The 54224-nt window shown below is 58.8% G+C and carries 62 protein-coding genes, 5 tRNA genes and 1 riboswitch (1 of these 68 running past the window's edge); of the genes, 54 read left to right on the top strand and 13 right to left on the bottom strand.

Annotated features, from left to right (window positions below; genetic code table 11):
• Window positions 1-424: 424 nt before the first annotated feature.
• Genes ACODSD_RS12410 through ribB form a run of 4 tightly spaced genes read right to left on the bottom strand, consistent with a single transcriptional unit; the run spans window position 425 to window position 4419 of the window.
• The gene (locus tag ACODSD_RS12410; RefSeq protein ID WP_488877500.1) at window positions 425-1774 is read right to left on the bottom strand and encodes a sigma 54-interacting transcriptional regulator; all 1350 of its coding nucleotides are present in this window, start codon (window positions 1772-1774) and stop codon (window positions 425-427) included.
• Window positions 1771-2301, bottom strand: coding sequence for a hypothetical protein (locus tag ACODSD_RS12415; protein WP_235084847.1), 531 nt, complete (start codon window positions 2299-2301; stop codon window positions 1771-1773). The genes ACODSD_RS12410 and ACODSD_RS12415 overlap by 4 nt, the downstream gene beginning before the upstream one ends.
• Window positions 2298-3707, bottom strand: coding sequence for a sensor histidine kinase (locus tag ACODSD_RS12420; RefSeq protein ID WP_486636426.1), 1410 nt, complete (start codon window positions 3705-3707; stop codon window positions 2298-2300). The genes ACODSD_RS12415 and ACODSD_RS12420 overlap by 4 nt, the downstream gene beginning before the upstream one ends.
• Window positions 3708-3759: 52 nt before the next feature.
• Window positions 3760-4419, bottom strand: a complete 660-nt coding sequence (gene ribB, locus ACODSD_RS12425) for a 3,4-dihydroxy-2-butanone-4-phosphate synthase (protein ID WP_488877501.1) — start codon at window positions 4417-4419, stop codon at window positions 3760-3762.
• 125 nt (window positions 4420-4544) lie between these two features.
• A riboswitch (FMN riboswitch) is annotated at window positions 4545-4691 on the bottom strand.
• 88 nt (window positions 4692-4779) lie between these two features.
• On the opposite strand from ribB, the gene ruvB reads away from it, so the two are divergent.
• Together ruvB and ACODSD_RS12435 are read left to right on the top strand one after the other, a co-directional pair.
• Window positions 4780-5814: a Holliday junction branch migration DNA helicase RuvB gene (ruvB, locus tag ACODSD_RS12430; protein ID WP_107797913.1), complete on the top strand. Its 1035-nt coding sequence runs from the start codon at window positions 4780-4782 to the stop codon at window positions 5812-5814.
• 117 nt (window positions 5815-5931) lie between these two features.
• The gene (locus ACODSD_RS12435) at window positions 5932-6339 is read left to right on the top strand and encodes a hypothetical protein (RefSeq protein ID WP_107797914.1); all 408 of its coding nucleotides are present in this window, start codon (window positions 5932-5934) and stop codon (window positions 6337-6339) included.
• A gap of 48 nt (window positions 6340-6387) precedes the next feature.
• On the opposite strand, the gene ACODSD_RS12440 is transcribed toward ACODSD_RS12435, so the two are convergent.
• The 4 genes from ACODSD_RS12440 to ACODSD_RS12455 all read right to left on the bottom strand — a co-directional run bounded on the left by ACODSD_RS12440 (window position 6388) and on the right by ACODSD_RS12455 (window position 11806).
• The gene (locus ACODSD_RS12440; protein WP_488877502.1) at window positions 6388-7461 is read right to left on the bottom strand and encodes an ABC transporter substrate-binding protein; all 1074 of its coding nucleotides are present in this window, start codon (window positions 7459-7461) and stop codon (window positions 6388-6390) included.
• Between the two features lie 79 nt (window positions 7462-7540).
• Complete coding sequence (gene proB / locus ACODSD_RS12445; protein ID WP_107797916.1) at window positions 7541-8659, bottom strand: glutamate 5-kinase; 1119 nt, start codon at window positions 8657-8659, stop codon at window positions 7541-7543.
• Between the two features lie 189 nt (window positions 8660-8848).
• Window positions 8849-10351, bottom strand: coding sequence for a hypothetical protein (locus ACODSD_RS12450; protein ID WP_488877503.1), 1503 nt, complete (start codon window positions 10349-10351; stop codon window positions 8849-8851).
• Window positions 10352-10453: 102 nt separating this feature from the next.
• A complete protein-coding gene (locus ACODSD_RS12455; protein WP_488877504.1) occupies window positions 10454-11806 on the bottom strand; it encodes an adenosylmethionine--8-amino-7-oxononanoate transaminase in 1353 nt (450 codons plus the stop codon).
• A gap of 195 nt (window positions 11807-12001) precedes the next feature.
• Here ACODSD_RS12455 and ACODSD_RS12460 point away from each other — a divergent pair, with 195 nt between their 5' ends.
• The 4 genes from ACODSD_RS12460 (at window position 12002) to ACODSD_RS12475 (ending at window position 16593) form a co-directional block, all read left to right on the top strand.
• Window positions 12002-12421, top strand: coding sequence for a pilin (locus tag ACODSD_RS12460; protein WP_304502819.1), 420 nt, complete (start codon window positions 12002-12004; stop codon window positions 12419-12421).
• Between the two features lie 15 nt (window positions 12422-12436).
• Complete coding sequence (locus tag ACODSD_RS12465; RefSeq protein WP_235084839.1) at window positions 12437-12874, top strand: pilin; 438 nt, start codon at window positions 12437-12439, stop codon at window positions 12872-12874.
• A gap of 47 nt (window positions 12875-12921) precedes the next feature.
• The gene (locus ACODSD_RS12470) at window positions 12922-14733 is read left to right on the top strand and encodes a PglL family O-oligosaccharyltransferase (protein ID WP_488877505.1); all 1812 of its coding nucleotides are present in this window, start codon (window positions 12922-12924) and stop codon (window positions 14731-14733) included.
• A 75-nt stretch (window positions 14734-14808) separates the two neighbouring features.
• The gene (locus ACODSD_RS12475) at window positions 14809-16593 is read left to right on the top strand and encodes a PglL family O-oligosaccharyltransferase (RefSeq protein ID WP_488877506.1); all 1785 of its coding nucleotides are present in this window, start codon (window positions 14809-14811) and stop codon (window positions 16591-16593) included.
• A 72-nt stretch (window positions 16594-16665) separates the two neighbouring features.
• Here ACODSD_RS12475 and rpoH read toward each other — a convergent pair whose 3' ends face one another.
• The 4 genes from rpoH to ftsY all read right to left on the bottom strand — a co-directional run bounded on the left by rpoH (window position 16666) and on the right by ftsY (window position 20491).
• Window positions 16666-17529 (bottom strand): RNA polymerase sigma factor RpoH, encoded by an 864-nt coding sequence (rpoH, locus tag ACODSD_RS12480; protein WP_107797923.1) that lies wholly within the window; start codon window positions 17527-17529, stop codon window positions 16666-16668.
• Window positions 17530-17714: 185 nt separating this feature from the next.
• The gene (ftsX, locus tag ACODSD_RS12485) at window positions 17715-18623 is read right to left on the bottom strand and encodes a permease-like cell division protein FtsX (RefSeq protein ID WP_107797924.1); all 909 of its coding nucleotides are present in this window, start codon (window positions 18621-18623) and stop codon (window positions 17715-17717) included.
• Window positions 18620-19273: a cell division ATP-binding protein FtsE gene (gene ftsE, locus ACODSD_RS12490; protein ID WP_043592279.1), complete on the bottom strand. Its 654-nt coding sequence runs from the start codon at window positions 19271-19273 to the stop codon at window positions 18620-18622. Before ftsE ends, ftsX begins: the two co-directional genes overlap by 4 nt.
• Window positions 19274-19333: 60 nt before the next feature.
• Entirely contained in the window at window positions 19334-20491 is a 1158-nt protein-coding gene (gene ftsY / locus ACODSD_RS12495; RefSeq protein ID WP_488877507.1) for a signal recognition particle-docking protein FtsY, read from the bottom strand.
• 237 nt (window positions 20492-20728) lie between these two features.
• On the opposite strand from ftsY, the gene rsmD reads away from it, so the two are divergent.
• The 48 genes from rsmD to rplQ all read left to right on the top strand — a co-directional run bounded on the left by rsmD (window position 20729) and on the right by rplQ (window position 53904).
• Entirely contained in the window at window positions 20729-21286 is a 558-nt protein-coding gene (gene rsmD / locus ACODSD_RS12500; protein WP_107797926.1) for a 16S rRNA (guanine(966)-N(2))-methyltransferase RsmD, read from the top strand.
• Window positions 21287-21390: 104 nt separating this feature from the next.
• A complete protein-coding gene (locus tag ACODSD_RS12505; RefSeq protein WP_107797927.1) occupies window positions 21391-21642 on the top strand; it encodes a YfhL family 4Fe-4S dicluster ferredoxin in 252 nt (83 codons plus the stop codon).
• A 138-nt stretch (window positions 21643-21780) separates the two neighbouring features.
• Window positions 21781-21865: transfer RNA gene (locus ACODSD_RS12510), tRNA-Tyr, on the top strand.
• Window positions 21866-21918: 53 nt separating this feature from the next.
• Window positions 21919-21992 (top strand) — tRNA-Gly (locus ACODSD_RS12515).
• Window positions 21993-22014: 22 nt separating this feature from the next.
• A tRNA-Thr gene (locus ACODSD_RS12520) sits at window positions 22015-22089 on the top strand.
• Window positions 22090-22129: 40 nt separating this feature from the next.
• A complete protein-coding gene (tuf, locus tag ACODSD_RS12525; protein WP_227106574.1) occupies window positions 22130-23320 on the top strand; it encodes an elongation factor Tu in 1191 nt (396 codons plus the stop codon).
• 10 nt (window positions 23321-23330) lie between these two features.
• Window positions 23331-23406, top strand: a tRNA-Trp gene (locus ACODSD_RS12530).
• Between the two features lie 68 nt (window positions 23407-23474).
• Complete coding sequence (gene secE, locus ACODSD_RS12535; RefSeq protein WP_107797905.1) at window positions 23475-23831, top strand: preprotein translocase subunit SecE; 357 nt, start codon at window positions 23475-23477, stop codon at window positions 23829-23831.
• Window positions 23831-24364 carry a transcription termination/antitermination protein NusG gene (gene nusG, locus ACODSD_RS12540; protein ID WP_048411720.1) on the top strand — a complete coding sequence of 178 codons (534 nt, stop codon included), beginning with the start codon at window positions 23831-23833 and terminating at the stop codon, window positions 24362-24364. The genes secE and nusG overlap by 1 nt, the downstream gene beginning before the upstream one ends.
• Window positions 24365-24463: 99 nt before the next feature.
• Entirely contained in the window at window positions 24464-24895 is a 432-nt protein-coding gene (gene rplK, locus ACODSD_RS12545) for a 50S ribosomal protein L11 (RefSeq protein WP_048416070.1), read from the top strand.
• Window positions 24895-25590 carry a 50S ribosomal protein L1 gene (gene rplA / locus ACODSD_RS12550; protein ID WP_048416069.1) on the top strand — a complete coding sequence of 232 codons (696 nt, stop codon included), beginning with the start codon at window positions 24895-24897 and terminating at the stop codon, window positions 25588-25590. The genes rplK and rplA overlap by 1 nt, the downstream gene beginning before the upstream one ends.
• Before the next feature lie 179 nt (window positions 25591-25769).
• Window positions 25770-25844 (top strand) — tRNA-Thr (locus tag ACODSD_RS12555).
• 86 nt (window positions 25845-25930) lie between these two features.
• Window positions 25931-26428 carry a 50S ribosomal protein L10 gene (rplJ, locus tag ACODSD_RS12560; protein WP_107797906.1) on the top strand — a complete coding sequence of 166 codons (498 nt, stop codon included), beginning with the start codon at window positions 25931-25933 and terminating at the stop codon, window positions 26426-26428.
• A 36-nt stretch (window positions 26429-26464) separates the two neighbouring features.
• The gene (rplL, locus tag ACODSD_RS12565; protein ID WP_019102910.1) at window positions 26465-26836 is read left to right on the top strand and encodes a 50S ribosomal protein L7/L12; all 372 of its coding nucleotides are present in this window, start codon (window positions 26465-26467) and stop codon (window positions 26834-26836) included.
• Window positions 26837-26994: 158 nt separating this feature from the next.
• Window positions 26995-31170, top strand: coding sequence for a DNA-directed RNA polymerase subunit beta (rpoB, locus tag ACODSD_RS12570; RefSeq protein WP_488877508.1), 4176 nt, complete (start codon window positions 26995-26997; stop codon window positions 31168-31170).
• 54 nt (window positions 31171-31224) lie between these two features.
• The gene (rpoC, locus tag ACODSD_RS12575; RefSeq protein WP_107797908.1) at window positions 31225-35421 is read left to right on the top strand and encodes a DNA-directed RNA polymerase subunit beta'; all 4197 of its coding nucleotides are present in this window, start codon (window positions 31225-31227) and stop codon (window positions 35419-35421) included.
• Between the two features lie 207 nt (window positions 35422-35628).
• Entirely contained in the window at window positions 35629-36000 is a 372-nt protein-coding gene (rpsL, locus tag ACODSD_RS12580) for a 30S ribosomal protein S12 (RefSeq protein WP_019103491.1), read from the top strand.
• Window positions 36001-36109: 109 nt separating this feature from the next.
• A complete protein-coding gene (gene rpsG / locus ACODSD_RS12585) occupies window positions 36110-36580 on the top strand; it encodes a 30S ribosomal protein S7 (protein WP_019103492.1) in 471 nt (156 codons plus the stop codon).
• A gap of 27 nt (window positions 36581-36607) precedes the next feature.
• The gene (fusA, locus tag ACODSD_RS12590) at window positions 36608-38704 is read left to right on the top strand and encodes an elongation factor G (RefSeq protein ID WP_107797909.1); all 2097 of its coding nucleotides are present in this window, start codon (window positions 36608-36610) and stop codon (window positions 38702-38704) included.
• A gap of 76 nt (window positions 38705-38780) precedes the next feature.
• Window positions 38781-39971 carry an elongation factor Tu gene (gene tuf / locus ACODSD_RS12595; RefSeq protein WP_081574305.1) on the top strand — a complete coding sequence of 397 codons (1191 nt, stop codon included), beginning with the start codon at window positions 38781-38783 and terminating at the stop codon, window positions 39969-39971.
• 15 nt (window positions 39972-39986) lie between these two features.
• Window positions 39987-40298 (top strand): 30S ribosomal protein S10, encoded by a 312-nt coding sequence (rpsJ, locus tag ACODSD_RS12600; RefSeq protein ID WP_011137734.1) that lies wholly within the window; start codon window positions 39987-39989, stop codon window positions 40296-40298.
• A gap of 158 nt (window positions 40299-40456) precedes the next feature.
• A complete protein-coding gene (rplC, locus tag ACODSD_RS12605) occupies window positions 40457-41101 on the top strand; it encodes a 50S ribosomal protein L3 (protein WP_107797928.1) in 645 nt (214 codons plus the stop codon).
• The gene (gene rplD, locus ACODSD_RS12610; protein WP_048413700.1) at window positions 41101-41721 is read left to right on the top strand and encodes a 50S ribosomal protein L4; all 621 of its coding nucleotides are present in this window, start codon (window positions 41101-41103) and stop codon (window positions 41719-41721) included. Before rplC ends, rplD begins: the two co-directional genes overlap by 1 nt.
• Window positions 41718-42026: a 50S ribosomal protein L23 gene (gene rplW / locus ACODSD_RS12615; RefSeq protein WP_019100830.1), complete on the top strand. Its 309-nt coding sequence runs from the start codon at window positions 41718-41720 to the stop codon at window positions 42024-42026. Before rplD ends, rplW begins: the two co-directional genes overlap by 4 nt.
• Before the next feature lie 11 nt (window positions 42027-42037).
• Window positions 42038-42871, top strand: a complete 834-nt coding sequence (gene rplB, locus ACODSD_RS12620; RefSeq protein ID WP_231464410.1) for a 50S ribosomal protein L2 — start codon at window positions 42038-42040, stop codon at window positions 42869-42871.
• Between the two features lie 6 nt (window positions 42872-42877).
• The gene (gene rpsS / locus ACODSD_RS12625; protein ID WP_019099947.1) at window positions 42878-43156 is read left to right on the top strand and encodes a 30S ribosomal protein S19; all 279 of its coding nucleotides are present in this window, start codon (window positions 42878-42880) and stop codon (window positions 43154-43156) included.
• Between the two features lie 9 nt (window positions 43157-43165).
• Window positions 43166-43495, top strand: a complete 330-nt coding sequence (gene rplV, locus ACODSD_RS12630; RefSeq protein WP_019099946.1) for a 50S ribosomal protein L22 — start codon at window positions 43166-43168, stop codon at window positions 43493-43495.
• A 10-nt stretch (window positions 43496-43505) separates the two neighbouring features.
• Window positions 43506-44207 (top strand): 30S ribosomal protein S3, encoded by a 702-nt coding sequence (gene rpsC, locus ACODSD_RS12635; protein ID WP_043594108.1) that lies wholly within the window; start codon window positions 43506-43508, stop codon window positions 44205-44207.
• On the top strand, window positions 44191-44607 hold the full coding sequence (rplP, locus tag ACODSD_RS12640; protein WP_019101458.1) for a 50S ribosomal protein L16: 417 nt from the start codon (window positions 44191-44193) through the stop codon (window positions 44605-44607). Before rpsC ends, rplP begins: the two co-directional genes overlap by 17 nt.
• Window positions 44607-44795 carry a 50S ribosomal protein L29 gene (rpmC, locus tag ACODSD_RS12645; RefSeq protein ID WP_011137725.1) on the top strand — a complete coding sequence of 63 codons (189 nt, stop codon included), beginning with the start codon at window positions 44607-44609 and terminating at the stop codon, window positions 44793-44795. The genes rplP and rpmC overlap by 1 nt, the downstream gene beginning before the upstream one ends.
• Before the next feature lies 1 nt (window position 44796).
• Complete coding sequence (gene rpsQ / locus ACODSD_RS12650; RefSeq protein ID WP_043594104.1) at window positions 44797-45060, top strand: 30S ribosomal protein S17; 264 nt, start codon at window positions 44797-44799, stop codon at window positions 45058-45060.
• Window positions 45061-45263: 203 nt separating this feature from the next.
• On the top strand, window positions 45264-45632 hold the full coding sequence (gene rplN, locus ACODSD_RS12655; RefSeq protein ID WP_019104491.1) for a 50S ribosomal protein L14: 369 nt from the start codon (window positions 45264-45266) through the stop codon (window positions 45630-45632).
• 9 nt (window positions 45633-45641) lie between these two features.
• A complete protein-coding gene (gene rplX, locus ACODSD_RS12660; RefSeq protein WP_048413703.1) occupies window positions 45642-45956 on the top strand; it encodes a 50S ribosomal protein L24 in 315 nt (104 codons plus the stop codon).
• A gap of 10 nt (window positions 45957-45966) precedes the next feature.
• Window positions 45967-46506, top strand: coding sequence for a 50S ribosomal protein L5 (rplE, locus tag ACODSD_RS12665; protein ID WP_019104493.1), 540 nt, complete (start codon window positions 45967-45969; stop codon window positions 46504-46506).
• A 4-nt stretch (window positions 46507-46510) separates the two neighbouring features.
• Entirely contained in the window at window positions 46511-46816 is a 306-nt protein-coding gene (gene rpsN / locus ACODSD_RS12670; RefSeq protein WP_081546296.1) for a 30S ribosomal protein S14, read from the top strand.
• A 14-nt stretch (window positions 46817-46830) separates the two neighbouring features.
• Complete coding sequence (gene rpsH, locus ACODSD_RS12675; protein ID WP_019104495.1) at window positions 46831-47226, top strand: 30S ribosomal protein S8; 396 nt, start codon at window positions 46831-46833, stop codon at window positions 47224-47226.
• Between the two features lie 9 nt (window positions 47227-47235).
• The gene (gene rplF, locus ACODSD_RS12680; protein ID WP_019104496.1) at window positions 47236-47769 is read left to right on the top strand and encodes a 50S ribosomal protein L6; all 534 of its coding nucleotides are present in this window, start codon (window positions 47236-47238) and stop codon (window positions 47767-47769) included.
• A 13-nt stretch (window positions 47770-47782) separates the two neighbouring features.
• On the top strand, window positions 47783-48136 hold the full coding sequence (gene rplR / locus ACODSD_RS12685; RefSeq protein WP_048411919.1) for a 50S ribosomal protein L18: 354 nt from the start codon (window positions 47783-47785) through the stop codon (window positions 48134-48136).
• Between the two features lie 13 nt (window positions 48137-48149).
• A complete protein-coding gene (rpsE, locus tag ACODSD_RS12690; RefSeq protein ID WP_043594101.1) occupies window positions 48150-48668 on the top strand; it encodes a 30S ribosomal protein S5 in 519 nt (172 codons plus the stop codon).
• The gene (rpmD, locus tag ACODSD_RS12695; RefSeq protein ID WP_011137715.1) at window positions 48661-48846 is read left to right on the top strand and encodes a 50S ribosomal protein L30; all 186 of its coding nucleotides are present in this window, start codon (window positions 48661-48663) and stop codon (window positions 48844-48846) included. Before rpsE ends, rpmD begins: the two co-directional genes overlap by 8 nt.
• Window positions 48847-48849: 3 nt before the next feature.
• Window positions 48850-49281, top strand: coding sequence for a 50S ribosomal protein L15 (gene rplO, locus ACODSD_RS12700; protein WP_048413704.1), 432 nt, complete (start codon window positions 48850-48852; stop codon window positions 49279-49281).
• Window positions 49282-49292: 11 nt separating this feature from the next.
• Complete coding sequence (gene secY, locus ACODSD_RS12705) at window positions 49293-50612, top strand: preprotein translocase subunit SecY (protein ID WP_039755684.1); 1320 nt, start codon at window positions 49293-49295, stop codon at window positions 50610-50612.
• A 263-nt stretch (window positions 50613-50875) separates the two neighbouring features.
• Window positions 50876-50989, top strand: coding sequence for a 50S ribosomal protein L36 (rpmJ, locus tag ACODSD_RS12710; RefSeq protein ID WP_011137711.1), 114 nt, complete (start codon window positions 50876-50878; stop codon window positions 50987-50989).
• Between the two features lie 70 nt (window positions 50990-51059).
• The gene (gene rpsM, locus ACODSD_RS12715; protein WP_048411917.1) at window positions 51060-51422 is read left to right on the top strand and encodes a 30S ribosomal protein S13; all 363 of its coding nucleotides are present in this window, start codon (window positions 51060-51062) and stop codon (window positions 51420-51422) included.
• A gap of 19 nt (window positions 51423-51441) precedes the next feature.
• Window positions 51442-51837, top strand: a complete 396-nt coding sequence (rpsK, locus tag ACODSD_RS12720; protein ID WP_008955659.1) for a 30S ribosomal protein S11 — start codon at window positions 51442-51444, stop codon at window positions 51835-51837.
• An 18-nt stretch (window positions 51838-51855) separates the two neighbouring features.
• Complete coding sequence (gene rpsD / locus ACODSD_RS12725; RefSeq protein ID WP_043594097.1) at window positions 51856-52476, top strand: 30S ribosomal protein S4; 621 nt, start codon at window positions 51856-51858, stop codon at window positions 52474-52476.
• Between the two features lie 23 nt (window positions 52477-52499).
• Window positions 52500-53483: a DNA-directed RNA polymerase subunit alpha gene (locus ACODSD_RS12730; RefSeq protein WP_039755788.1), complete on the top strand. Its 984-nt coding sequence runs from the start codon at window positions 52500-52502 to the stop codon at window positions 53481-53483.
• Between the two features lie 25 nt (window positions 53484-53508).
• Window positions 53509-53904: a 50S ribosomal protein L17 gene (gene rplQ / locus ACODSD_RS12735; RefSeq protein ID WP_048411916.1), complete on the top strand. Its 396-nt coding sequence runs from the start codon at window positions 53509-53511 to the stop codon at window positions 53902-53904.
• A gap of 112 nt (window positions 53905-54016) precedes the next feature.
• Here the strand turns inward: rplQ and ACODSD_RS12740 are convergent, their stop codons facing one another.
• Window positions 54017-54224: the 3' end of a glutaminase gene (locus tag ACODSD_RS12740; protein ID WP_107797930.1), read on the bottom strand. 704 nt of this gene lie beyond the right edge of the window; only the last 208 of its 912 coding nucleotides appear in the window; its start codon lies off the right edge, out of view; its stop codon occupies window positions 54017-54019.

Genomic DNA, 54224 nt, shown 5'->3' on the forward strand with positions numbered 1-54224 from the left:
CATCGCCCTTGGCGGCGGTGGCGCGTTGAGCTTGTTCAGCCGGGGCGCTGGCGTCTTGAGCCGCCCAGCTGGCGCCGGCGAACAGGGAAGTCATCAGAGCAATGGCAAGAGTGGATTTCTTCATGGGATTAACCTTTTCGAGAGAGTGAGTCACATCGCTTGCGCTTGAGTCTGTCGCGCTTCGATCATTTGCGCTTTCCCTATGGCAAAAGGCGTGCCAGCTTTGATTTTTTCTTATGTATCAAAGTTTTGCGTTTTTTGTGGCTTGAGTTTGATTGCAGGAAGCGGCCATTCTGTCGCCGTTAGGCGACAGAATGTCGGTGGAGATGGGCAGAGCTTTGATTTGCTTGGGGTTTTGCCTGTCGCCGATCGGCGACAGACGTAGAGGCGCTCCGTTTCCGTCACGCCGATCGCGTCGCCGCGCTTATTCCAGCTTGAAGGCGGCCGGCGTCAGTTCGTGTTTTTGCAGCAAGCGGTAAAACTCGGTGCGGTTGCGGTCCGCCAGGCGCGCGGCGTCGCTGACATTGCCGCCGGTCAGCCGCAACAGGCGTTCCAGATAGTCGCGTTCGAATTGCCGCTTGGCTTCCGCCAGCGTCGGAATCGCGCTTTCTTCACTGGCGACGGCTTTCTGTACTTGCGCCAGCGTTACCAGAGAGCCGGTGGTCAGCACGCAACATTGTTCAACCACATTGGCCAATTGTCGGATATTGCCCGGCCAGGGCGCCGCGCTCAGGTATTCCAGCGCGTCGGCGGCGAAACCGCTGACGGCCTTTTGATAGCGGGTGGCGATTTTTTCCAGGAAATGCGCGGCCAGCAGAGGAATGTCTTCGCGGCGTTCCGCCAGCGGCGGCAGGCGCAGAGACACCACGTTCAGGCGGTAGAACAAATCCTCTCGGAAGCTGCCTTCCTGAATCAGCGCTTCCAGCTCGCGATGCGTGGCCGACACCAGACGGATATCCACCGGGGTCGCCCGCGTCGCGCCGACCGGACGCACCTCGCGCTCTTGCAGCACGCGCAGCAGTTTGACCTGCAGCGGCGGCGGCATATCGCCGATCTCGTCCAGGAACAGGGTGCCGCCGTCCGCCTGTTGGATCAGGCCGGTCTGGCGCGCGTTGGCGCCGGTGAACGAGCCTTTTTCATGGCCGAACAACTCGCTTTCCAGCAGATTGTCCGGAATCGCCCCGCAGTTGACCGCGATGAAGGGCTGGCCGGCGCGCGGGCTGGCCAGGTGGATGGCCTTGGCCAGCACTTCCTTGCCGGTGCCGCTTTCGCCGCGCAAGAGCACGCTGGCGCCGGTGGCGGCGACCATGCGGGCCTCGGCCAGCAGTTCCTCCATCGCCGGGCTGCGGCTGACTAGGCCGGAGCGCCAGCCGGCGGCGGCTTGATCGACCGCGCGTCCGGGGCCCGCCAGCGATAGCCCTTGGGCCACCTTGTCCAGCAGCGCCTTGCCGTCGAAGGGTTTGACCAGATAGCCGAATACGCCGCGGCTGACCGCTTCCACGGCGTCCGGCACCGTGCCGTGGGCGGTCAGCAGAATCACCGGCATCGCGGGGTAGCGCTGGCGGACTTGCTCAAACAGCTCCAGACCATCCATGCCGGGCAGGCGCCAGTCCGTCAGCAGCAAGTCGGCGCGGCGGGCCGCCAGCGCGTTCAAGGCCGCTTCGGCGCTGTCCAGCGCTTCGACCTCGTAGCCGGCGGCGCCGAGGCGAAGGCCGAGCAAGCGCAACAGATCGGGATCGTCGTCCACCAAGACGATGCGGGCGATGGAGCTCATGGCTGGCCTCCTTTGGTTTTGCTGGGTTTCAGCTGGAGTTCGCGCTCGACTTCGCGCAAGGCGTTGAGCTTGCCGTTCAAGTCGTCGTAGCGTTTTTGCAGATCGCGGTTCTGCGCCTGCTGTCGTTCCAGCGCTTCCGCCAGCTTGCGTCTTTCCTGCAGCTGTTGAAGCGGCAGCCGCGCAAGACCCTGGCTGGCCGGGTCCAGATTATCGGTTTTGGCGAGCAGACTTTCCAATTGGGCCTGCAGTTTTTGAACATCGGCGCGGCTCTCCGCCGCCTGCGCCTGTTGCAGCAGAGTCAGCAAGCGGGCGCTGCCGCAGCTTTCCCGTCCGGCCAGGCTCAGCGCCTGGATTTCCCGCGTCTGGCTCAGTAGCAGCAGGATCTGGTTGGCGTCCGGGCAACGGATGATGGGCGCGGCGGGCACGGCGACCGGCTGGCCTTGATGAGCGCAGGCGCTCAGGGCCAGCAGGCCGCACAGCCAAAGAAGCCGGCGCGCGTTGAGAGCCCAAAAGCGAGATGTCTTCATATCTTGTTCTCCGGTTCCGGCCACTGCAGGCGGAAGCAGGCGCCGGCCTGAGGTTTGGATTCCAGCGTCAGTTCGCCGCGCATCAATTGGGCGAAGCCGCGCGCCATCGCCAGGCCCAGCCCGGTGCCGGGCAGTTCGCCCGGCGGCGGCGAGCCGCTCCAGAACGGTTCGAAAATTTTTTCCCGATAGGCGTCCGGCACTCCGGGGCCTTGATCGCGGATTTCCAGCCAGACGCCGCCGGCGTCGCGGCCGTGGCGCAGGCTCAAGGCGCTGCCGGCGGGGCTGTGGCGGATGGCGTTGATCAATAGATTGTCCAGAATGGTTTCCACTTTGGAGCGGTCGCCGTTGACCCGATCCGCGTCGCCCAGGACGTCGGCGGCCAGGCGTTTGGCCTGCAATAGCGGACGGCTGGCCTGCAGCCGCTCCGCAATCAGCGCCGGCAGATCGAAGGTTTCCACGGTCAGCGTCTCGGACAGCCATTGGCCGGCATCATAGCGCAATAAGGCTTCCACGCGCTGACGCAGAGTTTGCGCATTGTTTTGCAGGATGGCGACGATCTCCTGCTGCTGCGCGGACAGCTGTCCTATCACTTCTTCGCGCAGCAGCGCGGCGGCTTCGTGGATGGCGGCCAGCGGCGTTTTCAGCTCATGGGACGCTTGGCGGAAGAAACGGCCTTTCTGTTCTTCCAGCGCCGCCAGCCGGCGGTCTAGCTGGGCCAGCTCGCGCGCCAGACGCTGCAGGTCGGCGGGGCCGGACTGGCGCCAGTCCTGCAGCCGCGCGCCGTCGCTCATCCGCGCGATCTTGGCTTGCAGCTTGCGCAGCGGCCAGCTGATCAACAAGGTCATCGCCAGCGCCAGCGCCAGCGCGGAGGCCAGCGACAGCCAGGCCAGGCGGTCGGCGGTGCGGCGCATTTCCGTGATCGAGTCCTGCCATTGGCGCTGGCTTTGTTCCAGTTGGCGGTTGATCAATTGGCCTTGCGCGGTCAGGTGCAGGTCCAGCTGGCGGAACAAGCGGTCGCGTTGCGCGCCGGCGCGCGCCGGCAGGGCCTGGAGTTGCGGCTGGATCGCCAGAATGGCCCGGGCGCTGAGCGTCAACTCGTCGTCGTCGCCGCGTTGCAATTTGCGTTGCGCCAGCTCGATCTCCTGCCAGGCGCCGGCGGCGGTTTTGGCCAGCGCGCGGTCTTTCAGGATTTGAGCCTGGCGGGTGGCGCGTTCGAATTGAATGGATTGCTCGCGCGACACGCGGTTGGCGTCCAGCCATTCCTTGGCTTGCTCCTGATGCGAGCGCAGCGTGGAGGCGGCGTGTCCCAGCTCGTTGCGCAGCTGGATCAGCACGGCCGAGGGCACGACGGCGACGATCAGAAAGCTGGCCAGCAACAGGCTGCGGAATGAAACGAAACGAAGCATGATGGGGTCGGCGTCGACGCCGCGGGCGTAGGCCCGCGGCTAAGGGCAAAGATCAAGCAGACAGCGGAGCGGCGGCTAAGTTCTGGCGGGAAATCCATTCAGCCAGTTCAGCCACGCTCAGAACGGGCAGCGCGTGCGTTTGAGCGTAGTCCGCGATTTGCGCGCCGCGCATCATGCTGCCGTCGGGGTTCATCAGCTCGCAGAGCACGCCGGCGGGCTGGAAGCCGGCCAGGCGCGCCAGTTCCACCGCGGCCTCGGTATGGCCTCGGCGGCTCAGCACGCCGCCGGCGGCGGCCACCAGCGGGAAGACATGGCCGGGGCTGACCACGTCGTCCGCCTGCGCTTGCGGGTGGACGGCGGCCTGGATGGTGCGCACCCGGTCGGCGGCGGACACGCCGGTGGACACGCCCTGGGCGGCTTCTATGCTGACGGTGAAGGCGGTGCCGTAGCGGCTGCCGTTGCGTTGCGTCATCGGCGGCAATTGCAGCCGGGCGGCGTGCTCGGCGGTCAGGCACAGGCAGACGATGCCGCTGCAATCGCGGATCAGACGCGCCATTTCGGCCTCGCTCAGCGCGTCGGCGGCCAGGATCAGGTCGGCCTCGTTCTCGCGGTCGTGATCATCGGGAACAATGACCGGCAGGCCGCTGCGCAAGGCGTTCAGCGCCGCCTCTACGCGTTGGGACAAGATGTCGGGGTGTGTGGCGATACTCATGGAAACGGTCCTCGGGTCGTTTGAGAAACAGGTTCCAGGGCGTGAAAAGGGCCGGCGCAAGCCAACCCGCGCGCACTAGCGCGCAGCGAACACGCCGCGGCCGCGCGTAGCGCGGCAGGCGGCCATGTCGTCTTCTCTCATCCGGACTATTACCGTCGGCTCTGGCCTGTCACCAGATCTGCTGACCTTCCGCCGGGAAGCGGAAGCGCTCGCGGGCTCGATCTTGCGATCATACCGCCGGTGGGGAATTGCACCCCGCCCTGAAGACGTTGCGTTGGCCCGCGATGATGGGCGGGCCAGCGGCGATTATAGCGCGGTGGTAAGATTGGGCATTCGTTTTTTTGGCCGGCGGCTGACACCATGATTGAAACCGACAACCTGTACGGCGGCGCGCCCGAGCCGCGCATCGTCACCCAGCAAAGCCTGTCCAGCCAGGAGGAGGCGCTGGAGCGCGCCTTGCGGCCCAAGCAGCTGGACGAGTACGTCGGCCAGAAGAAGGCGCGCGAACAGCTGGAGATCTTCATCGAAGCGGCCAAGCGCCGCAGCGAAGCGCTGGACCACGTGCTGCTGTTCGGCCCGCCCGGCTTGGGCAAGACCACGCTGGCGCACATCGTCGCCCGCGAAATGGGGGTGAATTTGCGCCAGACCTCGGGGCCGGTGCTGGAGCGGGCGGGCGATCTGGCCGCCTTGCTGACCAATCTGGAGCCGCACGATGTGCTGTTCATCGACGAGATCCACCGGCTGAGCCCGGTGGTGGAGGAAATCCTCTATCCGGCGCTGGAGGATTATCAGATCGACATCATGATAGGCGAGGGGCCGGCGGCGCGTTCGGTCAAGATCGATCTGCCGCCGTTCACCCTGGTGGGGGCCACCACCCGCGCCGGCATGCTGACCAATCCGCTGCGCGACCGTTTCGGCATCGTCGCGCGGCTGGAGTTCTACAACGCGGAGGAACTGACCCGCATCGTCAGCCGTTCCGCCGGCTTGTTGAACGTCAAGCTGGCCGACGACGGCGCGTTCGAAGTGGCGCGCCGCAGCCGCGGCACGCCGCGCATCGCCAACCGGCTGCTGCGCCGGGTGCGGGATTACGCCGAGGTCCGGGCCGACGGGGTGGTCAGCGCTCAGGTTGCGGACGCCGCGCTGGCGATGCTGGACGTGGACCCGGCCGGCCTGGACGTCATGGACCGCAAACTGCTGCAGGCCATTCTGGAGAAGTTCTCCGGCGGGCCGGTGGGGCTGGACAACGTCGCGGCCGCCATCGGCGAATCCACCGATACCATAGAAGATGTGATTGAGCCCTTCCTGATTCAGCAAGGCTATCTGCAGCGCACTCCGCGCGGCCGGATGGCGACGGCGTTGGCCTATCAGCACTTTGGGCTGCCGTTGCGGGATTGACGCGCCGGCCGGCGCTGTCGCTTGCGCGCAGCAGCATGGCCATCCCTTGATCGCCGCCGCCGCCGCGCGGGCGTACAATGCCTGCTTTCACGCATTCCGCTGCGGCGGGGGATGATTATGTTCTACGCTTTGTTCGGCCTGACCTTGGCGGTGGCGATCGCCACTTCGATTTTCACCGCGCGCTTTTTCGATCCGGCGGTCAACAAGATTCTGGCGCGAGTCCTGGGACGGGATTTGACCGATGCCTGGCGCAAGTACATTTTCTTCGCCATCGTGGTCACCGGCGTGTCCGGCGGCGTGCGGCAGTGGGCGTTGGAGAAGTACCTGCCGCCGGCGGCGGGCAAGGGCAGCACGGTGATGGAGCTGACCGGCGAACGCTGGTTGCTGGAGTTGTTCAATACCTTCATCGACACCCTGCGCTCGATTGCCTGGGTGATGTTGTTGTTCTTCCTGTGCGCGATGCTGGCCTATGTGATCATGAAGGCGGTGGAGATGCGCAAAGGCGAGCAGGCCTCCGACGAATGAAAAAATCCCGGTCATGGACCGGGATTTTTCTTTGAAGCGCGGCGCGGCTCAGCGGCCGATCTTGATTTGCGACCACAAGCGGTTCAGATCGCGGCGGGATTTCACGTCCAGATCTTTCAGCGCCACGTATTTGCCCTTGGCCGGCTCCAGCATGATCACCGGATTGGCCTTGATCTGCGGTTTGAAGAAGGCCTCGGCCGCCTTGACCGGATTGGTTGCGCCGATCTGGTTGGAAATCTCGGCGGCGTTCTTGCCGTCCAGCATGAAATTGATGAAGCGGTGCGCCAGGTCCGGACGCGGGGCGTCCTTCAACACCACCATATTGTCCACCGCCAGGATATTGCCTTCTTTCTGCGGCTGGTAAGCCAGCTTGAACGGGCGTTTGGCGTGCTGCGCGTCCTGCTGTGCCTGGAACAGATCGTTGGAATAGCCGTGTGCCACCCAGATATTGCCGACGGTCAGCTCTTTGATATAGCTCTGGTTGTTGAAGGCGGCCCAATAGGGCTTGGCTTTGCGGATCACGCCGGCCGCGGCCTTCCAATCTGCTGGCTGGACGGAGTTGGCGTCCTTGCCGAGATAGAGCAGGGCGGCGGACATCAGTTCGCGCTGAGAATCCAGCACGGTGACCCTGCCCTTGATCTTGGCCAGCACCGCGGGATCGAAGATCAGCGCCCAGCTGTTGGCCTGCGGCAGCACGCCGGCTTTTTGCAACTGGGTTTCGTTGTAGCCTAGCAAGGTCAGCGATACCACGGTGGGCGCGGCCACCTTGTTGCCGGCGTCGAACGGCGCGTTCAGGCTCAGATAGCCGGCGTTGAGGTTTTTCCAGTTGGGCAGCAGCGCCTTGTTCAGTGGCTGGGTCTTGCCCTGCTTGATCAGCGTGCTGACGGCGAAGGCGGTGGGAAACACCATGTCGTAGCCTTTGGCGCCGGCGGCCAGCTTGGCCAGCATTTCCTCGTTGTCCCCGTAATAGTCCTGCACCAGCCTGCATTTGCACGATTGTTCGAAACGCTTGGCGGTGTCTGCGGACAAGGCGTTGTTCCAGTTGTAGATATGGAGTACGTCCTCGGCCATTGCCGAGCCCCAAGTCAGAGCCAGAAGCGCCGAAAGGGCCAGCTTTTTCATACGCGTGAATCCTTAAGTTCAAAGAATGGGAGGGTAAAAAGGGAGGCGGAGCGAAGGCGCCGCGGCGCCTCCGCCTCCGTCACAGCGCGACCATATTGTCGCGATGGATCAGTTCCGGTTCGATCATATAGCCCAGCGCGGCCTCGATCTCGCGGGTGGGTTTTTGCATGATGGTGCGCGCTTCGCTGGAGCTGTAGTTGACCAGGCCGCGCGCCACTTCCTTGCCTTCCTGATCGACGCAGGCCACCGCCTCGCCGCGCAGGAAATCGCCTTCCACCGCGCAAACGCCGATAGGCAGCAGGCTGGTGCCGCGTTCCCGTACCGCCAGCGCCGCGCCGGCGTCCAGCACCAGACGGCCGGACAGCTTCAGATGGTCCGCCAGCCATTGCTTACGCGCCGCCATGCGGCTGGTGGGCGGCAGCAATTGGGTGCCGATGCCTTCGCCGTCCGCCAGGCGCGACAGCACCTGATGCTCGCGGCCGCAGGCGATCACGGTGGCCGCGCCGCTGCGCGCCGCGCGCTTGGCGGCGAGAATCTTGGTGATCATGCCGCCGGTGCCCACGCTGGAACCGGCGCCGCCGGCCATCTCTTCCAGCCGGGCTTCGCCGGCGACGGCTTCGTGGATGAATTCCGCGTCCGGGTGTTTGCGCGGGTCCGCGCTGTACAGGCCTTGCTGATCGGTGAGAATGATCAGCGCGTCGGCCTCGATCAGATTGGTCACCAGCGCGCCCAGGGTGTCGTTGTCGCCGAAGCGGATTTCGTCGGTGACCACGGTGTCGTTCTCGTTGATGATGGGCACCGCGTTCAGGTTCAACAGGCTGGTCAGCGTGGAGCGGGCGTTCAGGTAACGGGTGCGGTCGGCCAGGTCCTCGTGGGTCAGCAGGATTTGCGCGGTTTGCAGGCCAAAGCCGCGGAAGGCGGTTTCGTAGGCCTGGCACAGGCCCATCTGGCCGACCGCCGCCGCGGCCTGCAATTCGTGCACGCCCTTGGGGCGCACGGTCCAGCCCAAGCGCTGGCAGCCCTCGGCGATCGCGCCGCTGGAAACCAGCACCACCTGTTTGCCGCGCCGCTTCAGCTCGGCGATCTCCGCGGCCCAGCGATCAAGCGCCGCCCTGTCCAGGCCCTTGCCGTCATTGGTGACGAGACTGGAGCCGACCTTGACCACAATCCGGTCTGCGGCGTGAATAACCGAGCGCATCCAAAACTCCATAAGTCGAAAACGATAGATGCGGGGGAGTGTACCCGAAAAATCGGGGGGCGGACGGTCTCCAGCGGTGAGGGCGTCCGCCGGCGACCAAGCGATGGCGCCAGTCCGTTGATTACAAGGGCTTTGATCCGGGCAGCGGCATCCGGCCGGCCAGGCAGCACGATAAAAGCTTGATCTGGATCAGAAATGCTCGCTGTCGCGGTATTCCATGATCTGGAACAGCGGAGTCTGCGCGTGCAGACGCGACACCCGGATCAGGCTTTCCCGTTCGCCGTCGTGCAGGCGGAATTCGCGCAACTGGCTATACGGGCGTCCCGCCATCAACAGCAGTTTGGGCGCGCCGGCAGGCGTGGCCAGCAGCAAGACGAACTGAAAGCTGTCGCCGGGATGGGTAATGCTGGGCACGGCCAGCGCGGGCCGGGGCGGCCCGCCGATGAACTCCACGCCGCATTCGATCTCCCGCCCGTCCGCGCGCAGCGCGACCCAGCGAGCGATGCCCAGCTTGGCGTTTTCCGGCTGATTGGGAGGCGTGACCAGCAGCAACTCGCCGGCGCGCAAAGATTGATCGCGCGGTTGGCCGTGCAGCAGCAGGCCGTTGTCGCTCTGGTTGGAAATAGCCAGCAAGCAGGGCGGCGGCGGTGGGCGTTGGCGCGGCGTGTCTTCTTCCGCGGCGATGCCGGGTAACTGCCAGCTCAGATCGTTGCGATGGAACCAGATGCCCGGCAGCGCGGCGACGATTTCAATAATGGTTTGGGTCTTGAGCCGCGGGTGGCGGCGGCGTTTGGGCTGATGCCATTCCTCCACCAAAAGGGACAAGAGCTGCAACTCGTCTATCATCAGGCCTTGTTGGCGATTGTTCTGCGCCTTTTGCAGCGCTTCGCGGCTTTTCTCCAGAATGTCGCGCAGCGGCTCCAGATCCAGCAGAAAGCAGCCGGGGCCCAATTTGCTTGCGGAAATCGGCAGAAAGCGCGGTGGGGAATCGATCTGTTGGTCCACCAGATAGCCGTGCACCGGCTGGGTCAAGGCTTCCACCGGGATTAGCCGGGCCTTGGCGGCCAGGTCGAAGATCAACTGCCGCGACAAGGCCTGCTCGGTGGGGGCGAGACGATTGCTGGGCGTCAGCCCCATCAGCAGAATTTGCAGATAGATGGTCTGGATGGAGTCGTCGTTGGCCAGACCCTTGTCCTGCCAGCCGCGGCTGCAGGCGAAAATATGCAGCTGGTGGCAGTCGTACCAGAAGTCCGGCGTGATCGGGCTATAACATTGCTGGCTGATGCTCAGCAATTGGCGCGCCGCCATCATGGTATAGGCCATCAGCTCGATTTTCGGATGCTCGCGATCCAGCAGGCTGCGCTTGGCCAGGCGATCGTGCAGCGTCTGTTTGAAAGTGATGAAAATCATTGCAAACAGCTCGGCGCTGAGCAAGGCCAGCTGTCGCACTTTTGGCGTGCCCAGGCTGTCGTGCTGCCGAATCTCGTTTTCCAGCAGCGGATAATAGCGGTCCACCGCTTTTAGATACAGCTTCAGCAGCTTGTGGCGCAAATGGCCGTCCAGCGGAACCCGGGACAGATTTTGCAGGGACTGGCTCAATAAGCGTCCGCATTCGGGCAGGTCGGTGAAGGGCAGCCGCTCCAGCCATGCCGCCACACTATCCGGTTGAGTATCTATCAGCAGAGGATCCATAGTTTGTTCTGGCAGGATGAGCGGCGGCATGCAAGGCGATTCACAATGTAAATCTTGCCAAATCGCATGCTATGGGCACTCACCCCGCCATGGCAAGGAGGATCACGGCAAAGCGATGCTTTGGCCGTCGGCGGTGTTGGATGCGCGCGCCAGTTCCTCCAGCGTGGCTTCGGTGGCGGCGATCAGGAAAGCCATTTCCTCGTCGGTGATCGAGTAGGGCGGCATGAAGTAAACGGTGTTGCCGATCGGACGCAGCAGGCATCCGCGGCGCAGCATCGCGGCAAAGCAGGCCTGGGCGAAATCGGCTCGAGCGGTGTCGACCTCGAAGGCCCAGATCATGCCGCGGTGACGGAAATCCCTGACATCCGGCCGTGCCCGCAAGGCAGCCATCTGCGCGTTGAAGCGCTGGGCCTTGGCGGCGTTGACGGCCAGAACATCTTCCTCCGCAAAGATATCCAGCACCGCCAGGGCCGCGGCGCAGGCCAGCGCATTGCCGGTATAGCTGTGCGAATGCAAGAAACCGCGGGTGACGTCATCGTGATAGAAGGCCTGGTAAATCGGATGGCTGGTCAACACGCAGGAGAGCGGCAGGAAGCCGCCGGTAATGCCTTTGGACAGACAGAGAAAGTCCGGCGTGATGTCGGCTTGCTGATAGGCGAACAGACTGCCGGTCCGGCCAAAGCCGACGGCGATCTCATCGGCGATCAAGTGCACCTGATATTGATCGCACAGCTGGCGCAGCTCGCTCAGATACAGCGGATCGTACATCGCCATCCCGGCCGCGCCTTGAACCAAGGGCTCCACGATGACGGCAGCCACTTCCCCCGCGTGTTTGGCCAGCAGGCTTTCCAGCGCCTGGATCGCTTTGAGCGCGGCATCGGCCGCGCTTTCTCCGGGTTGCGCGCGGCGGGCGTCCGGAGACGGCGCGCGCAGGCTCGGCTTCAGCAAGCCGGCGTAAGTGTTGGAAAACAAGGGAACGTCGGTCACGGCCAGGGCGCCGACGGTTTCGCCGTGGTAACTGTTTTCCAGGCTGATGAAGCGGGTCTTGTCCGCTTGCCCCTGGTTGCGCCAATAGTGGAAGCTCATCTTGAGCGCAATTTCCGTGGCGCTGGCGCCGTCGGATCCATAGAACACGTGGGCCAGGCCGCTGAGCTTGGCCAGACGTTCCGACAACTCCACCACGGGCTGATGCGTAAAGCCCGCCAACATCACGTGCTCCAGCTTGTCCAGCTGATCCTTGATCGCCTGCTTGATCCGAGGCTGACCATGGCCAAACAAATTGACCCACCAGGAGCTGACTCCGTCCAGATAACGCTTGCCGTCGAAGTCGCTCAGCCAGACGCCGTCGGCGCTGGCGATGGGCACGATGGGCAAAGCCTCGTGGCGCTTCATCTGGGTGCAGGGGTGCCAGACGGTGTTGAAGCTGCGTTGCAGCCAGTCTTGGTTATCACTCATATCTGTTCTATGTATTCAGACTAAGCATTCGATGCTATCACAGGGAGGGCGAAGGCAGCGGACTGACCAAAAACGTCACATTTCTACTTGTTGCGCTGTTGATGCCTGTCAGATTGATTGGAATGGGAGTGGAAGAGGGGGTGGCATGATTTCTGCATAAGCCACACCCTATAAAACAAGCCTTGGAGCCGAGCAATGAGGAAGGCGGCTGGTTTTACCTTGATTGAACTAATGATTGTTGTCGCTATTATCGGTATTTTGGCGGCGATTGCGATTCCGGCTTATCAGAATTATACGATTCGAGCCAAGGTGGCGGAAGGTCTGACTTATGCGGATCAAGCAAAGACCTCGGTGTCTGAATTCTATCTGGCGGGCAATACTTGGCCAAGCACCAATGCCAGTGCGGGTTTGCCTGATACTTTGGCGGGAAATTATGTCAGTAATGTGCAGGTCGGAGTCAGTAGCGGAGTCAGTACGGTGACTGTGCTGTTTAATAATAGTGTGGTCTCTGGTTTGTCTGTAGTTTTTACCCCAGTAGTGAGTAGTGGTACTATAGCGTGGTCGTGCTCTACTGATGCGGCTTATGCTCAATATGTGCCTTCGTCTTGCCATTAATGAATGGAGCTTTCAATGCAAAAATCCCAACAAGGTTTTACTCTTATCGAGCTGATGATAGTTGTTGCTATCATTGGTATTCTCGCCGCGATTGCCATTCCCGCTTATCAGGACTACACGAAGCGGGCCAGAGTTTCTGAGGGTCTGAGTCTGGCTTCTGCTGCAAAAACTGCTGTGGCAGAGTACTATGCTTCAAATGGCTCATTTCCGACAAGCAATGCCTCTGCTGGATTGCAAACTACTATTACGGGTAATTCGGTGACTGACCTTTCTGTCGGTGCTAGTGGGGTGCTTACTGTGACGTACAGTACGACACTTGTGGACTCTACTAACAATAAATTGACTTTGACTCCCTCTGCATCAGGAGGGTCGATTATATGGATTTGTGCGAAGGCGAGTTCCAATGGTGTTAAAGATCAATGGTTGCCAGCAAACTGCCGAGCTGGTAACTGATGTTTAATTTTTGTTGAAATGGGGGTGCCGAAAGGCACCCTTTTATTATGAATAAAAATATAAAGATATTAGTTTATTTTTTTATTGCCCTATCAGTTTCTGCCCCATTTTTAAGTTGGCTGCGTTATGCGCCACTTCCGGATTGGTTTTCTGATGCTTCTGCACTTGCGCTTCTTGGTGTGGCCATGTGTGGCTTGTGTCTATTGAATATTGATAGAGTCCTTGTTTCGTGGCTTGAACTGGTCCTACTTGTGCTTGCTTTTTCTGTGTTGCATTCCAGTTTTTATGGCTACTTAGCACTATTGTTTATTGGGTTGGCCCTGTTTTCTATTTTGCTTAGAAGTTGTCTCAGTATATCGGATGCCGATAATCTGATCTTTGTGCTTGCCTGTGTAGTCACTTTTTTTTCATTGTTGCAATCGTTGGTGGGTATATTGCAAGCAGTAAAGTTAGCCTATCTTTTTAATGGGTTTGTTGTGTATGATCCAAAATCTAATGCTGTGATAGGAAATATTGCTCAGCGTAACCAGTACGCTAATTTTCTGTTTTGGGGTGTGTTGTCTATCTGTTATTTGTATGCGATTAATAAACTTAGAGTGGTGTTTGCTGTATTGTGTTTGCTCCCAGTTGTGCTTTCGATGTCATGGTCTGGTGCTCGCTTGCCTTTGATTTATGCTTTGTTGGCTAGTGTATTGGTTTGGTATTGGTTTAGAAAAGAAAGAGCGCAAAAAGAGCTCGGCCGATTAGCGATGGCTGTGTCGATCGCAGTATTATTAATTGCAATATTTCAAATTTTGAGTCGTGATATTGTTGCATTTCTAAATTATATGGGATTGTCTGTTGATGTGGTTAGCGGAGCGGAACGTATCTCGGATGGGGGGTTTGCTGCAAAAAGACGCATTGAATGGACTAAGGCGTGGTTGATGTTTTCTCAGCACCCATGGTTTGGGCTTGGCTGGGGGGGCTTTGCCGCGGAAGCCGCAAAGATGGAGTTGATGGCTGGGCTGCCAAAGTTTTCAGAAAGTTGGTTGTTTACCCATAGCCATAATTTATTTTTCCAACTTTTGGCAGAGTCTGGGCTGGCAGGAGTCTTACCTGTTGTGTTAGGTTTTGTTTTTTATATCTGGTGGTTTGTGATCGGGGCAAAAAAGAAGATAGAATCTTTCTGGATGTTGTGTGTGCTGATGGTGCTGTTGACGCATAGCATGTTTGAGTATCCATTGTGGTACATGCCGTTTTTGATCATGCTTATACTGATCTGTGCGTTGGCAGGAAATAAAGGGCATGCTTTTTTGCTTCGACCAGCGCTTCTGAAAATATTTTCCTGTGTTTTTGGATTTGGATTCATTTTGTATTTTGTTTTAGGGGTGTTCCCATTTTTTGTGATTGTTAGGAATAATTTTCCGGTTGTTGAGGCAAAAGAAAATATATTACGCTTGGAGCAGTTGTCCTCAATGAGTAAGAATCCTTTCTTCGCAAGAGAGGTTGATCTAGTTATTGGTAATTATATGCTGCCGAGTCGCGAGCAACTGGATATAAAGTTGGCTCATTTTAACTCGCTGGCAAGTTATCGACCCTACCCTAATATTTTGATAAAATTAGCCATTTTCCAAGCGTTAAACGACCAGCAGAGGGATGCCTTGCAGTCGTTAAAAGTTGCAATTGCCAACTATCCAGATTACGTCAAAGAGTTTTCAGAAATGTTGGCAAGGGTTCCTGAACCTAATGTTACGCCTTTGAAGGACGTGGCGCTGACTGCCGCCCAAGCCTATGCAAAGTACCCTGCCTATAGCCAAGCTGCGCAGCGTGCCGCAGTGATGACTGTGGCCGCGCCCGTGACGCGCAAGCCCTTGTTTTGACCGCTAGGATGCAGTTTGTTTGAGCGCCTGCTTGAGGTATCCTGCGTCCTCCATCTAGCAAACGACTGCCGTAATATGAGTGCTCAAAGATTTTCCACATTCCTGGCGATGCTGGCTCTATGCCTCATCGCCATCCTGCCTTTCGCCTCGCGCATCCACTATGTGCCGCTGCCGCAGTGGTTTGGCGAAATCAATGTGGTCTGGCTGCTGCTGGCGGCGGCGGTCTTCTTGTTGCCTAGCGGATCGTTATTCCGCTACATGCCGCGTAGCGCCTGGTGGTGTCTGGCCATGGGCCTGCTGTGGGCCGGGCAGCCGTTCTGGGTGGAGGCCTTGTTCCCCGGGATGAATTACGCCACCGCCTTGGCCTGGCTGGCTGCGGGCTTGCTCGCGGCTGTCACCGTGTCCTTGCGCGAGGAAATGGGGGAGCGGCCGTTCGCGGTCTGGTTGGCCTGGGCCTTGATTGTGGGCGGCTTGGTGCAGGCGGCGATAGGCGTGGCTCAGTTGACCGGTTACGCCGCGGAGCTGGGCTTGTTTTACGATGGCTCGCATCCCACCAGCAATATTTTTGGCCATATCGGCCAGCGCAATCAATACGCGCATTATTTGATGTGGTCGGTAGTGGCCGGCGTGTATTTGTACGCGGCCGGCCGGCTGCCGCGTTGGGGCTTGGCGATACTGGTGCTCGGCCTGGCCTTGATGTTGGGCTGGGCGGGCTCTCGCACCATTCTATTGTACCTGCTGACCTTGTCCGGTCTGGCCGCGCTGTGGCATTGGCGCATCGGCAGCGCGGAGTCGCGCCGGATGCTGTGGGCGATGTGGTTGTCTTGCCTGGTAGTATTGGCGATGCAGTTCGCCCTGCCTTGGTTCAATCAGCTGATTTCCTGGCTGACGCATGAAAACTTGCAGAACACTTCCGGCCTGGCCCGTCTGGCGGCCAATGGCGACGATATGGGGTCGCGGCGTTTCGCCGAAATGCACAAAGCATGGTTGAGCTTCCAGTCGCATCCGCTGACGGGGGTGGGTTGGTCGCAGTTTGCCGCGGAGAGCGTGCGTTTGCAGCCGCTGCCGCAATTCGCCGCATCCGGCTTCAACAGCGGCTTGTTCACCAATTCCCATAACCTGGTGCTGCAATTGCTGGCCGAGATGGGCGGCGTGGCCACCTTATTGATCGTCGGTGGTTTTGCCTGGGCGCTGTGGCCGTTCTTTGGCCGTCGCGCCACCCTGGAAGGGGTGTTGGCTTTGGGTTGCCTGGCGGTGACGCTGACGCACAGCATGTTGGAGTATCCGCTGTGGTATTACTACTTCCTGGCAATGCTGGTGATCTTCGCCGCAATGGCACCGCGAGGGGATCGTCAGCTAGCTTGGCCGCTGCGCCTGCCGTTATTCGCGGCGCTGGTCTGGATGGGTTGGCTGTCGATCAGCAGTCTGTCGATGTTCTGGGAGCTGGTGGGCCTGTATACGCCGACCAATGACGCCAAGCGCGATGCAACGCGGATGGAGCGTCTGATCGAGATCGCGGACACCAAGCCGCTGTTCGCCTATCATGCGCTTTACACCGTGGACGACTACTTGAAAGTAGGGCCGGAGCAACTTGAGCGCAAGCTGGCGCTGGAGAACCGGCTGACCGCGTTCCGTCCTTATCCGGAAGTGATGCTGAAGCGCGCGCAGTTGGAAATTTTGGCGGGAAAGCAGGTTCAGGCGGAGCAGACCTTGCGGACGACGCTGGCATCGTTCCCCACTTACGCCGGCGTGTTTCTGGGTACGCTGGACGATGACAGGGCGGAATGGGAGCCTCTGCGCGCGGTGGCCCGCGAGGCCTATGCCAAGCTGCCGGCGAAGTACCAGACCATGTTGGAGTAAGCGCTTTCTAGTGCTCGGGACACAAAAAAACCACAGGCTGAGGCCTGTGGTTTTTTATTGAGCGGAAGACGCTTAGCCTTCTATCACCACGCCTTGGCTGAGGGCGGTCTTCATTTTGCCCAAAGCCTTGGCTTCAATCTGGCGGATGCGCTCGGCGGACACGCCGAATTCGGCGGCCAGCTCGTGCAGCGTGGAGCCGCTGTCGTCGGCCAACCAGCGCGCTTCAACGATGCGGCGGCTGCGCGGGTCCAGCGTGGCCAAAGCCTGTTGCAGGCCTTCGGTCTGCAGATGATCGAACGCGCGGCGCTCCATCTCGCGGGTGGGCTCATTGTGATGATCGGCCAGCCAGTCGATCGGCGCGTAGCCGTCGTCGTCGTTGTCGTCCGCCAGCAAGGCGATGTCCTGACCGCTCATGCGGGTTTCCATCTCGCGGACTTCTTCCGGCTTGACGCCCAGATCGGCAGCGATTTGGCGGGCCTCGTTTTCCGACAGCGCGGAGAAACTGCTCTTCATGCTACGCAGGTTGAAGAACAGCTTGCGCTGAGGCTTGGTGGTGGCGATGCGCACCAGGCGCCAGTTGCGCAGGATGAATTCGTGAATCTCGGCCTTGATCCAGTGCACGGCAAAGGAAAACAGGCGCACGCCGCGGTCGGGCTCGAAGCGTTTGACGGCTTTCATCAGGCCGATATTGCCTTCCTGAATCAAGTCGGCTTGCGGCAGGCCGTAACCGGAGTAGCCGCGGGAAATCGATACCACCACGCGCAGGTGCGAGAGCACCAGCTGGCGCGCGGCCTCCAGGTCGTTTTGCTCCTGGAAGCGCGTTGCAAGCTCGTTTTCCTGCTCAGGCGTCAGCATGGGTACGCTGTTCACAGCTTGGATGTATTGCTCCAGGCTGCCGCTGGTGGACGGGACGGGCAAAGCAAATGTTGTGGTCATCTGTATAACTACCTCCTTGGGTAGTGATATGTTAGCACTCGTATATGGAGAGTGCTAGCAATGAAAGGTTCCAGCGTCAATGATTTTTTCTATCGTCTCGATAGTAGCGCAGCCGGTGCGCCGACGCCGTTTGCTCTGATTAACAGTTGTTGCGCCGCTTACATGCGCGTGTAAGCGGCCGCGTTTCATTTGGGTTCTATCTTGCGCAGATGATGGTCGGAGGCGAGGCGGGCGCCCAGCATCGCCAGCAGGGCGGAGACGGCGACGGCGACTGCCAGTTCGATCGGGTTCAGATTGCGCAGTTCCACCCGTTCGCCGTACAACTGGGCGAATTCGCGAATCGCCGGATTGGCCACCGAGGTCAGCCAACCGGTCAGCGCCCAGGCGGCCAAGCCGGCCAGGATGCCTTGCCACATCGCGTGGTACATGAAGGGGCGGCGGATGAAACTGTCCGGCGCGCCTATCAATTTGGACACCTCGATTTCGTCCTGGCGCGCCAGGATTTGCATCCGGATCGCGTTATTGGTCACCAGCACCAGCGCCAGGCCCAGGGCGATGGCCATGAACCAGGTTAGATGCTTGCCCATTTCCACCATGCCGTACAAACGCTTGGCCCAGTCCGCGTCGAATTGCGCCTGTTCCACCATGGGCAGGCCGGAGAGCTCTTTTTGCAGCATCTCCAGCTCACGCGGCTCCAGCGCCTTCGGCGTGACCACGAAGGCGTCCGGCAGCGGATTACTGTCCAGACCGTCGGCCAGGCCCGGCAGGCCGTTGCGCTTTTCCATATCGGCCAGCGCCTTGCTCTTGCTGACGAAGCTGTAGCTCTTGATTTTGGGGTGATGCGTCAGCGTGGAGGTCACCGCGGCCAGGTCCGCCTCTTCCGATGACTGTTCCATGAACAGGGTGACTTGCGGCGTGGCGCTCAGCCGGCCCACCCAGTCTTGCACGCTGCTGACGGCCAGATAAAGCGAGAGTGGCAAGGCCAGCGCCAGCGATAGCATCAGCAAGGTCAGCAGGCTGCCGAAAGGTTGCCGCAGAATCTTGATCAGCGCGAGTTTGGCGCTTTGCCAGTTCAGATAGAGATAATGTTTCATGCGGCAAATTGTCCTTCCCGCAGGCGAATGATTCGGCGGCCGTAGTCTTCCATCAGGGTCTCGTCGTGAGCGGAGATCAATACGGTGACGCCCACTTGGTGGAAGGATTTGAACAATTCCATGATGTCCAGCGCATAGGCGCGGTCCAGGTTGGCGGAAGGTTCGTCGGCCAGCAGGATGCTGGGGCGGTGCACCACGGCGCGGGCGATGCACAGGCGCTGCTGCTCGCCGCCTGACAGGCGGATAGGCATGCTCTTTTCCTTGCCGAGCAGGCCTACTTTGTCCAGCGCGGCGCGCACGCGCTTGGCGGCGTCGCGGCGATCGAAGCCGATGATGTCCAGCGGCAGCATCACATTGTCGAACACGCTGCGGTCGAACAGGATCTTGTGGTCCTGAAACACCAGGCCGATGTGCTGGCGCACATAGGGGATCTGGCTGGAGCGCAGCTTGGACAGGTTCTGGCCGTTGACGACGACGCCGCCCGCGGTGGCGCGCTCTATGCCGGCGATCAGCTTGAGCAAGGTGGACTTGCCGGCGCCGGAATGGCCGGCGAGGAAGACCATCTCGCCGGTGTCGATGTTGAAAGACAGGTTTTTCAGGGCTTCATTGCCACCTGGGTAGCGCTTGGTGACCTGGTCGAACTGGATCATTATTCTGTTCCCGCGTTAGCTGGTGACGGCAAGAGTGAGAGCTTGCAATGGCTGATGCGTTCAGTCGAACAGCGCGTCGATGTAGTCCTTGGCCTTGAACGGCCGCAGGTCGTCTATGCTTTCGCCCACGCCGACAAAACGCAGCGGAACCGGACGTTGCTTGGCGATGGCCGCGATCACGCCGCCCTTGGCCGTGCCGTCCAGCTTGCTCAGAATCAGCCCGGTCAGGCCGAGGGCATCGTCGAAGGTCTTGACCTGGGTGATGGCGTTCTGGCCGATATTGGCGTCCAGCACCAGGATGATTTCATGCGGCGCGTCGGGCAAGGCTTTCTGGATCACCCGCTTCACCTTCTTGATTTCCTCCATCAGGTGCAACTGGGTGGGCAGGCGGCCGGCGGTGTCTGCCAGCACGATGTCGATGCCGCGGGCGACCGCGGCCTGGATCGCGTCATAGCAGACGGCGGCGGAGTCGCCGCCTTGCTGGGCGATCACGGTGACGTTGTTGCGTTCGCCCCAGGCCATCAGCTGTTCGCGCGCGGCGGCGCGGAAAGTGTCGCCGGCGGCGAGCAGCACGCTCTTGCCCTGGCTCTGATAGTACTTGGCCAGCTTGCCTATCGATGTGGTCTTGCCGGCGCCGTTGACGCCGGCCATCATGATGACGAAAGGTTTCTTGCCACTGACGTCCAGCGGCTTTTCCAGCGGCGAGATCAGGTCGCCGAGCGAATCCTTCAACGCGTCTTTCAGTTCCGAGGCGTCTTTCAGTCCTTTCAGCGAAACGCGCTCGCGCACGTCGCCAAGCAGGTGCAAGGTGGCGTCCACCCCCATGTCGGCGGTGAGCAGCACGGTTTCCAGCTCTTCGTACAGCTCCTCGTCTATCTTGCCGCCGCCAAACAGGCCGGCCAGGGATTTGCCCAGCTTGTCGCGGGTTTTGGACAGCCCGGCCTTCAGGCGTTCGGCCCAGCTCATTTTCTTCAGCGAGAGCGGCTCGGCTTCAAGCGGCTCGGCCGCCGGCGGCGAAGCCGGTGCGATGGGGGCGGGCGTCGAGGGCATCGGCTCGGGCTGCGCTTGCTGCGGCTCGGGTGTCCGCGTTTCGGACTGGGTGGCTGGCGCGTCCGCATCGGGCAGCGCGGCGGGCTGGATATCGGCCGTCGGCTCCGCTGGGGCGGTTGCCGGAGGCGTGGGCTCGGATTGGGTTTTTCTTTTGAAGAAGCTAAACATGCGTAAAGGCCGGCGGAATTCGGTAAATGGCTAAATTGTATCCTCAAATGGAGGTGCTTACCCAATTGTTGCTGCGCGGCGGGAGACGGAGGCGCCGCATCGTTGAAATCTATATATAAGGAATAGACGGCTTTTTGTGGCGTGAGCGACGACAGATGGCGGCCGGTTTGCGCGACAATGAGGCGCGACGGCGCGGATCGGGTTACACTCAGCCCCTTGTTTTTTGAGCTTGGAATTATGAGTCAGTCGCGTAACACGGTCAGAATCATCGGTGGCGAGTATCGGCGCCGGCTATTGCCGTTTCCCGACGCTCAGGGTTTACGGCCAACGCCGGACCGTGTGCGGGAGACTTTGTTTAACTGGTTGGGCCAGCAGCTGTACGGCAAATCCTGCCTGGATCTTTTCGCCGGAAGCGGGGCTCTGGGCTTTGAGGCGGCTTCGCGCGAGGCGCGGCGCGTGGTGATGGTGGAGAAATCCCGCGTGGTGGCCGAGTCCTTGAAAGCCAACCGGCAGTTATTGTCCGCCGCGAGCATCGATGTGGCGCAGTTCGATGCCCTGGCCTATCTGAAGGGCTGCCGAGATCGTTTCGACGTCGTCTTCGTCGACCCGCCGTTCGACACCGATTTGCTGACGCAGGTTTTGCCTTTGCTGGCTCAGGTGATGAGCGAGGACGGCCTGGCGTATATCGAAAGCCGCCGTTGGCCCGAAGAGCTGCCGGGCTGGGAGGTGCTGAAGCGGGCTAAGGCCGGCCAGGTGCATTACGGTTTGCTGCGCCGGGCGGCGGAGCCGGCCTGAGCGGTTTGCCTGCAGCCAGTCTCATAAATATATAACGGGGCGAACTTGCGAGCCCGACTGTCGGGTGACAAAATTCATGTTGTGGAATACTTGAGGAATTTACTATGTCTTTGATGATTACCGACGAATGCATCAACTGCGACGTCTGTGAGCCGGAGTGCCCCAATAACGCGATTTCCCAAGGCGAGGAAATCTATCAAATCGACCCCAATCTGTGCACCCAGTGCGTCGGCCACTACGACGAGCCGCAATGCCAGCAGGTCTGTCCGGTCGATTGCATCCCTCTGGATCCGTCTCACGAGGAGACTCAAGAGGTCTTGCATCAGAAGTATCTGCGGATATCCGGCCAGGCGTGACGCGCTAAGTTTTTGAATTTATTGGAAGCGCCCCGGGCTTGCCGGGGCGCTTTGCTTTTGCGGGCAAAATAATTAGAAAAAAATGCAAAAACCGGTTGACGGCCATCGGGGCTATCTATAATATTCGGGTCTCTTTCAGGAGGGATTCCCGAGCGGTCAAAGGGATCAGACTGTAAATCTGACGGCTCTGCCTTCGAAGGTTCGAATCCTTCTCCCTCCACCAGAATTTAGCGTCTTGGCGTGTGCGATGAAAGTCGCTCGAGGTTGTTGTTGCAGGCGGGTGTAGCTCAATGGTAGAGCAGAAGCCTTCCAAGCTTACGACGAGGGTTCGATTCCCTTCACCCGCTCCAAGCGTGTAGCCTGTTTTAAAGGGCCCATGTAGCTCAGGGGTAGAGCACTCCCTTGGTAAGGGAGAGGTCGGCAGTTCAATTCTGCCCATGGGCACCACCATTTACTTTGTGTTGTTTCGTATCCAGGAAATTTTGCCATGGCTAAGGAAAAGTTCGAGCGGACTAAACCGCACGTAAACGTCGGCACCATCGGTCACGTGGACCATGGTAAAACCACTCTGACCGCTGCGATCACCACTATTCTGTCGAAGAAGTTCGGTGGCGAAGCCAAGGACTACTCCCAGATCGACAGCGCGCCGGAAGAGAAGGCTCGTGGTATTACCATTAATACCGCTCACGTAGAATACGAAACCGAGTCCCGTCACTACGCTCACGTAGACTGCCCGGGCCACGCCGACTACGTTAAGAACATGATTACCGGTGCTGCCCAGATGGACGGCGCTATCCTGGTGTGCTCGGCCGCTGACGGTCCGATGCCGCAAACCCGCGAACACATCCTGCTGTCCCGTCAGGTTGGCGTTCCGTACATCATCGTGTTCCTGAACAAGGCCGACCTGGTGGACGACGCTGAGCTGCTGGAACTGGTTGAAATGGAAGTTCGCGATCTGCTGTCTTCCTACGACTTCCCGGGCGACGACACCCCGGTGGTGATCGGCTCCGCTCGTCTGGCGCTGGAAGGCGACCAGTCCGAATACGGCGAACCGGCCATCTTCAAGCTGGCTGCTGCTCTGGATTCCTACATCCCGACTCCGGAACGCGCCATCGACAAGCCGTTCCTGCTGCCGATCGAAGACGTGTTCTCGATCTCCGGCCGCGGCACCGTGGTAACCGGTCGCGTAGAGCGCGGCATTGTTAAAGTCGGTGAAGAACTGGAAATCGTGGGCCTGAAGGCTACCGCGAAGACCACTTGCACTGGCGTGGAAATGTTCCGCAAGCTGCTGGACCAAGGTCAAGCTGGCGACAACGTGGGCGTGCTGCTGCGCGGCACCAAGCGTGAAGACGTTGAGCGTGGTCAGGTACTGGCTAAGCCGGGTTCCATCACCCCGCACACCAAGTTCCAGGCTTCGGTGTACGTACTGAGCAAAGACGAAGGTGGCCGTCACACCCCGTTCTTCGCGAACTACCGTCCGCAGTTCTACTTCCGTACCACTGACGTAACGGGCGCCGTTACCCTGTCGGAAGGCGTGGAAATGGTAATGCCGGGCGACAACGTGGAGATCACGGTTGAGCTGATCGCTCCGATCGCCATGGAAGATGGTCTGCGTTTCGCCATCCGCGAAGGCGGTCGTACCGTCGGCGCCGGTGTGGTAGCTAAGATCATCGCTTAATCAGGTTTAAAGGCCAGTAGCTCAATTGGTAGAGTATCGGTCTCCAAAACCGAGGGTTGGGGGTTCGAGACCCTCCTGGCCTGCCAATTAAGACCAGCCGGCGCTTGTGCGCCGGTTGGTCTTTTGTCGCATACGCGCAAGAGAAGATATCGACATGGAAATGCAAGATAAAATCAAGCTGGCGCTGGCCGGTTTGCTGGTGGCGGCCGGTATCGTCGGCTTTTACATGATTCCGGCGGATCAGGGTATTTTGCGCGCGCTTTCGTTTGTGGCCGGCGTGATTCTGGCGGTTGGGGCGGTTTGGTTGTCGCAGCCGGGCAAGAGTTTCGTCACTTACGCCAACGAGTCTCTGGTTGAGGCTCGCAAGGTGGTGTGGCCCACTCGCAAAGAGGCGATGCAGATGACCGGCATGGTGTTTGTTTTCGTGCTGGTGCTGGCCTTGTTCATGTGGTTGGTGGACTCCAGTCTTTCCTGGTTGTTTTATGATGTGATTCTCGGTCGAGGTAAATAATGGCAATGCGCTGGTATGTGGTTCACGCTTATTCTGGCTTTGAAAAAAGCGTGCAAAAGGCGTTGCGCGAGCGCATCGAGCGTTCTCATGTCGCCGATCAATTTGGTCAAATCCTGGTGCCGGTGGAAGAGGTTGTCGACGTCAAGAATGGCCGTCGCTCCATTACCGAGCGCAAGTTTTTCCCGGGCTATGTGTTGGTCGAGATGGAAATGACCGACGATACCTGGCATCTGGTCAAGAGCACGCCGAAAGTGACCGGTTTTGTTGGCGGTACCGCCAACCGCCCGGCGCCGATTTCCAAGAAGGAAGTCGAGGCCATCATGCAGCAGATGCAAGAGGGCGTGGAAAAGCCGAAGCCCAAGGTTCTGTTCGAAGTGGGCGAGAAGGTGCGTGTTATCGACGGCCCGTTCAACGATTTCAACGGTTCGGTCGACGAAGTGAACTACGAGCGCAACAAGCTGCGCGTGTCGGTGCAGATTTTTGGCCGCGACACCCCGGTTGAGCTCGAATTCAGTCAGGTTGAAAAGTTGTAAGCCTGCCTCTTGGCAAGCTTTTTTTAAGCGTGTATACTGTTGCGCTTTCGTCGGGAAGCGAGTTGACGCTCGCGCTATACCCAAACTAGGAGTTTAATCGTGGCAAAGAAAATTGTCGGCTATATCAAGCTGCAAGTGCCCGCTGGCAAAGCCAACCCGTCGCCGCCGATCGGTCCGGCCCTGGGTCAGCGTGGTCTGAACATCATGGAATTCTGCAAGGCGTTCAACGCCGCGACCCAAGGCGTTGAGCCGGGTCTGCCGATTCCCGTAGTGATTACCGCATTTGCGGACAAGTCCTTCACCTTCGTGATGAAGACCCCGCCGGCCACCATCCTTCTGAAGAAGGCTGCTGGCATCAAGTCCGGTTCGGCCAAGGCCAATACCGACAAGGTGGGTAAAGTGACTCGCGCTCAGCTGGAAGAAATCGCCAAGACCAAGCAGCCGGATCTGACCGCTGCCGATCTGGACGCCGCTGTTCGCACCATCGCCGGCTCCGCCCGTTCGATGGGTCTGGAAGTGGAGGGCGTGTAATGGCTAAGGTTTCCAAGCGCTTGCAAGCTCTGAAGGCTGGCGTTGATCGCAACAAGCTGTACGCTATCGACGAAGCGATCTCCCTGGTGAAAGCCGCCGCCACCGCCAAATTCGACGAGTCCATCGACGTGGCCGTGAATCTGGGCGTGGATCCGCGTAAATCCGACCAAGTGGTTCGTGGTTCCGTGGTTCTGCCGCGCGGTACCGGCAAGTCCGTACGCGTTGCCGTGTTCGCTCAAGGCGCGAACGCTGAAGCCGCTAAAGCCGCTGGCGCCGAAGTCGTTGGTTTCGACGATCTGGCCGAGCAGGTTAAAGCCGGCAATCTGGACTTCGACATCGTGATCGCCTCCCCGGACGCCATGCGCGTTGTCGGTCAGCTGGGTCAGATCCTGGGCCCGCGCGGCCTGATGCCGAACCCGAAGGTGGGCACCGTGACCCCGAACGTAGCCGAGGCCGTGAAAAACGCCAAGGCCGGTCAGGTTCAGTACCGTACCGACAAGGCCGGTATCGTTCACGCCACCATCGGCCGCGCTTCTTTCGAAGCCGAAGCCCTGCGTGAAAACTTCTCCGCTCTGGTTGATGCCCTGGTGAAAGCCAAGCCGGCAGCTTCCAAGGGCGTGTATCTGAAAAAGATCGCCGTATCCAGCACCATGGGTGTCGGCGCTCGTGTAGATACCAACTCGATCAGCGCTTAATCGCTGTTTGAGTTTGGCGGGGCGGTTCGCCGCCTCGCCAAGGCTTTGGGCTGGCAAGTTCGCTTGCCAGGTTGTCAAAGACCGTAGGCGCCGCAAGGCTTAATCGCAGATTTGCCAGTATGGAAGTCCGCACCCTACGCAGATGGTGTACCCGAAACAGGCTTCTGAACAAAGTTCAAGCTCATGTAGCTCAGGGGTAGAGCACTCCCTTGGTAAGGGAGAGGTCGGCGGTTCAATTCCGCCCATGAGCACCAGTTCTTTATGATGTCTCCTGATGTAGGTCGCCGCTGCAAAGCGAAGCGAAAATCCTTTCGCTTCATTTCAGTCTAGGAGGTAGACCTTGAGTCTCAATATCGAAGATAAAAAGGCGGTCGTAGCTGAAGTATCTGCCACGCTGGCAGACGCTCAGACCCTCGTTATCGCTGAATATCGGGGCATCGAGGTAAGCAGCATGACCAAACTCCGCGCTCAGGCGCGCGAGAATGGCGTATACCTGCGCGTTCTGAAGAACACGCTGGTTCGCCGTGCTGTGGAAGGCACTCCGTTTGCCGGTCTGGCTGACCAAATGGTCGGCCCGCTGGTTTACGCTGTTTCCACCGACCCGGTAGCTGCTGCCAAGGTGCTGCATCAATATGCCAAGGCTGACGACAAAATCATCGTCAAAGCAGGTTCCTACGATGGCCAGGTGCTGAACGCCGCTCAGGTTGCTGAGCTCGCGTCCATCCCGAGCCGCGAAGAACTGCTGTCCAAGCTTCTCTACGTTATGCAGGCTCCGGTCGCTGGCTTCGCCCGCGCGCTGGCCGCCCTGTCCGACAAGAAGCAAGCCGAAGCCGCTTAACTTATTTGATTCTTATAGAATTCAGGAGATTTTCACATGGCAATCACCAAAGAAGACATCCTCGAGGCCGTTGCTGGTCTGACCGTGATGGAACTGAACGACCTGGTTAAGGCGTTCGAAGAGAAGTTCGGCGTTTCCGCCGCTGCTGTTGCTGTTGCTGGCCCGGCTGGCGCCGGCGCTGCTGCCGCTGAAGAAAAAACCGAGTTTGACGTTATCCTGACTGGCGCTGGCGACAACAAGGTTGGCGTGATCAAGGTTGTGCGCGCAATCACCGGTCTGGGCCTGAAAGAAGCCAAAGACCTGGTTGACGGCGCTCCGAAAGCCCTGAAAGAAGGCGTGGCGAAGGCTGAAGCCGACGACATCCTGAAACAGCTGACCGAAGCCGGTGCTAAGGCTGAAATCAAATAATCTTCTTTGAAAAAAGAGGGTGAGGCTGGCGGAGAAATCCGCCAGCCTTATTGCGCTTGTAGTTGGCCGAAACGAAGAAGGTAAAAGCCAGCAATTATTGAGCGTGGCTGCTGACTTTTGGTTTCTTGCTTGCGCCACCCCACCTCGATGGAGACTCTATGAGTTATTCGTTTACTGAGAAGAAGCGTATTCGTAAAAGTTTTGCGAAGCGTGCCAGTGTTCTCGATGTCCCATTCCTGTTGGCGACCCAGATTGATTCCTACACCGAATTTCTCCAGTTGGGTGTGCCGCTTGACCAGCGTAGGGATGTGGGCCTTCAGGCTGCGTTCAAATCGATCTATCCGATCATCAGCCATAACGGCTATGCGCGTCTGGACTTCGCTCATTACGTCTTGGGCGAGCCGCCGTTCGACGTGCAGGAGTGCCAACTGCGCGGCATTACCTACGCCGCTCCGTTGCGCGCGCGCATCCGCCTGACCATCTTCGACAAAGAGTCTTCCAAGCCGGTGGTGAAGGAAGTGCGCGAGAACGAAGTGTACATGGGCGAAATCCCGCTGATGACGACCAATGGTTCGTTCATCATCAACGGCACCGAGCGCGTCATCGTTTCTCAGTTGCATCGTTCCCCGGGCGTGTTCTTCGAGCACGACCGCGGCAAGACTCATTCCTCCGGCAAACTGTTGTTCTCCGCCCGCGTGATTCCTTACCGCGGTTCCTGGCTGGACTTCGAGTTTGACCCGAAAGACCTGCTGTACTTCCGTATCGACCGTCGCCGCAAGATGCCGGTGACCATCCTGCTGAAGGCGCTGGGTTACACCAACGAAGAAATCCTGTCCGAGTTCTACAGCTTCGACACCTTCTACCTGACCAAGAGCGGCGTGTTCATGCGCGTGGTTCCGGATCGTCTGAAGGGCGAAGTGGCCAAGTTCGACATCGTTGCCGCCGACGGCAAGCTGATCGTGGCCAAGGACAAGCGTATTACCGCCAAGCACATCCGCGACATCCAGACCGCTGAGCTGGACCGCATCGAAGTGCCGGCCGACGCGCTGCTGGGCAAGGTGCTGGCGCACAACGTCGCCAACGCCGACACCGGCGAGCTGATTTCGCGCGCCAACGACGAAGTGACCGAGGAAGTGCTGGCCAAGCTGGCGCTGGCCGATATCCAGCAGGTGGAAGTGTTGTTCACCAACGATCTGGATCAGGGCTCCTACATCTCCCAGACGCTGCGCGCCGACGACATCCAGGACCAGTTGCAGGCCCGCGTGGCCATCTACCGCATGATGCGTCCGGGCGAACCGCCGACGGAAGACGCGGTGGAAGCGCTGTTCCAGCGTCTGTTCTTCAGCGAAGAAACCTACGATCTGTCGCGCGTGGGCCGCATGAAGTTCAGCTCGCGCACCTACCAGTACAAATTCGACGACAAGACCCCTGAGTGGTTCAAGGTGCTGATCGGCGAGAAGTTCGCCGAGCGTCGCGATGTGATGGAAGGCACGCTGTCGACTGAAGACATCGTGTCCGTGATCGCCATCCTGACCGAGCTGCGCAATGGCCGCGGCGAAGTGGACGATATTGATCACCTGGGCAACCGTCGCGTGCGTTCGGTGGGCGAACTGGCCGAAAACCAGTTCCGCGCCGGCCTGGTGCGCGTGGAGCGCGCGGTCAAGGAACGCCTGAATCAGGCGGAATCCGACAACCTGATGCCGCACGACCTGATCAACGCCAAGCCGGTGTCCGCCGCGATCAAGGAGTTCTTCGGCTCCTCGCAGCTGTCCCAGTTCATGGACCAGACCAACCCGCTGTCGGAAATCACCCACAAGCGCCGCGTATCGGCTCTTGGCCCGGGCGGTCTGACCCGCGAACGCGCCGGCTTCGAAGTGCGCGACGTACACCCGACCCACTACGGCCGCGTGTGCCCGATCGAAACGCCGGAAGGCCCGAACATCGGTCTGATCAACTCCTTGTCCGTCTATGCGCGCACCAATGAGTTCGGCTTCCTGGAAACCCCGTACCGCAAGGTAGTGGACAGCAAGGTCACCAACGAGATCGACTACCTGTCCGCGATCGAAGAAGGCCGCTACGTGATTGCTCAGGCCAACGCCGAGCTGAGCGAAGAAGGTACCCTGATCGACGAGCTGGTGACCTGCCGCGAGAAGGGCGAAACCATTCTGGCGACTCCGGACCGCGTACAGTACATGGACGTGGCCACCGGTCAGGTGGTGTCCGTCGCCGCTTCGCTGATTCCGTTCCTGGAACACGATGACGCCAACCGCGCATTGATGGGCGCCAACATGCAGCGCCAGGCCGTGCCTTGCCTGCGTCCGGAAAAAGCCCTGGTGGGCACCGGCATCGAGCGCTCGGTGGCGGTTGACTCCGGCACCACCGTGGTGGCGCGTCGCGGCGGCGTGGTCGACTATGTCGACGCGACCCGCGTGGTGGTTCGCGTCAACGACGAAGAAGCCGTTGCCGGCGAAGTGGGCGTGGACATCTACAACCTGACCAAGTTCACCCGCTCCAACCAGAACACCAACATCAACCAGCGTCCGGTGGTGAAAGTGGGCGACCACATCGCCCGCGGCGACGTGGTGGCCGACGGCGCCTCCACCGACCTGGGCGAGCTGGCGCTGGGTCAGAACATGACCATCGCCTTCATGCCGTGGAACGGTTACAACTACGAGGACTCGATCCTGATCTCGGAGAAGCTGGTCGCCGAAGACCGCTACACCTCGATCCATATCGAAGAACTGTCCGTGGTTGCCCGCGACACCAAGCTGGGCCCCGAGGAAATCACCCGCGACATCCCGAACCTGTCCGAGCGCATGGCCGGCCGTCTGGATGAATCCGGCATCGTGTACATCGGCGCCGAAGTCGAAGCCGGCGATGTGCTGGTGGGCAAGGTGACGCCTAAGGGCGAAACCCAGCTGACCCCGGAAGAGAAGCTGCTGCGCGCGATCTTCGGCGAGAAGGCTTCCGACGTGAAGGACACCTCGCTGCGCGTACCGACCGGCACCGTGGGCACCGTGATCGACGTTCAGGTGTTCACCCGCGAAGGCATTGAGCGCGACAAGCGCGCCCAGTCCATCATCGATTCGGAACTGAAGCGCTATCGCCTGGACCTGAACGACCAGCTGCGTATTTTCGACAACGACGCCTTCAGCCGTATCGAGCGTCTGATCGTCGGCAAAGTGGCCAACGGCGGTCCGAAGCGTCTGGTGAAGGGCACTGTGATCGATCAGGAATACCTGGCCGATCTGCCGTCCAAGCACGACTGGTTCGACATCCGCATGGCCGATGAAGACATCGCCAAGCAGCTGGAACTGATCAAGGAAAGCCTGGCGCAGAAGCGCGAAGAATTCGACCTCAAGTTCGAAGACAAGAAGCGCAAGCTGACCCAGGGCGACGAGCTGCCGCCGGGCGTGCAGAAGATGGTCAAGGTTTACCTGGCCGTTAAGCGCCGCCTGCAGGCCGGCGACAAGATGGCCGGCCGTCACGGCAACAAGGGCGTGGTATCGCGCATCCTGCCGATCGAAGACATGCCTTACATGGGCGACGGCCGTCCGGTCGACATCGTGCTGAACCCGCTGGGCGTACCGTCGCGTATGAACATCGGTCAGATCCTGGAAGTGCATCTGGGTTGGGCCGCCAAGGGCATCGGCGAGCGCATCGACCGCATGATCAAGGATCAGCAGAACGCTTCCTTGGTGCGCGGCTATCTGGAGCGCATCTACAACGAAGCGGGCAAGGTCGAGGACATCGCCTCGCTGAGCGACGACGAAGTGCTGGCCCTGGCGGACAATCTGCGCAAGGGCATGCCGTTCGCGACGCCGGTGTTCGACGGCGCCAAGGAGACCGAGATCAAGCACATGCTGGATCTGGCCTACCCGGATGCGGACCCGCTGACCGAGAAAATGGGCTTTAATGAGTCCAAGACCCAGATGACCCTGTACGACGGCCGCTCCGGCGAAGCCTTCGACCGCAAGGTCACCGTGGGCGTGATGCACTATCTGAAGCTGCATCACCTGGTCGACGACAAGATGCACGCGCGTTCCACCGGCCCGTACTCGCTGGTGACTCAGCAGCCGCTGGGCGGTAAGGCCCAGTTCGGCGGCCAGCGTTTCGGTGAGATGGAGGTTTGGGCGCTGGAAGCTTACGGCGCCGCCTACACCCTGCAGGAAATGCTGACCGTGAAGTCGGACGATGTGACCGGTCGTACCAAGGTGTACGAGAACATCGTCAAGGGCGAGCACAAGATCGATGCCGGCATGCCGGAATCCTTCAACGTGCTGGTGAAGGAAATCCGTTCGCTCGGCCTCGACATGGACCTGGAACGTTATTGATTGGGTTGAATGGGCGCGGCAAGCCGCCGCGCCTGTCCCCTGACTGGAGACGCAATGAAAGCTCTGCTCGACCTCTTTAAGCAAGTTACGCAAGAAGAAGAGTTTGATGCGATTAAGATCGGCATCGCCTCGCCTGACAAGATCCGTTCCTGGTCTTATGGTGAAGTAAAAAAGCCTGAAACCATCAACTATCGTACCTTCAAACCGGAACGCGACGGCCTGTTCTGCGCGCGCATCTTCGGACCGGTGAAGGACTATGAGTGCTTGTGCGGCAAGTACAAGCGCCTGAAGCATCGCGGCGTGATCTGCGAGAAGTGCGGCGTGGAAGTCACCTTGTCCAAGGTGCGTCGCGAACGCATGGGCCACATCGAGCTGGCCAGCCCGACCGCGCACATCTGGTTCCTGAAGTCGCTGCCGTCGCGTCTGGGCATGGTGCTGGACATGACGCTGCGCGACATCGAACGCGTGCTGTACTTCGAAGCGTTCGTGGTGACCGATCCGGGCATGACCCCGCTGCAATACCGTCAGCTGCTGACCGAAGAGGACTTCCTGGACAAGGAAGACCAGTACGGTGAAGAGTTCGTCGCCATGATGGGCGCCGAAGCGGTCAAGGAATTGCTGAAGAAGCTGAACCTGGACAGCGAGATCGAGACCCTGCGCGCCGAACTCAAGGCGACCAGCTCCGACACCAAGATCAAGAAGATCTCCAAGCGCCTGAAAGTGCTGGAGGCCTTCCAGCGTTCCGGCATGAAGCCGGAATGGATGATCCTGGAAGTGCTGCCGGTGCTGCCGCCGGAACTGCGTCCGCTGGTGCCGCTGGACGGCGGTCGCTTCGCGACTTCCGATCTGAACGATCTGTACCGCCGCGTGATCAACCGTAACAACCGTCTGAAGCGCCTGCTGGAACTGCGCGCGCCGGACATCATCGTGCGCAACGAGAAGCGCATGCTGCAGGAATCGGTTGACTCGCTGCTGGACAACGGCCGTCGCGGCAAGGCGATGACCGGCGCCAACAAGCGTCCGCTGAAGTCGCTGGCCGACATGATCAAGGGCAAGGGCGGTCGTTTCCGTCAGAACTTGCTGGGTAAGCGCGTGGACTACTCCGGTCGTTCCGTGATTACCGTGGGCCCGACCCTGCGTCTGCATCAGTGCGGCCTGCCTAAGAAAATGGCGCTGGAACTGTTCAAGCCCTTCATCTTCCACAAGCTGGAAGTGATGGGTCTGGCCTCCACCATCAAGGCGGCCAAGAAGCTGGTAGAGCAGGAAGTGCCGGAAGTCTGGGACATCCTGGAAGACGTGATCCGCGAGCATCCGGTGCTGCTGAACCGCGCGCCGACGCTGCACCGCCTGGGTATTCAGGCGTTCGAGCCGGTGCTGATCGAAGGCAAGGCCATCCAACTGCACCCGCTGGTCTGCGCGGCGTTCAACGCCGACTTCGACGGTGACCAGATGGCTGTTCACGTGCCGCTGTCGCTGGAAGCGCAGATGGAAGCCCGCACCCTGATGCTGGCCACCAACAACGTGCTGTCCCCGGCCAACGGCGACCCGATCATCGTGCCGTCGCAGGATATCGTGTTGGGTCTGTACTACATGACCCGCGATAAGGTGAACGGCAAGGGCGAAGGCATGGTGTTTGCGGACACCAAGGAAGTGCATCGCGCCTACGAAACCCGTCAGGTTGAGCTGGCGACGCGCATCACCGTGCGTCTGCGCGAGTGGGAAAAAGACGAGCAGGGCGAGTTCCAGCCGGTGATCAAGCGTTACGACACCACCGTGGGCCGCGCCATTCTGTCCGACATCCTGCCGAAAGGCCTGCCGTTCGAGCACATCAACAAGGCGCTGAAGAAGAAGGAAATCTCCAAGCTGATCAACGTATCGTTCCGCCGTTGCGGCATCCGCGATACCGTGATCTTCGCCGACCAGTTGATGTACACCGGTTTCGCCTACTCCACTCGCGGCGGCATCTCCATTTGCGTGGACGATATGCAGATCCCGGCCAAGAAGGTCGACCTGCTCGCCGACGCGCAGAAGGAAGTCAAAGAGATCGAAGAGCAGTACCGTCAAGGTCTGGTGACCCAGGGCGAACGCTACAACAAGGTAGTGGACATCTGGGGCCGCACCGGCGACAAGATCGCCAAGGCGATGATGGACGAGCTGTCCAAGCAGAAGGTGCTGGACCGCGAAGGCAAGGAAGTCGATCAGGAATCCTTTAACTCCATTTACATGATGGCCGACTCGGGCGCGCGGGGTTCCGCCGCTCAGATCAAGCAGCTGGCCGGCATGCGGGGTCTGATGGCCAAGCCGGACGGCTCGATTATCGAGACGCCGATTACCGCGAACTTCCGCGAAGGCCTGACCGTACTGCAGTACTTTATTTCCACTCACGGTGCGCGTAAGGGTCTGGCGGATACCGCCTTGAAGACCGCGAACTCCGGTTACCTGACGCGTCGTCTGGTCGACGTGACCCAGGATCTGGTGGTGATCGAGGACGATTGCGGCACCAGCAACGGCTTCACCATGAAGGCCGTGCTGCAAGGCGGCGACGTGATCGAACCGCTGCGCGACCGCATCCTGGGCCGCGTGGCCGCGATCGACCTGGTGGATCCGTCCACCGGCGAGACCGTGATCGAAGCCGGCACGCTGCTGGACGAGCATCTGGTGGACGTGGTGGACAGCCTGGGCATCGACGAAGTGAAGGTGCGTACCGCCATCACTTGCGACACCCGCTACGGCCTGTGCGCCAAGTGCTATGGTCGCGACCTGGCGCGCGGCAAGCGCGTCAACGCCGGCGAAGCCATCGGCGTGATCGCCGCCCAGTCCATTGGCGAACCGGGCACCCAGCTGACCATGCGTACCTTCCACATCGGTGGCGCGGCGTCGCGAAACGCGGCCGCCAGCCAGGTGGAGGGCAAGTCCAACGGCACCGTGCGCTTCTCCAGTCAGATGCGCTATGTGGCGAACACCAAGGGCGAGCTGATCGTCATCACCCGCTCCGGCGAAGTGGTGATCCACGACGATATGGGCCGTGAGCGCGAGCGTCACAAAGTGCCGTACGGCGCGACCCTGATGGTCACCGACGGTCTGGTGATCAAGGCGGGCGCCGTGTTGGCCACTTGGGACCCGCACACCCGTCCGATCATCACCGAGTACGCGGGCCGCGTGAAGTTCGAAAACGTGGAAGAGGGCAACACCGTAGCCAAGCAGACCGACGAAGTGACGGGTCTGTCGACGCTGGTGGTGATCGATCCGAAGCGCCGCGCCGGTTCGCAGTCCAAGATGCTGCGTCCTCTGGTGAAGCTGCTGGACGACAACGGCAACGAAGTGAAGCTGGCCGGTTCCGAAGCCTCGGTATCGATCACCTTCCAGGTGGGCGCCATTATCACGGTGCGCGACGGTCAGGAAGTGGGCAAGGGCGAAGTGCTGGCCCGCATCCCGCAAGAATCGTCCAAGACCCGCGATATTACCGGTGGTCTGCCGCGTGTGGCCGAGCTGTTCGAAGCGCGTTCGCCGAAAGACGCCGGCATGCTGGCGGAAGTGACCGGTACGATCTCCTTCGGCAAGGACACCAAGGGCAAGCAGCGCCTGATCATTACTGATCTGGAGGGCAACGGTTACGAAAACCTGATCCCGAAAGACAAGCACGTGCTGGTGCACGACGGTCAGGTGGTGAACCGCGGCGAATCCATCGTCGACGGTCCGGTGGATCCGCACGACATTCTGCGTCTGCAGGGTATCGAGGCCTTGGCCCGCTACATCGTTCAAGAGGTGCAGGAGGTGTATCGTCTGCAGGGCGTGAAGATCAACGACAAGCACATCGAGGTGATCATTCGCCAGATGCTGCGTCGCGTGATCATCTCCGACAGCGGCGACACCGAGTTCATCCAGGGCGAGCAGGTGGAACGCGCCGACGCGCTGGAAATGAACGACAAGATGCTGGCGGAAGGCCGCGAGCCTGCGCAGTACGAAAACGTGCTGCTGGGTATCACCAAGGCGTCCTTGTCCACCGACTCCTTCATCTCCGCGGCTTCCTTCCAGGAAACCACCCGCGTGCTGACCGAAGCGGCGATCATGGGCAAGAAGGACGACTTGCGCGGCCTGAAGGAAAACGTGATCGTCGGTCGTCTGATCCCGGCGGGTACCGGCCTGGCTTACCACCGCACCCGTCGCGGTTCGACGCAGCATACGCTGGAAGCGGCCGAAGCTCAGTTCTTCGACATCGCCCCGGCCGACGCGCTCGACAGCAACGAATAACGCTTAGTCGTCCTGGCCGGAAAGGGGCGGAATTGCCCGCCTCGGAAGGCCCTGACGCAAAGTGTTGAAAAAACGCTGCCCTATCAACGGTTAAGGTGATGGGGCGGCGTTGTTTTCATTGACGGTAGGACGTTGACTAAAATATAATCCTCCGTCCTTTCTGGCGGCGTGTTGCCGCTGGAGAGCTTCAACTAGGAACTGATAGTAATGCCAACCATTAACCAACTCGTTCGCAAAGGCCGCGTCGCCATCAAGGCGAAGAGCAAGGTGCCTGCGCTGGAAGCCTGCCCGCAGAAGCGTGGCGTGTGCACCCGTGTCTACACCACCACTCCGAAGAAGCCGAACTCGGCTCTGCGTAAAGTGTGCAAGGTTCGTCTGACCAACGGTTTCGAAGTGATTTCCTACATTGGTGGTGAAGGCCACAACCTGCAGGAACACTCCGTAGTGCTGCTCCGCGGCGGTCGTGTAAAAGACTTGCCGGGTGTTCGCTACCACACCGTTCGCGGCTCCCTCGACACCGCAGGTGTTAAAGACCGTAAACAGGCTCGTTCCAAGTACGGCGCCAAGCGTCCCAAGTAATTGGGTTGCACTCAAGGCGGCCTGATCAACACTCAGGGTCGTCTAGTAAGTGACTGCTCCATTGGGTAGTCATGAGCCAAAGCTCAACTGAATAATCTAAGGAAGTAACATGCCACGTCGCAGAGAAGTCCCCAAGCGCGAAATCCTGCCGGATCCGAAGTTCGGTTCCCAGGACCTGTCCAAGTTCATGAACGTAGTCATGATCGATGGCAAGAAATCCGTTGCAGAACGCATCATCTACGGTGCTCTGGAACAGATCGAAAAGAAATCCGGCAAGAATGCCCTGGAAGTATTCAACACCGCTCTGGCCAACGCCAAGCCGGTTGTTGAAGTAAAAAGCCGCCGTGTAGGCGGTGCCAACTATCAAGTTCCTGTTGAAGTACGTCCGTCGCGTCGTATGGCTCTGGCCATGCGTTGGCTGCGCGACGCTGCGCGCAAGCGCGGCGAAAAGTCCATGGACCTGCGCCTGGCTGGTGAGTTGCTCGACGCGGCCGAAGGCCGTGGCGGCGCGATGAAGAAGCGTGACGAAGTGCACCGTATGGCAGAAGCCAACAAGGCCTTCTCGCACTTCCGCTTCTAAGCAGACCCACTATTTAAGGTGTAGATCGTGGCAAGGAAAACCCCCATTGAGCGTTACCGTAACATCGGTATCTCCGCTCACATTGACGCCGGTAAGACGACCACTACCGAGCGTATTCTGTTTTACACCGGTGTGAACCACAAGCTGGGCGAGGTTCATGACGGCGCTGCCACCACCGACTGGATGGAGCAGGAGCAGGAGCGTGGCATTACCATCACCTCCGCTGCTGTGACCACCTTCTGGAAAGGTATGGGGATGCAGTTCCCCGAGCACCGCTTCAACATCATCGACACCCCGGGACACGTGGACTTTACCATTGAGGTAGAGCGTTCCATGCGTGTACTGGACGGCGCGGTGATGGTGTACTGCGCGGTGGGCGGCGTTCAGCCCCAGTCTGAAACCGTATGGCGTCAGGCTAACAAGTACAAAGTTCCGCGTATCGCCTTCGTGAACAAGATGGACCGTCAAGGCGCCAACTTCTTCCGTGCGGTTGAACAGGTGAAGACTCGCCTGCGCGGCAACCCGGTGCCCATCGTTGTGCCTATCGGCGCTGAAGATGGTTTCACCGGCGTGGTCGATCTGTTGAAGATGAAGGCCATCATCTGGGATGAAGCGTCCCAGGGCATGAAATTCGAATACGGCGACATCCCGGCCGATCTGGTTTCCGTGGCCGAAGAATGGCGCGAGAAAATGGTCGAAGCCGCTGCTGAAGTCAGCGACGAGATGATGGACAAGTACTTGGGCGGCGAAACGCTGACCGAGGAAGAAATCATCGCCGGCCTGCGCGAGCGTACCCTGCGTTGCGAAATTCAGCCGATGCTGTGCGGCTCCGCGTTCAAGAACAAGGGTGTTCAGCGCATGCTGGACGCCGTGATTGAACTGCTGCCGGCGCCGATCGACATTCCGGCCATCGCGGGTGAAACCGACGGCAAGCCGGCCGAGCGTCACGCTTCCGACGACGAGCCGTTCTCGGCTCTGGCGTTCAAGCTGATGAACGACCCGTACGTTGGTCAGCTGACCTTCTTCCGCGTCTACTCCGGTGTGGTGAAGTCCGGTGATACCGTGCTGAACTCCATCAAGGGCAAGAAAGAGCGTATCGGCCGTATCGTGCAGATGATGGCGAACGACCGTATCGAGCTGGAAGAAGTGCGTGCCGGCGACATCGCCGCCGCCATCGGTCTGAAAGAAGTGACCACCGGCGAAACCCTGTGCGATCTGAACGCCGAAATCATCCTGGAGCGCATGGAGTTCCCGGAGCCGGTGATTCACGTTGCCGTTGAGCCGAAGACCAAGGCCGACCAGGAGAAGATGGGCGTTGCCCTGAACCGCCTGGCCAAGGAAGACCCGTCGTTCCGCGTGCGTACCGACGAAGAATCCGGCCAGACCATTATTTCCGGTATGGGCGAACTGCACCTGGAAATTCTGGTTGACCGCATGCGGCGTGAATTTGGCGTTGAAGCCAACGTTGGCGCTCCGCAAGTGGCTTACCGCGAAACCATTACCAAAGTTGTTACCGACGTTGACGGCAAGCACGTCAAGCAGTCCGGTGGTAAGGGTCAGTACGGCCATGCAGTTATTACCCTGGAGCCGTCCGGCGAAGGCAATGGCTACAAGTTTGTCGACGAGATCAAGGGTGGTGTGATTCCGCGCGAATTCATCCCGTCCGTGGACAAGGGTATTCAGAACACCCTGTCCAGCGGTATTCTCGCCGGCTTCCCGGTGGTTGACGTTACCGTGCGTCTGACCTTCGGTTCCTACCACGACGTCGACTCCTCGCAGATCGCGTTCGAACTGGCTGGTTCCCTGGCTTTCAAAGAAGCCATGCGCCGCGCCGGTCCGTGCATCCTCGAGCCGATGATGGCGGTGGAAGTGGAAACTCCGGAAGAGTACATGGGCGATGTGATGGGCGACTTGAACCGTCGTCGCGGCATCGTTCAGGGTATGGACGACGATGGTTTGGGTGGCAAGAAGATCAAGGCCGAAGTACCGCTGGCCGAGATGTTCGGTTACTCCACCGATCTGCGTTCCGCTACCCAGGGTCGTGCGACCTACTCCATGGAGTTCAAGCACTACTCCGAAGCTCCGAAGCATGTTGCTGACGCCGTAATGGCCGCCCGCAAGTAATGCGCGCTGAGGCTGGCCGGATTTAACGATTCGGCCAGTCCCGATCTAATGTTCTTTAATCAAGGATTTTTGCAAAATGGCAAAAGAAAAGTTTGAGCGGACTAAACCGCACGTAAACGTAGGCACCATCGGTCACGTGGACCATGGTAAAACCACTCTGACCGCTGCTATCACCACCATTCTGTCCAAGAAGTTCGGCGGCGAAGCCAAAGACTACTCCCAGATCGACAGCGCGCCGGAAGAGAAGGCTCGTGGTATTACCATTAATACCGCTCACGTAGAATACGAAACCGAGTCCCGCCACTACGCTCACGTAGACTGCCCGGGTCACGCCGACTACGTTAAGAACATGATTACCGGTGCTGCCCAGATGGACGGCGCTATCCTGGTGTGCTCGGCCGCTGACGGTCCGATGCCGCAAACCCGCGAACACATCCTGCTGTCCCGTCAGGTTGGCGTTCCGTACATCATCGTGTTCCTGAACAAGGCCGACCTGGTGGACGACGCTGAGCTGCTGGAACTGGTTGAAATGGAAGTTCGCGATCTGCTGTCTTCCTACGACTTCCCGGGCGACGACACCCCGGTGGTGATCGGCTCCGCTCGTCTGGCGCTGGAAGGCGACCAGTCCGAATACGGCGAACCGGCCATCTTCAAGCTGGCTGCTGCTCTGGATTCCTACATCCCGACTCCGGAACGCGCCATCGACAAGCCGTTCCTGCTGCCGATCGAAGACGTGTTCTCGATCTCCGGCCGCGGCACCGTGGTGACCGGTCGCGTGGAGCGCGGCATTGTTAAAGTCGGCGAAGAGCTGGAAATCGTGGGCCTGAAGGCTACCGCGAAGACCACTTGCACCGGCGTGGAAATGTTCCGCAAGCTGCTGGACCAAGGTCAGGCAGGCGACAACGTTGGCGTGCTGCTGCGCGGCACCAAGCGTGAAGATGTTGAGCGTGGCCAGGTACTGGCTAAGCCGGGCAGCATCACCCCGCACACCAAGTTCGGCGCTTCGGTATACGTACTGAGCAAAGACGAAGGTGGTCGTCACACCCCGTTCTTCGCGAACTACCGTCCGCAGTTCTACTTCCGCACCACCGACGTAACGGGCGCCGTTACCCTGTCGGAAGGCGTGGAAATGGTAATGCCGGGCGACAACGTGGAAATCACTGTTGAGCTGATCGCCCCGATCGCCATGGAAGAAGGTCTGCGTTTCGCCATCCGTGAAGGCGGTCGTACCGTCGGCGCCGGCGTTGTTGCCAAGATCATCGCTTAAGGATCGGAGAATCTAATGTCTAGCCAGAAAATCCGCATCCGCCTGAAGGCTTTCGATTACAACCTGATCGATCGCTCCGCTCAGGAAATCGTTGAAACCGCCAAGCGCACCGGCGCCGTTGTTAAAGGCCCGGTTCCGCTGCCGACCAAGATCGAGCGTTTCAACGTGCTGCGTTCCCCGCACGTGAACAAGACTTCCCGCGATCAGCTGGAAATCCGCACTCACCTGCGTCTGATGGACATCGTGGATCCGACCGACAAGACCGTCGATGCTTTGATGAAGCTCGACCTGCCGGCCGGTGTGGATGTGGAAATCAAGCTGCAGTAATCGCTTAAGTTCAAGGGTTTGCGAGCTAAGTTCTTGCGATTCTTGAATTTTCTGTGATACATTAGCGGACTCGCCATTTTGGCGAGTCCGTTTTTGTTTTTTCTGTCGTGTTTTTTATGCCGGTCAATCGTAATCGGCGCCTGAAAAAGGAAATAAACATGAGTTTAGGTCTTGTCGGTCGCAAAGTCGGCATGACCCGCATTTTTGCCGAAGATGGCGCAACCATCCCGGTAACTGTGCTGGACATGTCCGCTAACCGCGTCACGCAAATCAAAACTGCTGAAACCGACGGCTACAATGCCGTGCAGGTTACCTATGGCTCCAAAAAGGCCAGCCGTGTTGTTAAGGCTGCCGCGGGCCACTTCGCCAAGGCTGGCGTTGAAGCAGGTCTGGGTCTGGTCGAGTTTCCGCTGACCGCCTCCGATCTGTCCAACTTCAAGCCGGGCGATGCCATCGCTGTTGAGATCTTCACCGTTGGTCAACTGGTTGATGTAACCGGTACCTCCAAAGGTAAAGGCTTCTCCGGCGTGATCAAGCGTCACAACTTCTCTTCCAACCGTGCTTCCCATGGTAACTCGCGTTCGCATAACACGCCGGGTTCCATCGGTCAGGCGCAAGATCCGGGCCGCGTTTTCCCGGGTAAGCGCATGGCGGGCCAATACGGTAACGTCAAGAGCACCGTGCAGTGCCTGGAAATCGTTCGTGTCGATGCCGAGCGTCAACTGATTCTGGTTAAAGGTGCTGTTCCTGGCGCCAAGAACGGTGACGTTGTCGTTCGTCCTAGCGTGAAGGCAGGTGCGTGATGGAATTGAATGTAATCAATACCCAAGGCAAGGCTGTTGGCAGCCTGCAAGTGTCCGACTCTTTGTTCGGCCGCGAGTACAACGAAGCCCTGGTGCACCAGGTTGTTACCGCATTCCTGGCGAATGCTCGTAGCGCCAACCGCGCCCAGCTGACCCGTGCTGAAGTGAAGCACTCGACCAAGAAGCCTTTCCGTCAGAAAGGTACTGGTAACGCTCGTGCCGGTATGACTTCCACCCCGAACCGTCGTGGTGGTGGCCGTGCCTTCCCGAACAAGCCGGACGAGAACTTCACCCAGAAAGTTAACCGCAAGATGTTCCGTGCAGGCATGGCCGCGATTCTGTCGCAGCTGGTTCGCGACGAACGCCTGATCGTGGTTGACGAACTGAACGTTGAAAGCCCGAAGACCAAAGAATTCGTTGGCGCCGTTCAGCCCATGGGCCTGGAGCAGGCTTTGTTCATCACTAGCGAGCTGAGCGAAAACCTCTATCTCTCTTCGCGTAACCTGACTAACGTGCTGGTTATCGAAGCGGTTCAAGCTGACCCGTACAGCCTGTTGCGCTTCAAGAAGACCGTGATCACTCGCGATGCTGTGAAGCAACTTGAGGAGCAGTGGGCATGAACCAAGAACGTCTGTTGCAAGTAATTCTTGCTCCCATCGTTTCCGAAAAGAGCACCATGATTGCTGAGAAGAACCAGCAAATGGCGTTCCGCGTTGCTAAAGATGCGACCAAGCCGGAAATCAAGGCTGCTGTTGAAATGCTGTTCAATGTAAAAGTTGAAGGTGTTTCCACTGTCAATGTCAAGGGCAAGGTTAAGCGCTTTGGCCGTTCCATCGGTCGTCGCAGTGACTGGAAAAAGGCCTACGTTAGCCTGGTGGAAGGTCAAGAAATTGATCTGACCGCTACCCCGGCCGCAGCGGAGTAAGGAGATAGAGCATGCCTATCGTTAAGGTAAAACCGACTTCCGCGGGCCGCCGTGCCGTTGTCAAGGTAGTAAACCCTGACCTGCACAAAGGTGCTCCGCACGCCGCCCTGTTGGAAAAGAAATCTTCCACCGGTGGCCGTAATCACAATGGTCACATCACCACGCGTCATCGTGGCGGTGGCCATAAGAAGCACTACCGCATCATCGACTTCCGTCGCAACAAGGATGGCATCCCGGCTAAAGTGGAACGCATCGAATACGATCCGAACCGCACCGCCCACATCGCCCTCCTGTGCTACGCCGATGGCGAGCGTCGCTACATCATCGCCCCGCGCGGTGTGAAGGCCGGCGCCGAGCTGTTGTCCGGCGCGGAAGCTCCGATCAAGGCCGGTAACGCTCTGCCGATCCGCAACATCCCGGTGGGTACCACTATCCACTGCGTGGAAATGCAGCCTGGCAAGGGCGCCCAGATGGTTCGTTCCGCTGGTGCATCCGCAATGCTGCTGGCTCGCGAAGGCGCTTACGCTCAACTGCGTCTGCGCTCGGGCGAAATCCGCCTGGTGCATGTTGATTGCCGTGCAACTATTGGTGAAGTGGGTAACGAAGAGCACTCCCTGCGCAAGCTGGGCAAGGCTGGTGCTACCCGCTGGCGTGGTATCCGTCCGACCGTACGTGGCGTTGCCATGAACCCGGTTGACCACCCGCATGGTGGTGGTGAAGGCCGCACTGGTGAAGGCCGTGTGCCGGTTAGCCCGTGGGGTACTCCGACTAAGGGCTTCCGTACCCGCCGCAACAAGCGTACCGACAATATGATCGTACGCCGTCGCTATTCCAAAAAAGGGTAATTGACAATGGCACGTTCGCAGAAAAAAGGCCCGTTCGTTGATCTGCATCTGCTGAAAAAAGTAGATGCGGTGCGGGCAACCAGCGACAAGCGTCCGATCAAGACTTGGTCGCGTCGTTCGACCATCCTGCCGGATTTCATTGGTCTGACCATCGCTGTGCACAACGGTCGCACCCATGTGCCTGTTTATGTTTCCGAAAACATGGTCGGCCATAAACTGGGCGAATTCTCGCTGACTCGTACCTTCAAAGGCCACGCGGCCGATAAGAAGGCGAAGAAGAGATAAGGTGAAGCGATGAGAGTATCTGCAAATCTGAAAAGCGTTCGCCTGTCGGCACAAAAATGCCGCCTGGTGGCCGATCTGATCCGCGGCAAGTCCGTTGATCAGGCTCTGAATATCTTGGCCTTCTCCCCGAAGAAGGGCGCGGTAATCATCAAGAAAGTGCTGGAATCTGCCATCGCTAACGCCGAGCACAACGAAGGCGCCGACATTGACACCCTGCGTGTTACCGGCATCTTTGTTGACAAAGGCGCTAGTCTGAAGCGTTTCACTGCCCGTGCTAAGGGTCGTGGCAATCGCATCGAAAAGCAGACCTGCCACATCTCGTTGACCGTTGGCAATTAAGGGGTAAGAAATGGGTCAGAAGATTCATCCGACGGGATTCCGTCTTGCCGTTAACAAAAACTGGTCTTCCAAGTGGTTCGCGAATTCGCAGAACTTCCCGGAAATGCTGAAGCAGGATATCGAAGTTCGCGAATTCCTGAAAAAGCGTCTGGGTCACGCTTCGGTTGGCCGTGTGACCATCGAGCGCCCGGCTAAGTCCGCCCGCATCACCATCCATAGCGCCCGTCCGGGTGTTGTGATCGGTAAAAAAGGCGAAGACATCGAGCTGCTCAAGCAAGAACTGCAAAAGCGCCTGGGCGTTCCTGTGCATGTGAACATCGAAGAAGTTCGCAAGCCGGAACTGGACGCTCAAATCATCGCCGACGGCATCGCTTCCCAGCTGGAGAAGCGCGTGATGTTCCGTCGCGCCATGAAACGCGCTATGCAAAACGCAATGCGCATGGGCGCTCAAGGCATCAAGATCATGAGCTCCGGCCGTCTGAACGGTATCGACATCGCTCGTAGCGAATGGTACCGCGAAGGCCGCGTGCCGCTGCATACCCTGCGCGCAGACGTAGACTACGCAACCTCCGAAGCCAAGACCACCTACGGGATCATCGGCATCAAGGTATGGGTATACAAGGGCGAGCTCAAGCCGGGTCAAGTTCAGCCGGCTCCGGTAGCGACCGAGAAGAAATCGAGAAAGGGTGCTCGAAATGCTGCAGCCAACTAGACTCAAGTACCGTAAACAGCATAAAGGCCGCAACACGGGTATCGCTACTCGTGGCAACAAAGTGAGCTTTGGTGATTTCGGTCTGAAGGCGGTTGGTCGTGGTCGTCTGACCGCGCGCCAGATCGAAGCTGCGCGTCGCGCGATGACCCGTCACATCAAACGTGGCGGCCGCATCTGGATCCGCATCTTCCCGGACAAGCCGATCACCTCCAAGCCTGCTGAAGTTCGTATGGGCGGGGGTAAAGGCTCTCCGGAGTACTACGTGGCCGAAATCCAGCCTGGCAAGATGCTGTATGAAATGGATGGTGTTTCCGAGGAACTCGCTCGCGAAGCTTTCCGTCTGGCCGCAGCCAAGTTGCCGATCGCCACTGTGTTTGTAACTAGACAGGTAGGTCAGTAATGAAAGCGTCCGAACTGAAAGCCAAAACTGTTGACGAGCTGAAGGCGGAACTGCTTAGCCTCTTGAAGGCCCAGTTTGCTCTGCGTATGCAGCACGCCACTCAGCAACTCGCCAAGACCTCTGAACTGAAGAAAGTACGTCGCGACATCGCTCGCGTGCGCACCGTTCTGAAAGAAAAGGCAGTTTAAGATGAGCGAAACCAAAGTGGTACGTACGCTGACCGGTACCGTAGTCAGCGACAAGATGGATAAGACCGTGACCGTACTGGTCGAGCGCAAAGTAAAGCACCCGATCTACGGCAAAATTATCCGTCGTTCTAAGAAGTTCCACGCGCACGACGAGAACAACGAGTTCAAGGCCGGCGATATCGTTGTTATCAGCGAGTCCCGTCCGCTCTCGAAGACCAAGACGTGGGTGGTAACTGCCCTGGTAGAGAAATCCCGCCAGGTGTAAAGACTTGCAGGGGGCGAAAGCTCCCTGTATAATGGCCATCTTCCTACTCCTATCGAGTAGGAGTTCCGCCCTTACGGGGTCCAAAACTGGCCGTTGGATACGCCACAGTTTCTGTGGCGTTTCGTCTGTTTGGTCTTGCTCTTATGCGAGAAACCGGCAGGTGAGAGTGACGGATAAAGTTGGATTAGAAAGGTAATCATCACATGATCCAAATGCAGACCATGCTTGAGGTCGCTGACAATACAGGTGCGCGTCACGTTATGTGCATCAAGGTATTGGGCGGTTCCAAGCGTCGCTATGCAAGCGTAGGCGACATCATCAAGGTGACCATCAAGGATGCTGCTCCGCGCGGACGCGTCAAAAAAGGCGACGTTTACAACGCGGTTGTGGTTCGCACTGCCAAAGGCGTGCGTCGTCCGGATGGCTCGTTGATCAAGTTCGACGGCAATGCCGCCGTCCTGCTCAACAACAAGCTTGAGCCTATCGGCACTCGTATCTTCGGGCCTGTTACGCGTGAACTGCGTACCGAGCGCTTCATGAAGATCGTTTCGCTGGCTCCTGAAGTACTGTAAGGAGATCGCATGCGCAAAATTCGCAAGGGTGATGAAGTCGTAGTAATCACCGGCAAAGACAAAGGTAAGCGCGGCACCGTTCTGCGCGTTCTGGACGAGAAACTGGTTGTTGAAGGCGTGAATGTCGCCAAGAAACACCAGAAGCCGAATCCGGTGCGTGGCGTGGCCGGCGGCATCGTTGAAAAGACCATGCCTGTTGACGCATCGAACGTCGCCATTTTCAATCCGGCAAGCCAAAAGGCTGACCGCGTAGGCTTCAAGGTTCTTGAAGACGGCCGCAAGGTACGCGTGTTCAAGTCCAACGGCGAAGTCATTGGCGCGTAAGGAACAAAACATGGCACGTCTCTACGATTTCTACAAAGACACCGTAGTGCCTGAACTGATGAAACAGTTCGGCTACAAGTCGATCATGCAAGTCCCGCGCATTGAGAAGATCACTGTGAACATGGGTGTGGGCGAAGCTGTTGCCGATAAAAAGGTAATGGATTTCGCCGTGGGCGACCTGGAAAAGATCGCCGGCCAGAAGCCGGTTGTCACCACCGCTCGCAAATCCATCGCAGGCTTCAAGATTCGCGATCACTACCCGGTAGGTTGCAAGGTAACTCTGCGTCGCGAACGCATGTATGAGTTCCTGGACCGCCTGGTGACGATCGCGCTGCCGCGCGTTCGCGACTTCCGTGGTGTTTCCGCCAAGTCTTTCGACGGCCGCGGCAACTACAACATGGGCGTTAAAGAACAGATCATCTTCCCGGAAATCGAGTACGACAAGATCGATGCTCTGCGTGGTATGAACATTACTGTTACCACCACCGCGAAGACTGACGAAGAGGCCCGCGCTTTGCTGGCCGCGTTCAAGTTCCCGTTCAAGGGTTAAGCACATGGCAAAACTTGCACTGATTCAGCGCGAAGAGAAGCGTGTCAAGCTGGCTGCAAAATTTGCTGCCAAGCGCGAAGCCCTTATCGCGACTATCAACAATCAAAGCCTCTCGGAAGAAGAGCGCTTTGCAGCTCGCCTGCAACTGCAGCAGCTGCCGCGCAATGCTTCCCCGGTTCGCCAGCGTCGTCGCTGCGCCATCACCGGTCGTCCGCGTGGCGTATTCCGCAAATTCGGTCTGGGTCGTAACAAACTCCGTGAAATCGCTCTGAAGGGCGAGATTCCGGGGGTTGTGAAGGCCAGCTGGTAATAGGAGACACATAAATGAGCATGCACGATCCTATTTCCGATATGTTGACCCGCATCCGCAACGGCCAAATGGCTTCCAAGGTGGCAGTTTCCATGCCGTCTTCCAAGCTGAAAATTGCGCTGGCGCAGGTGTTGAAAGAAGAAGGCTACATCGAAGACTTCGCCGTTGCCGGCGAAGAGAAGAAGCCTGTTCTCGATATCCAGCTCAAGTACTATGCTGGCCGTCCGGTGATTGAGCGCATTGACCGCGTCTCCCGCCCTGGCCTGCGTGTGTACAAGGGCTCCACCGAAATCCCGAAAGTCATGAATGGCTTGGGCGTGGCTATCCTGTCCACCTCCAAAGGCGTTATGACTGATCGCAAAGCGCGCGCGGCCGGCATCGGCGGCGAGTTGCTGTGCGTCGTGGCTTAAGGGGGTCAAATGTCTCGCGTAGCTAAGAATCCCGTAGTCATCCCGGCTGGCGTCGAAGTGAAGTTCGGCGCTGCAGAAGTGACTGTTAAGGGCGCCCTGGGCTCCCTGAGCACCGCTCTGTGCGAAGAGGTAGATGTCAAGCTGGACAACGGCCAACTGACATTCGCCGCCAAGAACGACAGCAAATTCGCTCGTGCCATGTCCGGCACCCTGCGCGCGCTGCTGAACAATATGGTGACCGGCGTGTCCAAAGGCTTCGAGAAGAAGCTGCAGCTGGTAGGCGTGGGCTATCGTGCCCAGGCTCAAGGCGACACCCTGAACCTGTCTCTGGGTTTCTCCCACCCGGTGGCTCATCAAATGCCTGAAGGCGTTAAAGCTGAGACCCCGAGTCAGACCGAGATCCTGATCAAAGGCGCTGACAAACAGCGCGTTGGCCAGGTGGCTGCCGAAATCCGCGCATACCGCGCTCCTGAGCCGTACAAAGGCAAGGGCGTTCGTTACGCTGATGAGGTTGTGGTTCTGAAAGAAACCAAGAAGAAGTAACTGAGGCACTGATATGGACAAGAAACAAGCTCGACTCCGCCGCGCACGTAAAACCCGTGCCCGGATCGCGGAGCTCAAGATGGTGCGTCTCACTGTGTATCGCACCAATAGCCACATTTATGCCCAGATCGTTGATGAGACCGGCAGCAAAGTACTGGCCAGCGCTTCTTCGCTGGAAGCCGACGTGCGCGCTGATCTCAAAAATGGCGGCAACGTGGCAACTGCAGCCGTGATCGGCAAGCGCATTGCTGAAAAAGCAAAAGCTGCTGGCATCGAGAAAGTTGCTTTCGACCGCTCTGGTTTCAAATACCACGGTCGTATGAAAGCGCTGGCTGACGCCGCTCGCGAACACGGTCTCGTATTCTAATTCGGAGTGAAGAATGGCTAAACACGAAACGGAAGATCGTGGCGACGGTCTGGTCGAGAAAATGATCAGCGTCAACCGCGTCACCAAAGTGGTTAAAGGCGGCCGTATCATGGCTTTCTCCGCCTTGACCGTGGTTGGTGATGGCGATGGCGGAATCGGCATGGGTAAGGGCCGTTCCAAGGAAGTTCCGGTTGCCGTACAAAAGGCAATGGAACAAGCTCGCCACAACATGGTTAAGGTTCCGTTGAAAAACGGCACTTTCCACCACACTGTGGTTGGCAAGCACGGCGCTACTACTGTATTCATCCAGCCCGCTAAAGAAGGTACCGGTGTGAAAGCCGGCGGCCCGATGCGCGCTATCTTTGATGCTATGGGTGTTCATAACGTCTCGGCGAAAATTCATGGTTCCACCAACCCGTACAACGTGGTGCGTGCAACTCTGGATGGTCTGAGCAACATCAACACCCCGGCGCAAATCGCCTCCAAGCGTGGCCTGAGCGTCGAGGACATCCTGGGGGTGAGCCATGAGTAACGCCAAGACTGTAAAGGTCACTCTGGTAAAGAGCCTGATCGGTCGCCTGGAGTCTCACAAGGCTTGCGCCCGTGGTCTGGGTCTGAAGAAGATTCGCCAGACTGTTGAAGTGCTCGATACCCCTGAAAACCGTGGCATGATCAACAAGATCAGCTACTTGTTGAAATTCGAGGGCTAAGAGATGCTGCTGAACACTGTACAGCCGGGTGCCGGCGCCAAGCATGCCAAGCGCCGTGTAGGCCGTGGCATCGGCAGCGGCCTGGGCAAGACTTGTGGCCGCGGTCACAAAGGTCAGAAGAGCCGTGCAGGTGGTTTCCACAAGGTTGGTTTCGAAGGCGGTCAAATGCCGCTGCAACGTCGTCTGCCGAAGCGCGGCTTCAAGTCGCTGAACGCAGGCAAGGTTGCCGAGATTCGCCTGTCCGAACTGAACCTGCTGCCGGTTGATGAAATCGACCTGCTCTCTCTCAAGCAAGCTGGTCTGGCTTCCATCCAGGTGACTTCCGCCAAGGTGGTGCTGTCCGGCAAGATTGAGCGCGCAGTAAAACTGCGCGGCGTTGGCGTAACTGCCGGCGCTCGCGCCGCCATCGAAGCTGCCGGCGGCAGCGTAGAATAAGGCAATAATCTGTGGCGAATACTTCTCTAGTGGCAAATGCCAATAAGTTTGGTGATCTCAAGCGTCGAATCTGGTTCCTGATTGGTGCCCTGATCGTTTATCGCATCGGTGCCCACATTCCGGTTCCGGGTATCAACCCTGCCGAGCTAGCGAAGTTGTTCCACTCATCGCAGACGGGCCTGCTCGACATGTTCAACATGTTCTCGGGCGGCGCCCTCTCGAGGTTTACGGTGTTTGCCATCGGCATCATGCCGTACATCTCCGCCTCCATCATTCTTCAGCTTGCCTCCGAGGTTCTTCCGAGCCTCAAGCAGCTGAAGAAGGAGGGCGATGCGGGACGTCGTAAGATAACCCAGTACACACGTTACGCCACCGTTTTGCTCGCGACTTTCCAAAGTTTCGGCATTGCGGTGATGCTGTACAAGCAGCCTAACCTGGTGGTGACTCCGCAGTGGGAGTTCTACCTGACGACAGTCGTATCGCTGGTAACCGGCACCATGTTCCTCATGTGGCTGGGCGAGCAGATCACCGAGCGCGGAATTGGCAACGGTATTTCGTTGATCATCTGCGCGGGTATCGCCGCAGGCGTTCCGGCTGCGATCGGCAAGACCTTGACTCTGACCAGTCAGGGTTCTTTGCCCATCCTGTTTGCCGTCGTGTTGTTTGTCGGAGTGATCGTAGTGACTTATGTGGTGGTGTACGCCGAGCGCGGCCAACGCAAAGTCCTGGTGAACTACGCCAAGCGGCAGGTGGGCAATCGCGTCATGCAGGGCCAGAGCACGCATCTGCCGCTCAAGCTCAACATGGCGGGGGTGATTCCGCCGATTTTCGCGTCCAGCATCATCCTGTTCCCGGCCACCGTTCTCGGTTGGTTCGGCCAGGGCGAGCACATGGGCTGGTTGAAGGGCATTGCAGACAAACTGCATCCCGGTCAGCCGATCTACGTGCTGCTGTATGCGGCGGCCATCGTCTTCTTCTGCTATTTCTACACGGCGTTGGTATTCAACCCGAAGGAAACGGCTGACAACTTGAAGAAGAGCGGTGCCTTCATCCCGGGTATTCGTCCAGGTGAGCAGACTTCCCGGTACATCGAGAAGATCATTCTGCGGCTGACGCTGATTGGTGCGATCTACATCACACTGGTCTGCTTGCTGCCGGAATTCCTGATCTTGAAGTGGAACGTACCGTTCTACTTTGGCGGCACCTCGCTGCTGATCATCGTGGTGGTTACCATGGATTTCATGGCGCAGGTACAGTCTTACGTGCTGTCGCATCAGTACGAGAGCTTGCTGAAGAAGGCCAACTTCAAAGGCAACGCGCTCACGCGCTGACAACTTGAGCTCACGCTGGGTTATTGGCTAAGGAAGACACCATCCAGATGCAGTGCGAAATTCCGAAGTTCGCTTCGGAGTTTTGCTTGTGAATGGACACGTGGTAACCGGGCACTTCAGACGGGATGCGATTGCGAAGGCATTCGCATCCAATCTGACGGCGGTTTGGGGCGAGGGGAATCCCCCCGCGGTCCTGCCTGTCCCGGATAGTGTTCCGTGCGAAATAACGCACTTGCTCTTTTAGAGGATTGAAAGGAACTGACATGCGAGTACAGCCTTCGGTAAAGAAGATTTGCCGCAACTGCAAAATCATTCGTCGCAATCGCGTAGTTCGCGTGATTTGCACGGATCCGCGTCACAAGCAAAAACAAGGCTAACATTTGTTAGACCTGGATTTGCGTGTTACAATCGCAAACTTTTCAAGGTCTTAAGGCTTAAGGAAAGAGTATGGCCCGTATTGCAGGGGTAAACATCCCCAATCATGCGCATGCCGTTATCGGCCTGCAGGCAATTTTTGGCATCGGTCAGACTCGCGCCCAGCAGATTTGTGCTGCTGCCAGCGTGAACCCTTCCACGAAAGTGAAGGATCTGACGGACGCCGAGATGGAAACTCTGCGTGACGAAGTCGCCAAGTTCACCGTTGAAGGTGATCTGCGCCGCGAAGTCACCATGAGCATCAAGCGTCTGATGGACATGGGCTGCTATCGCGGCTTCCGCCATCGTCGTGGCCTGCCGTGCCGCGGTCAGCGCACTCGCACTAACGCTCGTACCCGCAAGGGACCGCGTAAGGCGATCGCCGGCAAGAAGTAATCAATAGGAACAACAGATAATGGCTAAAGCAAACACAGCAGTTCGTGTACGCAAGAAAGTGCGCAAGTCTGTTAGCGAAGGTATCGTGCACGTGCACGCTTCGTTCAACAACACCATCATCACGATCACCGACCGTCAAGGCAATGCATTGTCTTGGGCTACCTCTGGCGGCGCTGGTTTCAAGGGCTCGCGCAAGAGTACACCCTTTGCTGCTCAAGTAGCAGCAGAGCACGCTGGTAAAGTTGCCCAAGAATACGGTGTGAAGAACCTCGAAGTTCGTATCAAGGGCCCGGGTCCGGGTCGTGAATCCGCTGTTCGCGCACTCAACGCGCTGGGTTTCAAGATCACCAGCATCTCCGACGTGACGCCGGTACCGCACAACGGTTGCCGTCCGCCCAAAAAACGTCGTATCTAATTCGGAGAGTGTGAGAACATGGCACGTTATATCGGCCCTAAGTGCAAACTCGCTCGTCGTGAAGGCACCGACCTTTTCCTGAAGAGCGCACGTCGTGCACTGGATTCCAAGTGCAAACTGGATAGCCCTCCGGGCCAGCATGGCGCTCGTAAGAGCCGCCTGTCTGACTACGGTGTGCAACTGCGTGAAAAGCAGAAAATCCGTCGTATTTACGGTGTACTCGAGCGTCAGTTCCGCAATTACTTTGCGGAAGCTGTGCGTCGCAAAGGCTCCACGGGTGAAAACCTGCTGAAGCTGCTCGAGGCCCGCCTGGACAACGTTGTATATCGCATGGGCTTTGGCTCCACTCGCGCCGAAGCGCGCCAGCTGGTTAGCCACAAGGCTATCGTTGTGAACGGCCAGGTTGTGAACATTCCGTCCTACCAGGTTAAAGCCGGTGACGTAGTGTCCGTCCGTGAAAAAGCCAAGAAACAGGCCCGTATCGTAGAAGGTCTGGCTCTGGCCGAGCAGGGTGGTTTCCCGTCTTGGGTCCTGGTTGACTCCAAGAAAATGGAAGGCACTTTCAAATCCGCTCCGGAACGTTCCGAACTGTCTAGCGATATCAACGAACAACTCGTTGTGGAATTCTACTCCAAGTAATCGCTAGCTCTTAGGGAATGACTATGCAAAACAGCGCTTCGGAATTTCTGAAACCTCGTCTTATCGACGTTCAGCCGGTTTCCGCCACTCACGCTCGTGTGTCGATGGAGCCGTTCGAGCGCGGCTACGCTCATACTCTGGGTAACTCGCTGCGCCGGATTCTGCTGTCGTCGATGCCGGGCTATGCTCCGACCGAAGTGACTATCGCTGGCGTTTTGCATGAGTATTCCGCACTTGATGGCGTGCGCGAGGATGTCGTTGACATCCTCCTCAACCTCAAGGGCGTAGTGCTTAAGCTGCATGGTCGTGACAGTGTCGTTCTGTCCTTGAAAAAGGACGGCGAAGGCGCTGTCTTGGCTGGCGATATCGAACTGCCGCACGATGTGGAAGTGATCAATCCGGACCACGTGATTTGTCACATCTCCTCTGGCGGTAAGATCGACATGGAGATCAAGATCGAAAAAGGCCGCGGCTATCAGCCGGTGTCGGTTCGATCCAATCATGAAGACAACCGTTCCATCGGTACCATTCAACTGGACGCTTCCTTCTCGCCGGTTCGCCGCGTGAGCTTTGCTGTGGAAAGCGCCCGTGTTGAGCAGCGTACCGACCTCGACCGCCTGGTGCTCGATATCGAGACCAACGGCGTAATCGAGCCGGAACAGGCAGTGCGCAACGCTGCCCGTATTCTGATGGATCAACTGTCGATCTTTGCCGATCTCCAAGGCACAGCGGTTGAAGAAGTCGTTGAAAAGGCGCCGCCGATCGATCCGATCCTGCTGCGTCCGGTAGACGATCTTGAACTGACGGTTCGTTCGGCCAACTGCCTGAAAGCTGAGAACATTTATTACATCGGCGATCTGATCCAGCGTACTGAAACCGAGCTTCTGAAGACTCCGAACCTCGGCCGCAAGTCGCTGAACGAGATCAAGGAAGTTCTCGCTTCCAAAGGCCTGACTCTCGGGATGAAACTCGAGAACTGGCCGCCTGCTGGCCTCGAAAAGCCGTAAGGTTTGAGATAAAAGGACATTAACAATGCGTCATCGTTACAGTAATCGTAAACTGAACCGCACGACCAGCCATCGTCTGGCGATGCTGCGTAACATGGCCAACTCGCTGCTGAAGCACGAAGTGATCGTGACCACGCTGCCGAAAGCCAAGGAACTGCGTCGTGTGGCCGAGCCGTTGATCACGCTCGGCAAAAAGCCGTCTCTCGCCAACCGTCGTCTGGCGTTTGACCGCACTCGTGACCGCGATATCGTGGTTAAACTCTTCGACGTGCTCGGCCCGCGCTTCTCCGCCCGCAACGGCGGCTATGTGCGTATCCTGAAGTACGGTTTCCGCAAGGGCGACAACGCCCCGATGGCTCTGGTAGAGCTGGTGGACCGTCCGGAAGATGCCGTAGCGGTTGAAGACAACTCCGCCGAGTAATCGACGAAGTTGAGGAAAAAGCCAGGCGCAAGCCTGGCTTTTTTCATTGCCGTAAAAGAAAAAACCCGCTTCGAGCGGGTTTTTCTTTGTGGGCTTTTATAAAGGGGCGCGCTTAAAAAATCGATAAGCCGGTACGCGTGGTGAAGCGATCCAGCGCTTCCAGGCCCAGCACCGAGTTGCCCTTGCCGTCCAGTTCCGGGCTCCATACGGCGATGCTCATCTTGCCGGGAATGATGGCGAGCATGCCGCCGCCGACCCCGCTTTTCACCGGCAGGCCCACGCGGTAGGCGAATTCGCCGGCGGCGTCGTAAGTGCCGCAG

Source organism: Chromobacterium sp. FG22 (assembly GCF_057809415.1).

Bases quoted from the DNA above. Each gene is read 5' to 3' on its own strand.
- rplO (WP_048413704.1), top strand. From the start codon at position 48,850: ATGCTGCTGAACACTGTACAGCCGGGTGCCGGCGCCAAGCATGCCAAG.
- ACODSD_RS12505 (WP_107797927.1), top strand. From the start codon at position 21,391: ATGTCTTTGATGATTACCGACGAATGCATCAACTGCGACGTCTGTGAG.
- rpsC (WP_043594108.1), top strand. From the start codon at position 43,506: ATGGGTCAGAAGATTCATCCGACGGGATTCCGTCTTGCCGTTAACAAA.
- secE (WP_107797905.1), top strand. From the start codon at position 23,475: ATGGAAATGCAAGATAAAATCAAGCTGGCGCTGGCCGGTTTGCTGGTG.
- ACODSD_RS12415 (WP_235084847.1), bottom strand. From the start codon at position 2,301: ATGAAGACATCTCGCTTTTGGGCTCTCAACGCGCGCCGGCTTCTTTGG.
- rpsS (WP_019099947.1), top strand. From the start codon at position 42,878: ATGGCACGTTCGCAGAAAAAAGGCCCGTTCGTTGATCTGCATCTGCTG.
- ACODSD_RS12455 (WP_488877504.1), bottom strand. From the start codon at position 11,806: ATGAGTGATAACCAAGACTGGCTGCAACGCAGCTTCAACACCGTCTGG.
- rplB (WP_231464410.1), top strand. From the start codon at position 42,038: ATGCCTATCGTTAAGGTAAAACCGACTTCCGCGGGCCGCCGTGCCGTT.
- ACODSD_RS12730 (WP_039755788.1), top strand. From the start codon at position 52,500: ATGCAAAACAGCGCTTCGGAATTTCTGAAACCTCGTCTTATCGACGTT.
- rpsJ (WP_011137734.1), top strand. From the start codon at position 39,987: ATGTCTAGCCAGAAAATCCGCATCCGCCTGAAGGCTTTCGATTACAAC.
- rplE (WP_019104493.1), top strand. From the start codon at position 45,967: ATGGCACGTCTCTACGATTTCTACAAAGACACCGTAGTGCCTGAACTG.
- rpsE (WP_043594101.1), top strand. From the start codon at position 48,150: ATGGCTAAACACGAAACGGAAGATCGTGGCGACGGTCTGGTCGAGAAA.
- rpsG (WP_019103492.1), top strand. From the start codon at position 36,110: ATGCCACGTCGCAGAGAAGTCCCCAAGCGCGAAATCCTGCCGGATCCG.
- rplN (WP_019104491.1), top strand. From the start codon at position 45,264: ATGATCCAAATGCAGACCATGCTTGAGGTCGCTGACAATACAGGTGCG.
- ACODSD_RS12420 (WP_486636426.1), bottom strand. From the start codon at position 3,707: ATGCTTCGTTTCGTTTCATTCCGCAGCCTGTTGCTGGCCAGCTTTCTG.
- rpsN (WP_081546296.1), top strand. From the start codon at position 46,511: ATGGCAAAACTTGCACTGATTCAGCGCGAAGAGAAGCGTGTCAAGCTG.
- rplX (WP_048413703.1), top strand. From the start codon at position 45,642: ATGCGCAAAATTCGCAAGGGTGATGAAGTCGTAGTAATCACCGGCAAA.
- rsmD (WP_107797926.1), top strand. From the start codon at position 20,729: ATGAGTCAGTCGCGTAACACGGTCAGAATCATCGGTGGCGAGTATCGG.
- ACODSD_RS12435 (WP_107797914.1), top strand. From the start codon at position 5,932: ATGTTCTACGCTTTGTTCGGCCTGACCTTGGCGGTGGCGATCGCCACT.
- rpsH (WP_019104495.1), top strand. From the start codon at position 46,831: ATGAGCATGCACGATCCTATTTCCGATATGTTGACCCGCATCCGCAAC.
- rplF (WP_019104496.1), top strand. From the start codon at position 47,236: ATGTCTCGCGTAGCTAAGAATCCCGTAGTCATCCCGGCTGGCGTCGAA.
- rplA (WP_048416069.1), top strand. From the start codon at position 24,895: ATGGCTAAGGTTTCCAAGCGCTTGCAAGCTCTGAAGGCTGGCGTTGAT.
- rpsD (WP_043594097.1), top strand. From the start codon at position 51,856: ATGGCACGTTATATCGGCCCTAAGTGCAAACTCGCTCGTCGTGAAGGC.
- ACODSD_RS12475 (WP_488877506.1), top strand. From the start codon at position 14,809: ATGAGTGCTCAAAGATTTTCCACATTCCTGGCGATGCTGGCTCTATGC.
- rplD (WP_048413700.1), top strand. From the start codon at position 41,101: ATGGAATTGAATGTAATCAATACCCAAGGCAAGGCTGTTGGCAGCCTG.
- tuf (WP_081574305.1), top strand. From the start codon at position 38,781: ATGGCAAAAGAAAAGTTTGAGCGGACTAAACCGCACGTAAACGTAGGC.
- rpoH (WP_107797923.1), bottom strand. From the start codon at position 17,529: ATGACCACAACATTTGCTTTGCCCGTCCCGTCCACCAGCGGCAGCCTG.
- rpmC (WP_011137725.1), top strand. From the start codon at position 44,607: ATGAAAGCGTCCGAACTGAAAGCCAAAACTGTTGACGAGCTGAAGGCG.
- ACODSD_RS12410 (WP_488877500.1), bottom strand. From the start codon at position 1,774: ATGAGCTCCATCGCCCGCATCGTCTTGGTGGACGACGATCCCGATCTG.
- ACODSD_RS12450 (WP_488877503.1), bottom strand. From the start codon at position 10,351: ATGGATCCTCTGCTGATAGATACTCAACCGGATAGTGTGGCGGCATGG.
- rplC (WP_107797928.1), top strand. From the start codon at position 40,457: ATGAGTTTAGGTCTTGTCGGTCGCAAAGTCGGCATGACCCGCATTTTT.
- rplW (WP_019100830.1), top strand. From the start codon at position 41,718: ATGAACCAAGAACGTCTGTTGCAAGTAATTCTTGCTCCCATCGTTTCC.
- ACODSD_RS12440 (WP_488877502.1), bottom strand. From the start codon at position 7,461: ATGAAAAAGCTGGCCCTTTCGGCGCTTCTGGCTCTGACTTGGGGCTCG.
- rplP (WP_019101458.1), top strand. From the start codon at position 44,191: ATGCTGCAGCCAACTAGACTCAAGTACCGTAAACAGCATAAAGGCCGC.
- ruvB (WP_107797913.1), top strand. From the start codon at position 4,780: ATGATTGAAACCGACAACCTGTACGGCGGCGCGCCCGAGCCGCGCATC.
- rpsK (WP_008955659.1), top strand. From the start codon at position 51,442: ATGGCTAAAGCAAACACAGCAGTTCGTGTACGCAAGAAAGTGCGCAAG.
- rplL (WP_019102910.1), top strand. From the start codon at position 26,465: ATGGCAATCACCAAAGAAGACATCCTCGAGGCCGTTGCTGGTCTGACC.
- ACODSD_RS12460 (WP_304502819.1), top strand. From the start codon at position 12,002: ATGAGGAAGGCGGCTGGTTTTACCTTGATTGAACTAATGATTGTTGTC.
- rpsQ (WP_043594104.1), top strand. From the start codon at position 44,797: ATGAGCGAAACCAAAGTGGTACGTACGCTGACCGGTACCGTAGTCAGC.
- ftsX (WP_107797924.1), bottom strand. From the start codon at position 18,623: ATGAAACATTATCTCTATCTGAACTGGCAAAGCGCCAAACTCGCGCTG.
- rplV (WP_019099946.1), top strand. From the start codon at position 43,166: ATGAGAGTATCTGCAAATCTGAAAAGCGTTCGCCTGTCGGCACAAAAA.
- rpsM (WP_048411917.1), top strand. From the start codon at position 51,060: ATGGCCCGTATTGCAGGGGTAAACATCCCCAATCATGCGCATGCCGTT.
- rpoC (WP_107797908.1), top strand. From the start codon at position 31,225: ATGAAAGCTCTGCTCGACCTCTTTAAGCAAGTTACGCAAGAAGAAGAG.
- nusG (WP_048411720.1), top strand. From the start codon at position 23,831: ATGGCAATGCGCTGGTATGTGGTTCACGCTTATTCTGGCTTTGAAAAA.
- rpmJ (WP_011137711.1), top strand. From the start codon at position 50,876: ATGCGAGTACAGCCTTCGGTAAAGAAGATTTGCCGCAACTGCAAAATC.
- rplR (WP_048411919.1), top strand. From the start codon at position 47,783: ATGGACAAGAAACAAGCTCGACTCCGCCGCGCACGTAAAACCCGTGCC.
- ribB (WP_488877501.1), bottom strand. From the start codon at position 4,419: ATGAGTATCGCCACACACCCCGACATCTTGTCCCAACGCGTAGAGGCG.
- rpsL (WP_019103491.1), top strand. From the start codon at position 35,629: ATGCCAACCATTAACCAACTCGTTCGCAAAGGCCGCGTCGCCATCAAG.
- rpmD (WP_011137715.1), top strand. From the start codon at position 48,661: ATGAGTAACGCCAAGACTGTAAAGGTCACTCTGGTAAAGAGCCTGATC.
- ftsE (WP_043592279.1), bottom strand. From the start codon at position 19,273: ATGATCCAGTTCGACCAGGTCACCAAGCGCTACCCAGGTGGCAATGAA.
- ACODSD_RS12470 (WP_488877505.1), top strand. From the start codon at position 12,922: ATGAATAAAAATATAAAGATATTAGTTTATTTTTTTATTGCCCTATCA.
- ftsY (WP_488877507.1), bottom strand. From the start codon at position 20,491: ATGTTTAGCTTCTTCAAAAGAAAAACCCAATCCGAGCCCACGCCTCCG.
- rpoB (WP_488877508.1), top strand. From the start codon at position 26,995: ATGAGTTATTCGTTTACTGAGAAGAAGCGTATTCGTAAAAGTTTTGCG.
- rplQ (WP_048411916.1), top strand. From the start codon at position 53,509: ATGCGTCATCGTTACAGTAATCGTAAACTGAACCGCACGACCAGCCAT.
- tuf (WP_227106574.1), top strand. From the start codon at position 22,130: ATGGCTAAGGAAAAGTTCGAGCGGACTAAACCGCACGTAAACGTCGGC.
- proB (WP_107797916.1), bottom strand. From the start codon at position 8,659: ATGCGCTCGGTTATTCACGCCGCAGACCGGATTGTGGTCAAGGTCGGC.
- ACODSD_RS12465 (WP_235084839.1), top strand. From the start codon at position 12,437: ATGCAAAAATCCCAACAAGGTTTTACTCTTATCGAGCTGATGATAGTT.